The 57,671-nt window shown below is 42.5% G+C and carries 54 protein-coding genes and 2 tRNA genes; 15 read left to right on the top strand and 41 right to left on the bottom strand.

The features are described 5' to 3' along the window. Window positions 1-145: 145 nt before the first annotated feature. The 3 genes from OCU77_RS24785 to OCU77_RS24775 form a co-directional block, all read right to left on the bottom strand. The gene (locus tag OCU77_RS24785) at window positions 146-1,183 is read right to left on the bottom strand and encodes an NADP-dependent oxidoreductase (protein WP_107302939.1); all 1,038 of its coding nucleotides are present in this window, start codon (window positions 1,181-1,183) and stop codon (window positions 146-148) included. 146 nt (window positions 1,184-1,329) lie between these two features. Continuing rightward, window positions 1,330-1,929 (bottom strand): TetR/AcrR family transcriptional regulator, encoded by a 600-nt coding sequence (locus OCU77_RS24780; protein WP_048900175.1) that lies wholly within the window; start codon window positions 1,927-1,929, stop codon window positions 1,330-1,332. Between the two features lie 127 nt (window positions 1,930-2,056). Next, window positions 2,057-2,389 (bottom strand): DUF6176 family protein, encoded by a 333-nt coding sequence (locus tag OCU77_RS24775; protein WP_048900176.1) that lies wholly within the window; start codon window positions 2,387-2,389, stop codon window positions 2,057-2,059. Between the two features lie 345 nt (window positions 2,390-2,734). On the opposite strand from OCU77_RS24775, the gene OCU77_RS24770 reads away from it, so the two are divergent. Further along, window positions 2,735-3,979 carry an Nramp family divalent metal transporter gene (locus tag OCU77_RS24770; RefSeq protein ID WP_048900177.1) on the top strand — a complete coding sequence of 415 codons (1,245 nt, stop codon included), beginning with the start codon at window positions 2,735-2,737 and terminating at the stop codon, window positions 3,977-3,979. A 141-nt stretch (window positions 3,980-4,120) separates the two neighbouring features. On the opposite strand, the gene OCU77_RS24765 is transcribed toward OCU77_RS24770, so the two are convergent. From OCU77_RS24765 to OCU77_RS24745, 5 genes are all read right to left on the bottom strand, one after another. Beyond that, window positions 4,121-4,699 (bottom strand): hypothetical protein, encoded by a 579-nt coding sequence (locus OCU77_RS24765; protein WP_048900178.1) that lies wholly within the window; start codon window positions 4,697-4,699, stop codon window positions 4,121-4,123. 225 nt (window positions 4,700-4,924) lie between these two features. After that, window positions 4,925-7,045 (bottom strand): TonB-dependent siderophore receptor, encoded by a 2,121-nt coding sequence (locus tag OCU77_RS24760; RefSeq protein ID WP_048900179.1) that lies wholly within the window; start codon window positions 7,043-7,045, stop codon window positions 4,925-4,927. Window positions 7,046-7,062: 17 nt separating this feature from the next. Continuing rightward, window positions 7,063-8,058: a putative transporter gene (locus OCU77_RS24755; RefSeq protein ID WP_107302938.1), complete on the bottom strand. Its 996-nt coding sequence runs from the start codon at window positions 8,056-8,058 to the stop codon at window positions 7,063-7,065. Window positions 8,059-8,570: 512 nt separating this feature from the next. Further along, window positions 8,571-8,647 (bottom strand) — tRNA-Asp (locus tag OCU77_RS24750). Between the two features lie 44 nt (window positions 8,648-8,691). After that, window positions 8,692-8,782, bottom strand: a tRNA-Ser gene (locus OCU77_RS24745). Between the two features lie 305 nt (window positions 8,783-9,087). On the opposite strand from OCU77_RS24745, the gene OCU77_RS24740 reads away from it, so the two are divergent. Next, entirely contained in the window at window positions 9,088-9,810 is a 723-nt protein-coding gene (locus OCU77_RS24740; protein WP_048899393.1) for a YebC/PmpR family DNA-binding transcriptional regulator, read from the top strand. A gap of 167 nt (window positions 9,811-9,977) precedes the next feature. Here OCU77_RS24740 and OCU77_RS24735 read toward each other — a convergent pair whose 3' ends face one another. Further along, window positions 9,978-10,901 carry a DUF808 domain-containing protein gene (locus tag OCU77_RS24735; protein ID WP_048899406.1) on the bottom strand — a complete coding sequence of 308 codons (924 nt, stop codon included), beginning with the start codon at window positions 10,899-10,901 and terminating at the stop codon, window positions 9,978-9,980. Window positions 10,902-11,035: 134 nt separating this feature from the next. Here OCU77_RS24735 and OCU77_RS24730 point away from each other — a divergent pair, with 134 nt between their 5' ends. From OCU77_RS24730 to OCU77_RS24720, 3 genes are all read left to right on the top strand, one after another. After that, window positions 11,036-11,281 carry a DUF2164 domain-containing protein gene (locus OCU77_RS24730; protein ID WP_048899392.1) on the top strand — a complete coding sequence of 82 codons (246 nt, stop codon included), beginning with the start codon at window positions 11,036-11,038 and terminating at the stop codon, window positions 11,279-11,281. 579 nt (window positions 11,282-11,860) lie between these two features. After that, a complete protein-coding gene (locus OCU77_RS24725; protein WP_048899391.1) occupies window positions 11,861-13,444 on the top strand; it encodes a BCCT family transporter in 1,584 nt (527 codons plus the stop codon). 222 nt (window positions 13,445-13,666) lie between these two features. Next, the gene (locus OCU77_RS24720) at window positions 13,667-14,692 is read left to right on the top strand and encodes a hypothetical protein (protein WP_048899390.1); all 1,026 of its coding nucleotides are present in this window, start codon (window positions 13,667-13,669) and stop codon (window positions 14,690-14,692) included. Window positions 14,693-14,784: 92 nt separating this feature from the next. On the opposite strand, the gene OCU77_RS24715 is transcribed toward OCU77_RS24720, so the two are convergent. Beyond that, on the bottom strand, window positions 14,785-16,119 hold the full coding sequence (locus OCU77_RS24715; RefSeq protein ID WP_107302937.1) for an MDR family MFS transporter: 1,335 nt from the start codon (window positions 16,117-16,119) through the stop codon (window positions 14,785-14,787). Window positions 16,120-16,845: 726 nt separating this feature from the next. Between OCU77_RS24715 and OCU77_RS24710 the strand changes: the two genes are divergently transcribed. After that, window positions 16,846-18,183 (top strand): sodium/glutamate symporter, encoded by a 1,338-nt coding sequence (locus tag OCU77_RS24710; protein WP_048899389.1) that lies wholly within the window; start codon window positions 16,846-16,848, stop codon window positions 18,181-18,183. A gap of 72 nt (window positions 18,184-18,255) precedes the next feature. Here OCU77_RS24710 and OCU77_RS24705 read toward each other — a convergent pair whose 3' ends face one another. Next, window positions 18,256-20,094 (bottom strand): tetratricopeptide repeat-containing diguanylate cyclase, encoded by a 1,839-nt coding sequence (locus OCU77_RS24705; protein WP_162845629.1) that lies wholly within the window; start codon window positions 20,092-20,094, stop codon window positions 18,256-18,258. Between the two features lie 593 nt (window positions 20,095-20,687). On the opposite strand from OCU77_RS24705, the gene OCU77_RS24700 reads away from it, so the two are divergent. Beyond that, window positions 20,688-20,999 (top strand): hypothetical protein, encoded by a 312-nt coding sequence (locus OCU77_RS24700; RefSeq protein WP_107302936.1) that lies wholly within the window; start codon window positions 20,688-20,690, stop codon window positions 20,997-20,999. Between the two features lie 64 nt (window positions 21,000-21,063). Here OCU77_RS24700 and OCU77_RS24695 read toward each other — a convergent pair whose 3' ends face one another. Further along, entirely contained in the window at window positions 21,064-21,312 is a 249-nt protein-coding gene (locus OCU77_RS24695) for a hypothetical protein (RefSeq protein WP_048899386.1), read from the bottom strand. A 211-nt stretch (window positions 21,313-21,523) separates the two neighbouring features. Beyond that, window positions 21,524-21,730, bottom strand: coding sequence for a DUF3283 family protein (locus OCU77_RS24690; protein ID WP_048899385.1), 207 nt, complete (start codon window positions 21,728-21,730; stop codon window positions 21,524-21,526). Window positions 21,731-21,957: 227 nt separating this feature from the next. On the opposite strand from OCU77_RS24690, the gene OCU77_RS24685 reads away from it, so the two are divergent. Beyond that, window positions 21,958-22,311 carry a VanZ family protein gene (locus tag OCU77_RS24685; RefSeq protein ID WP_048899384.1) on the top strand — a complete coding sequence of 118 codons (354 nt, stop codon included), beginning with the start codon at window positions 21,958-21,960 and terminating at the stop codon, window positions 22,309-22,311. A 4-nt stretch (window positions 22,312-22,315) separates the two neighbouring features. On the opposite strand, the gene OCU77_RS24680 is transcribed toward OCU77_RS24685, so the two are convergent. Together OCU77_RS24680 and OCU77_RS24675 are read right to left on the bottom strand one after the other, a co-directional pair. Further along, window positions 22,316-23,131 carry an AraC family transcriptional regulator gene (locus OCU77_RS24680; protein WP_048899383.1) on the bottom strand — a complete coding sequence of 272 codons (816 nt, stop codon included), beginning with the start codon at window positions 23,129-23,131 and terminating at the stop codon, window positions 22,316-22,318. A 146-nt stretch (window positions 23,132-23,277) separates the two neighbouring features. Further along, entirely contained in the window at window positions 23,278-23,733 is a 456-nt protein-coding gene (locus OCU77_RS24675) for a hotdog fold domain-containing protein (protein ID WP_048899382.1), read from the bottom strand. A 341-nt stretch (window positions 23,734-24,074) separates the two neighbouring features. Here OCU77_RS24675 and OCU77_RS24670 point away from each other — a divergent pair, with 341 nt between their 5' ends. Further along, window positions 24,075-24,965, top strand: coding sequence for a DMT family transporter (locus tag OCU77_RS24670; RefSeq protein WP_048899381.1), 891 nt, complete (start codon window positions 24,075-24,077; stop codon window positions 24,963-24,965). Between the two features lie 92 nt (window positions 24,966-25,057). Here OCU77_RS24670 and OCU77_RS24665 read toward each other — a convergent pair whose 3' ends face one another. From OCU77_RS24665 to OCU77_RS24645, 5 genes are all read right to left on the bottom strand, one after another. Then, a complete protein-coding gene (locus OCU77_RS24665) occupies window positions 25,058-26,215 on the bottom strand; it encodes a hypothetical protein (RefSeq protein WP_048899405.1) in 1,158 nt (385 codons plus the stop codon). Window positions 26,216-26,226: 11 nt separating this feature from the next. After that, entirely contained in the window at window positions 26,227-26,940 is a 714-nt protein-coding gene (locus OCU77_RS24660; protein ID WP_048899380.1) for an ABC transporter ATP-binding protein, read from the bottom strand. Window positions 26,941-26,942: 2 nt separating this feature from the next. Further along, window positions 26,943-28,175 carry an ABC transporter permease gene (locus tag OCU77_RS24655; RefSeq protein ID WP_048899379.1) on the bottom strand — a complete coding sequence of 411 codons (1,233 nt, stop codon included), beginning with the start codon at window positions 28,173-28,175 and terminating at the stop codon, window positions 26,943-26,945. Beyond that, window positions 28,165-29,427 (bottom strand): ABC transporter permease, encoded by a 1,263-nt coding sequence (locus tag OCU77_RS24650; protein ID WP_107302935.1) that lies wholly within the window; start codon window positions 29,425-29,427, stop codon window positions 28,165-28,167. Before OCU77_RS24650 ends, OCU77_RS24655 begins: the two co-directional genes overlap by 11 nt. Before the next feature lie 69 nt (window positions 29,428-29,496). Then, window positions 29,497-30,264 (bottom strand): outer membrane lipoprotein-sorting protein, encoded by a 768-nt coding sequence (locus OCU77_RS24645; RefSeq protein WP_048899378.1) that lies wholly within the window; start codon window positions 30,262-30,264, stop codon window positions 29,497-29,499. A gap of 247 nt (window positions 30,265-30,511) precedes the next feature. Here OCU77_RS24645 and murQ point away from each other — a divergent pair, with 247 nt between their 5' ends. Further along, window positions 30,512-31,417: an N-acetylmuramic acid 6-phosphate etherase gene (gene murQ / locus OCU77_RS24640; protein ID WP_211320094.1), complete on the top strand. Its 906-nt coding sequence runs from the start codon at window positions 30,512-30,514 to the stop codon at window positions 31,415-31,417. A gap of 68 nt (window positions 31,418-31,485) precedes the next feature. Here murQ and OCU77_RS24635 read toward each other — a convergent pair whose 3' ends face one another. Next, window positions 31,486-33,048, bottom strand: a complete 1,563-nt coding sequence (locus OCU77_RS24635; RefSeq protein ID WP_204375171.1) for a GTPase family protein — start codon at window positions 33,046-33,048, stop codon at window positions 31,486-31,488. Next, window positions 33,029-34,141, bottom strand: a complete 1,113-nt coding sequence (locus OCU77_RS24630; RefSeq protein WP_048899376.1) for a YcjF family protein — start codon at window positions 34,139-34,141, stop codon at window positions 33,029-33,031. Before OCU77_RS24630 ends, OCU77_RS24635 begins: the two co-directional genes overlap by 20 nt. A 157-nt stretch (window positions 34,142-34,298) precedes the next feature. Between OCU77_RS24630 and OCU77_RS24625 the strand changes: the two genes are divergently transcribed. Beyond that, the gene (locus OCU77_RS24625; protein WP_048899375.1) at window positions 34,299-35,216 is read left to right on the top strand and encodes a LysR family transcriptional regulator; all 918 of its coding nucleotides are present in this window, start codon (window positions 34,299-34,301) and stop codon (window positions 35,214-35,216) included. A 2-nt stretch (window positions 35,217-35,218) separates the two neighbouring features. On the opposite strand, the gene OCU77_RS24620 is transcribed toward OCU77_RS24625, so the two are convergent. Together OCU77_RS24620 and OCU77_RS24615 are read right to left on the bottom strand one after the other, a co-directional pair. Then, window positions 35,219-36,205 (bottom strand): GGDEF domain-containing protein, encoded by a 987-nt coding sequence (locus OCU77_RS24620; protein WP_048899374.1) that lies wholly within the window; start codon window positions 36,203-36,205, stop codon window positions 35,219-35,221. A gap of 215 nt (window positions 36,206-36,420) precedes the next feature. Next, entirely contained in the window at window positions 36,421-38,064 is a 1,644-nt protein-coding gene (locus OCU77_RS24615; RefSeq protein ID WP_048899373.1) for a methyl-accepting chemotaxis protein, read from the bottom strand. 338 nt (window positions 38,065-38,402) lie between these two features. On the opposite strand from OCU77_RS24615, the gene OCU77_RS24610 reads away from it, so the two are divergent. The 4 genes from OCU77_RS24610 (at window position 38,403) to OCU77_RS24595 (ending at window position 41,900) form a co-directional block, all read left to right on the top strand. Beyond that, the gene (locus OCU77_RS24610; protein ID WP_048899372.1) at window positions 38,403-40,349 is read left to right on the top strand and encodes a RecQ family ATP-dependent DNA helicase; all 1,947 of its coding nucleotides are present in this window, start codon (window positions 38,403-38,405) and stop codon (window positions 40,347-40,349) included. A 245-nt stretch (window positions 40,350-40,594) separates the two neighbouring features. After that, window positions 40,595-40,945 (top strand): DUF3316 domain-containing protein, encoded by a 351-nt coding sequence (locus OCU77_RS24605; RefSeq protein ID WP_048899370.1) that lies wholly within the window; start codon window positions 40,595-40,597, stop codon window positions 40,943-40,945. 170 nt (window positions 40,946-41,115) lie between these two features. Next, on the top strand, window positions 41,116-41,421 hold the full coding sequence (locus OCU77_RS24600; protein ID WP_048899369.1) for a DUF406 family protein: 306 nt from the start codon (window positions 41,116-41,118) through the stop codon (window positions 41,419-41,421). A gap of 314 nt (window positions 41,422-41,735) precedes the next feature. Continuing rightward, window positions 41,736-41,900 (top strand): hypothetical protein, encoded by a 165-nt coding sequence (locus OCU77_RS24595; protein WP_162845628.1) that lies wholly within the window; start codon window positions 41,736-41,738, stop codon window positions 41,898-41,900. A 98-nt stretch (window positions 41,901-41,998) separates the two neighbouring features. On the opposite strand, the gene OCU77_RS24590 is transcribed toward OCU77_RS24595, so the two are convergent. The 17 genes from OCU77_RS24590 to OCU77_RS24510 all read right to left on the bottom strand — a co-directional run bounded on the left by OCU77_RS24590 (window position 41,999) and on the right by OCU77_RS24510 (window position 57,397). Then, window positions 41,999-42,223 carry a DUF1496 domain-containing protein gene (locus tag OCU77_RS24590; RefSeq protein ID WP_239686005.1) on the bottom strand — a complete coding sequence of 75 codons (225 nt, stop codon included), beginning with the start codon at window positions 42,221-42,223 and terminating at the stop codon, window positions 41,999-42,001. Between the two features lie 182 nt (window positions 42,224-42,405). Continuing rightward, on the bottom strand, window positions 42,406-42,735 hold the full coding sequence (locus tag OCU77_RS24585) for a DMT family transporter (RefSeq protein ID WP_048899367.1): 330 nt from the start codon (window positions 42,733-42,735) through the stop codon (window positions 42,406-42,408). Further along, entirely contained in the window at window positions 42,729-43,139 is a 411-nt protein-coding gene (locus OCU77_RS24580) for a DMT family transporter (protein WP_048899366.1), read from the bottom strand. Before OCU77_RS24580 ends, OCU77_RS24585 begins: the two co-directional genes overlap by 7 nt. Window positions 43,140-43,189: 50 nt before the next feature. Beyond that, window positions 43,190-43,924, bottom strand: a complete 735-nt coding sequence (locus tag OCU77_RS24575; protein WP_048899365.1) for a hypothetical protein — start codon at window positions 43,922-43,924, stop codon at window positions 43,190-43,192. Window positions 43,925-43,935: 11 nt separating this feature from the next. Continuing rightward, on the bottom strand, window positions 43,936-44,589 hold the full coding sequence (gene pduL / locus OCU77_RS24570; RefSeq protein ID WP_048899364.1) for a phosphate propanoyltransferase: 654 nt from the start codon (window positions 44,587-44,589) through the stop codon (window positions 43,936-43,938). Beyond that, the gene (locus OCU77_RS25290) at window positions 44,586-45,248 is read right to left on the bottom strand and encodes a BMC domain-containing protein (RefSeq protein WP_084711807.1); all 663 of its coding nucleotides are present in this window, start codon (window positions 45,246-45,248) and stop codon (window positions 44,586-44,588) included. The genes pduL and OCU77_RS25290 overlap by 4 nt, the downstream gene beginning before the upstream one ends. A 9-nt stretch (window positions 45,249-45,257) precedes the next feature. Continuing rightward, window positions 45,258-46,232 carry a choline TMA-lyase-activating enzyme gene (gene cutD / locus OCU77_RS24560; protein WP_048899363.1) on the bottom strand — a complete coding sequence of 325 codons (975 nt, stop codon included), beginning with the start codon at window positions 46,230-46,232 and terminating at the stop codon, window positions 45,258-45,260. A gap of 100 nt (window positions 46,233-46,332) precedes the next feature. After that, window positions 46,333-49,743: a choline trimethylamine-lyase gene (cutC, locus tag OCU77_RS24555; RefSeq protein ID WP_048899362.1), complete on the bottom strand. Its 3,411-nt coding sequence runs from the start codon at window positions 49,741-49,743 to the stop codon at window positions 46,333-46,335. 94 nt (window positions 49,744-49,837) lie between these two features. Beyond that, window positions 49,838-50,980, bottom strand: a complete 1,143-nt coding sequence (locus tag OCU77_RS24550) for a 1-propanol dehydrogenase PduQ (RefSeq protein ID WP_048899361.1) — start codon at window positions 50,978-50,980, stop codon at window positions 49,838-49,840. Window positions 50,981-50,993: 13 nt separating this feature from the next. Then, window positions 50,994-51,251, bottom strand: a complete 258-nt coding sequence (locus tag OCU77_RS24545; RefSeq protein ID WP_048899360.1) for a EutN/CcmL family microcompartment protein — start codon at window positions 51,249-51,251, stop codon at window positions 50,994-50,996. Between the two features lie 23 nt (window positions 51,252-51,274). Beyond that, window positions 51,275-52,945, bottom strand: a complete 1,671-nt coding sequence (locus tag OCU77_RS24540) for an acetaldehyde dehydrogenase (acetylating) (protein ID WP_048899359.1) — start codon at window positions 52,943-52,945, stop codon at window positions 51,275-51,277. A gap of 61 nt (window positions 52,946-53,006) precedes the next feature. Further along, entirely contained in the window at window positions 53,007-53,285 is a 279-nt protein-coding gene (locus OCU77_RS24535) for a BMC domain-containing protein (RefSeq protein ID WP_048899358.1), read from the bottom strand. Between the two features lie 11 nt (window positions 53,286-53,296). Next, a complete protein-coding gene (locus tag OCU77_RS24530; protein WP_048899357.1) occupies window positions 53,297-53,581 on the bottom strand; it encodes a BMC domain-containing protein in 285 nt (94 codons plus the stop codon). A 20-nt stretch (window positions 53,582-53,601) separates the two neighbouring features. Then, window positions 53,602-53,880, bottom strand: coding sequence for a BMC domain-containing protein (locus OCU77_RS24525; protein WP_048899356.1), 279 nt, complete (start codon window positions 53,878-53,880; stop codon window positions 53,602-53,604). A gap of 747 nt (window positions 53,881-54,627) precedes the next feature. Beyond that, window positions 54,628-55,134: a FidL-like protein gene (locus OCU77_RS24520; protein WP_048899355.1), complete on the bottom strand. Its 507-nt coding sequence runs from the start codon at window positions 55,132-55,134 to the stop codon at window positions 54,628-54,630. 2 nt (window positions 55,135-55,136) lie between these two features. After that, a complete protein-coding gene (locus tag OCU77_RS24515) occupies window positions 55,137-55,937 on the bottom strand; it encodes a winged helix-turn-helix domain-containing protein (protein ID WP_048899354.1) in 801 nt (266 codons plus the stop codon). Window positions 55,938-56,782: 845 nt separating this feature from the next. Then, a complete protein-coding gene (locus OCU77_RS24510) occupies window positions 56,783-57,397 on the bottom strand; it encodes a peroxiredoxin (RefSeq protein WP_048899352.1) in 615 nt (204 codons plus the stop codon). Window positions 57,398-57,671 lie beyond the last annotated feature (274 nt).

Raw genomic sequence — 57,671 nt, 5'->3', positions numbered from 1 at the left:
ACTACTTAATTTGTTGATTAAAACTATTCTATACCTAAGTAAGCCTCAGTTGCAGGTTCCATACGATATAAACGAGAAAAGCGCAGTCAAAGCTACTGCGCTTTTACAAATTAACGATTAAAGTACTACAAGGTTTTAGGATATTTTACAGTGGTTCATTCACTTTAATGACCATTTTACCGAAGTTCTTACCTGCTAATAAACCAATGAAAGCTTCTGGTGTCTTTTCAAAACCTTCAATTAGGTGCTCACGATACTGAATTTTGCCTTCAGCTAACCACGTTGACATGTCTTGAGCAAACTCACCATAGCGGTGTGCATAATCGTCAAAAATAATGAAACCTTGCATCTTGATGCGTTTAATCAATAGCGAACCCATTAACATTGATAAGCGATCAGGCCCTTCCGGCAAAGAGGTAGCATTGTATTGTGAGATAAGGCCACACAAAGGAATACGTGCACCTGTATTCAGGAGCGGCATCACAGCATCAAAGACTTTACCGCCAACATTTTCAAAATACACATCAATGCCATTATCACACGCAGCTGCAAGTTGCTGGGCAAAATTATCGTCTTTATGATCAATGCAGGCATCGAAACCAAGCACTTCTACTGCATGGCGACATTTTTCCTCACCACCCGCAATACCAACAACGCGGCAACCTTTCAATTTACCAATTTGCCCAACGGTTGCACCAACAGGGCCTGTTGCCGCAGCAACAACTAAGGTATCTCCTTCTTTAGGAGCACCTATGTCTAATAAACCCATGTAAGCAGTAAAGCCTGGCATACCCATAATACCTAACGCATACGATGGTGCCTGAGGCTGGCTACCTAATTTAATTAGGCCTTCACCATTTGAGATCCCATAATCTTGCCAACCTGTATACGCTAATACCCACTCACCAACCGGAAAATCAGCATTATTTGATGCTTCAACCTGACATACTGTTGCGCCTACCATGACCTCATCTAACGCGACAGGATCAGCATACGACTTAGCATCGTTCATTCGTCCACGCATGTAAGGATCGAGCGATAAATAGACACTGCGCAAAAGCACTTCACCATTTTGAGGAACTGGCTTTGCAACTGACTCTAATCGAAAATTCTCAGCGGTAGGTACACCATGCGGTCGTGACGCTAAGACAAAACGGCGATTTTCTGTTGTTGAGTTTGTCATGTTATATCCTTTTAATTTTAAGACTTGTTTGTCCACACCTAAAAATAGACCAGTCGTCTAGTTAATGGGTGAACTTTTGCTACCTTCTTAAAAAGTGAACAAAAGTGAGTGTATTTACTATGACATGAGCAGCATTCAGCTGATCATTAAGATTCGTCCATACCGTTTTTAAGCATGGCTTGCGTTGTTTTCATAACGCGCTGTAGACCCGTTTGTGTTTGAGTTAACTTACACAATAAGCTCGCACCAACCCACAGGTTATAAAGATGCTCTGCCGCTTTATAGCTGTCCATTTTTGCAATAGAACCATCTTTGATACCAGCTTCAATGCAATCGGCTATCAGCCCAAGTACACTTTCAACCCCATCAAGCAAGGCTACACGCATCATCTCCGATAAGTCCGCCACCTCTGCCGTTAGCTTTACGACTAAACAACGTTGTGTTGAACACTCCTGAGCTTGAATATCTATCCAACACTGCCAGTAGCTAATTAAGCGTTCATAAGCACTGAGTTCACTGTCTTCAAAGCGAGCTTTAAGCCGTATTTGATAGTTTTCAAAATAATCTTGGATCAGTGCTTCACCAAATTGTTCTTTCGATTTGAAATAATGATAAAACGAACCTTTCGGCACATCGGCATGTTTGAGTAATTGCGACAAACCGACATTTGAAAACCCCTGCTGAGCGATCAGCTGATAACCAGTATCCAGAATGTGTTGTCGTGTATCTTGAGTTTCTGCTTTCATACCATTAGCCTACGATCAATTAGACCAGCCGTCTAGTATAATTCTGACAAAACTTTCTAAACACCTACACCCTATCACTTAAGTATAAGGCATAGGTCGATTCATTTAGCCGACTATTTATAATGGATTAATCTGAGTTTTCAAAGTGAAGGAGTAATTCAGTTTCAATATGACCATCTTTAACAGCAAACTCTGATAGTGCCTGAAAATGAAACAGATCAATGGCCTTTGTAGACTGTTGGAACACTTCTACGGCTTTTTGCAACGACTCTGCACGCATATACCACAATAGATAACTTTCTCCAGCTAACTCGACTTTAAACCATGATTCAAGCTGAACACCTTCATCTTTTAGCGACTGCATAACTTCATTGACCCGTGATGACATCGCTGCTTGCCACTCACCCTGCGCTTGTTCAGCATCAGGACGAAGCTTAATCAAACCCGAAGCGACTTCCATACTAAAACTCCTCTGCTAACCAATTGGTAATATTTAACATCAATAATGCACACAACAATCGAGAATGATTATCAATATTAATTACAACAATGAAAGGCAAAGTTTCTTATACCTACTGTTCTGCGATATAAATCACAGCTTCATAGCAAAGAGTTTGTATGGGCTGGCTATGCTTCTGCAAAAGTTAATCACCTACGGCTACTTCCTCAATAAAAGCATTCTCTACACATCATAAATAGACAATATAAGATCTCAGTTATCCTCTATCAACAACACCCAAATGATATTGATTATCATTTGCATTGGTAATATTGTTGACGCATCAATTCCCTAGAAGAATAAATTATGTCTATCTCAACTGCGTCAGCTTCATCAGGTCCTGTTGCCGTCAGCACTAAGCTGAAAAGAAAAATGCTATTACTCGGCCCCGCTTTCATTGCTGCAATTGGGTACATTGACCCTGGTAATTTTGCAACCAATATAGAATCAGGCGCATCTTTTGGTTACCAACTTCTATGGGTCGTACTATGGGCCAACTTAATGGCGATGTTAATCCAGTATCTCTCTGCAAAACTGGGGATTGTCACTGGGAAAAACTTAGCTGAACACTTACGGGATCACTTACCGAAGTGGGCCGTTTACCCTTATTGGATCCAAGCTGAAATCATTGCAATGGCGACTGATTTAGCGGAGTTTATAGGAGCTGCAGTTGGTTTTCAGTTATTACTGGGGGTATCACTCTTTGATGGTGTATGTATTACAGCTGTCGCTACTTTTGCCATCTTAGCGTTAAACCGTCGAGGACAAAAACCACTTGAAATAATGATTGCCAGCCTCTTGTTGCTCGTTGCCATTATTTATATCGTGGAGCTAGTATTCGCCAAACCAGAAAGTGGCGCCTTATTAGAAGGAATGTTATTACCAAGCCTAACAGAACCTCATCAAATCTATTTAGCTGCAGGCATGCTTGGCGCTACTGTGATGCCACATGTCATCTATTTACATTCGGCATTGTTCAACGAAAGCTATGGAGAAAGCAAAAAACAACGCTTACGATCAACCCGTACAGATATTTTCATCGCTATGACGATTGCTGGTTTCGTCAACATTGCCATTGTTGCTATGGCAGCGGCTGTTTTTCATTTTTCAGGGAATCAGAGTGTCGCAGAAATTGAAACAGCCTACATGACATTAACACCTCTTGTCGGCAAAGGTGCTGCAATCTTGTTTGGCTTTTCTCTTATTGCATCAGGCTTATCATCAACTGTGGTTGGGACCTTAGCTGGGCAAGTCGTTATGCAAGGTTTTGTTAACTTTCACATTCCAATTTGGCTTCGTCGAGGTATCACCATGCTGCCTTCTTTTCTTGTCGTAGGAATGGGCATCAACAGCACTAAAATCTTAATCATGAGCCAAGTTGTTCTCAGCTTTGGGATTGCGTTAGCTATTATTCCTCTACTCGTCTTCACAAATAGTAAAGCTATCATGGGGCGTTTTTATAACCGAAAAGCAACCTCTATCATTGGTAATTTAATTGTAACCTTAGTGATTATTTTAAACGTCTTCTTATTATATTCCTTCGCTATCTAAAACAGAATCCACATTTATCAGTTTAATCTACACACCACAACGTTAACCTATATTCTATGCCGCTGAGTCGATGAAGTTCATCGACTCAGTTTGTCATAAATGCTTCGTTATAAATTCTATACTTGCCTAGCTGAGTCACTATCAATAAAGCTTAAAAGCATGATTTCTTAATACATCAAGATCAACATCTGGATACACATGAACAACTGTGTTTATCTCCTCATCATCTGTCCGCTTTTGAGGGATTGGAAAGCTAAAGCATTCATCAAAATCAGCCCTTTTATCATGATGATCAGGACTCGATTCTATTATTCTTACTGAGTATTCAAAGCGATTTAACGTAGTAGACAACAATGCTTTCATCAAATCTCTAGCCTCTAATATTGAGACCATATTAAAACTTAAATACAAACCACACCAACCATTAATGATGAGTTCACACAAGTCTAGCTGTTCGCCAACATTCGATTTTTCTCTACGAATGATGATTTCTTTGATTCCTCTGCAAGCACGTAAAACTGCATCAAAACCGTTTGTCGATATATATAAATTTCGCTCTCTAACGTTCTCGTGACCAAAACCTCTAAATGCTAATTCTTCACCATAAACATTTGCTATTGATGTATCTAACGCCGATGACACTCGATTTTTTTCACTAAAATCTTTCAATCTCACATTACGTTTAGTCATTGGTTTAGTTTTAACTTTTAAAATATTCATATATTCCCGAAGTGATTATATAGATCCGTGTTAACGCGTTGACCTTGAGGTTTGCGTTTACAAAAAATCAGAACCTACAAGATATTCATTATAATCTTGAAGATTCTGATTAGTATAAATGAGGATTAGAACTGATATCTAAATCTGCCATTTATTATTAAATAACAGCTACTCTAACTGCATGATTTAGTGCTCAAATACTCGGAAGATTAATACAACTAGAAATTAAAACTCATACAGTGCAGATAACATATAGTTCCGTCCCTGCCCCATACTCATTCCTGTATAGTCTCCACTAGTCACATATTCCTTATCAAGTAGATTGTTCACTTTGAATCTAAACGAAAGTTGCTTTTCGTTTTCAAGTGGCATTCGATAAATCGCACCAGCATCGACCAGCGTATAAGCAGGTTTTTTAGCTTGATTATTATCATCATTACCAAAACGAGAGCCTACATAATACAGACCGCTATTTAAGTCGATACTATCTGTCAATTCATAGTTAGCCCAAAGGTTTGCTGTCCATTCTGGGATATCTGCTGGCGTTTTACCATCATGCTTAGGCTGCCCTTTATATTGCGCTTGCATATATTGTGCGCCTGCTTTGGCCGTTAATTTCGATGTAATTCGCCCTGTTACAGAAGCATCAACACCTGTATGAATTCTTTGCCCACCTTGCGTTGTTATTCTGGTAACGTTAGGTTTTTTCGGATCACTGTAATCACTCGTTACAGATATATTTTCCTTCTTAATTTGGAAAACAGAGGTACTGAACATTAAGCTTTGATTGAACAATTCATGTTTATAGCCAAGCTCATAAAGGTTCCCCAACTCAGGGGTTCTTTCCATACCGTCATTAGCATCACGATCGCTATCTATTGGTGATTTCGGTTCGAATGATTGTGAGTAAGTCAGATAAACCGTTGAATGACTATCAGGGTGGAACATCAACGATGCGTTAGGTATTAGATTATTATAAACCCTATCCTCACCCGTTCCTTCTTTCTTATCATTGGTCGTTCTATTTTGTTTAAACAAATCATATCTGATCCCAGCCAAGAATTGCCAATGATCGTTGAACGTCATTAGATCTTGCAGGTACACACCATAAGTTTGACGTGGATAGTCATTCGCACTCGGTTTTCCCATATTTGATGGGTCAAAACCTGCTGAAGGCTTCGCCGGATCGATGCTTGCGTCAGACTTTTTACCGCCCCAACGACTGGAGCGATGATATTCGTGATCCACTAAATTAGCCCCAATGAGCAATTGATGCCTAAATCCCAGAGCATCCAGATCACCTGTCAGATTTAGCATCGCTGTATGAACATCGTAGCTATTATCGCGTTGGCCTGTACTAAATTTATAATTTCCAGTCTGCGCACTATCATCATTGAGTCTTATGCTAGAAGTGCGAGCTGAATTTGCCATGTCTAAATAATGATAACTGCCCGTAAGGTTCCAGTTATAGTTGAATTGATGGCTGATTTTTATGCCATAGCTATCTTCTTTCTTTTGATTTGTTGCCCATGGCATATCTAAAATTAAATCACGATCACCAACAATATTCCCGTTATCATCAAAATAGGCACCACTATCTTGATGCCCTTCTTGAGACTTATGATCAAATGTTAGCGATAACATCGTCTCTGGTGAGATGTCGTAATCAAGCATTAGCGCGATCAGTGAACGCTCTGTTTTAGGGTGAACGCCATCCTTATAATGACGCCAGTTGTCTTTTGCTTGTTTAGACGCAATAACGCGATAGCGAAGATTATCAGAAGCTGAGCCTGTTGTATCAACAACGGTACGATAGAAATTATTGCTCCCAATATCTTGTGATAAACTTGTCTGAGCGATAGCTTGTGGCGTTTTAGTGATCATATTAATAACACCACCATGACCATTCGCACCATACAGCCCCCCTTGAGGGCCCTTTAAGATCTCGATGGTCTCGTACATCTCAACTGGTTCTTGAATTAAGGAGTATTTACGTTCACCATTCCTTAAATAGCCTTCATTTGTTGTTAACTGGAAACCTCGGATATAAAAGTTCTCATGGCCATCACTTTCATGCGTCTTTATGGTCGAAGCATCGTTCGCAAGCGCCTTTTCTAACGATGTTGCTTGAAGGTCATCAAGTAATTTTTTATCTATGATATTGACCTGTCTTGGTGTCTCTAAGTTGGAAACATCCATTAAGGTTGCCGTATTCGTATCGTCGACTTTATAGTTAGGTCTCTTTGCAGTGACAACAATAGTTTCTACGCTAGTTACATCATCTGCAAAACTGGCACTAGAAACTATTGCGCTTGATATGGCAAGAGCAATTAAAGATAGCTTCATATTTTTCCCTTTGATTTTTATTGGTATGTTTTTATAAGAGGCTCAACTTTAAGTTGAGCCTCAAATGCCTTAAGACGTTTATAAATGGACATAAGCTCTACACAGCTTGACCATCTACGAATAAGAAAGCGCAGTGAACCTTCAACTTTGGAGTACGATGAGGTTATTTGTTTTAGAATCCCAAGAGTAATTGCAGCTTGTAAAATAGTTGGGCTCATAAAAATATACACAGTTAGCTCAGAGTATTTACCATAAGCATTTGAACAGCTATCAAACATCAAATATGCTCGATACATACTAAAGTAATTATCTCTAACTGCGTTAAATAACTCTTTTACTGTTTTTGGGGTGGCATAGCTTTCATTATCTTCACCAAGTACTAATTCTTTCCTGTAGGCAGCCTCAACCTTTTGATTATTATATTCATAACCAGGTAATTTCCGCCCGATATACATGAGAAATGCCATACCACCAAAAGAAGATATAAAAGCGACGAGAACCATAGAGTGTTTTACTTCGCCAAAAAATGGAATAACTTTGACATGCTTGGATAGCTCCCATAACAATGGAGTAAAAGTAGCCAATGTCATAAAGTTTCGAAGTATACTGATTCCAAGATCTTCAATTAATTTCGCAAGTCGCATTGTATCTTCTTGAATTCTTTGGCTTGCCCCCTCTATATGTCGAATATGATGCCAATACTGCATATAATGTTCATTCAACGCACAGCGCCATCGAAAAATCCAATGCCTAACAAAATAATCAACAGTCACAGACATTACTACATGAATAGTTGTGAGCTTAAAAAAATCAATTATTGTGTGTGTAAAATCATTTATGGTTACTTTATTTGGTGCAACTAAAGCTGATTGAATAAGATCATAAAACTCACCATTCCAATAATTAAGCTCAACGTCGACCCCGACTCTAAACCAATTGACAAGGATTACTGCAACGGTTCCATAAATAGACCAATACTTCCATTTTGGGTTTAAATAAAAACAACGAAACATAAGAGCTTAATTTAGTGATAATTGAGTTGCTAAACTATCACCACATTACAAATGAGATCAATTCTTATTATCATTTAAATAAGGGTGATTAATGGAATCTTTTATTACACAAATAAAATAACAGTAGCCAATGCAGCATTAAATATGAATCAAGACTTATATAAATTGTTGCTGATTTAGTAGATTTTATGAATACTGTACACTAGTCATACAAGCCGGGTTATCAGCTTAACTTTATATTCTATAGATTAATTAAAAACCACCATCATCCTAAATGGATTATTTTATTTTAAGGTTTCGACTAAATAAAAATAATAACCACATAAATCCAATGTGTATTTCATACAATAACTCGTATGAATAATCACGATTCGGAAAAGAAAGGATTAAATTTTCAACTTAATAATAATTACGAATGAAAAAGTGATGAAGGGCAAACAAGAAACAAGAGAAAGCAATTAAAATTTCAGACACAAAAAAGCCCCGTCATTTCTGACGAGGCTTCGTTGTGTTGGCGGAGCGGACGGGACTCGAACCCGCGACCCCCGGCGTGACAGGCCGGTATTCTAACCAACTGAACTACCGCTCCAATTCTTTGTAAAGCTCGATGCTATAAATCAAACTTTTAGAATGTGGCGGAGAGATAGGGATTTGAACCCTAGATACGCTACAAACGTATGCCGGTTTTCAAGACCGGTGCTTTCAACCACTCAGCCATCTCTCCGTAAGTGCGGCGAATAATACGTTCATAATGTAAAGCTGTAAACCCCTAAAATGATTGAATGGCTATAAAATGTGCGCCAAACATCATTTTTAGCTACTTTTCATCTATTTTACTAAATACTAATAAATAAGTGTTTAAATTTCAGTCTAGTAAGGCTTTCATTTTATTACTTTGCTCGCAATGTAACAAAATTTGTTATTTGTCATGCTAATCGCAGTTAGTTAATAGTTCTGACTAGCCTTTATCACCCACTAGCTGATAAAATTACGCTAACTATGTAATAAACACAGATAGAGAGTTTCCCCATGGGAAGAAAATTCGAAGTACGCAAATTGTCAATGGCAAAAACGCAAGGCGCTAAGATCAAGGTTTACTCTAAGTACGGTAAAGAGATCTACGTCTGTGCTAAGAACGGTAGCCCTGATCCAGATACTAACCTTGCACTACGCCGTTTAATTGAAAAAGCTAAAAAAGACCAAGTACCATCTCACGTTATCGAGAAAGCGATCGATAAAGCTAAAGGTGGTGGCGGTGAAGATTTTGCAACTGCGCGCTACGAAGGTTTCGGACCAGGCAACTGCATGGTTATCGTTGACTGTTTAACAGATAACAACAACCGTACATTTATGGATGTTCGCCAAGCGTTTGTTAAGAACCACGCTAAGATCGGTGGCCCAGGTACAGTTGGTCACATGTTTGAACATCAAGCTGTTTTCCAATTTGCAGGTGACGACGAAGAAGCTGTACTAGAAAACCTAATGATGGAAGATGCAGATGTTACTGACATCGAGTGTGAAGATGGCGTGATCACTGTTTACGCACCGCACACTGAATTCTTCAAAGTGAAGAATGCACTAGCAGCAACAATGCCTGACGTTAACCTAGACGTTGAAGAAATTTCATTCGTTCCACAAACAATGACTGAAATTTCTGGTGATGATATTCCTGCATTCGAGAAATTCCTTGATGCACTAAACGACTGTGATGACGTTCAGAACGTTTACCACAACGCAGAGATGCCTGATTAATTCAGACTCTATCTCTAAATAAATAAAGAAAAGCCGATGCAGTCTCTACTGCATCGGCTTTTTGCTTTCTACATACTTCTTAGCTTCTTAGCTTCTTAGCTTCTTAGCTTCTTAGCTTCTTAGCTTCTTAGCTTCTTAGCTTCTTAGCTTCTTAGCTTCTTAGCTTCTTAGCTTCTTAGCTTCTTAGAATAGTCGACAATCAATAACACCAGCATACCAGCCAATAACCCCACACCCCCATTCACAACTGAAGGTACTAACATGCTGATTACGTTCACATCAGGTAAAACGTCCATCAGAATATGAAGCCAATCATGCGATTGCGGAATACTGTGCATGATAATGCCACCACCAACAAGAAACATCGCGATAGTGCCGATAACCCCGAGCGCCTTCATTAAATAAGGAGCCGCCTGTACCAATCCCTGACCAAACTTATTCTTAAAAGAGCCCGCTTCACTATTGGCAACCAGATAAAAACCAGCATCATCGAGTTTAACAATACCTGCAACAAGGCCATAAACACCTATTGTCATGACAACGGCAATCAAACTTACTACCGCTAACTGAGTTAAAAACACTTGTTCTTGCACTGTCCCTAACGCTATGACAATAATTTCAGCTGAGAGAATAAAATCCGTTCTGATTGCCCCTGCTATTTTCTTACGCTCAAATTCAACAGGATCAAGGTTAGTTTCTAACTCTTCGGCAAGGGTGTCTTGATCATGGTTTGCTTCATCTGAACTTGAAGAAGAATGCAGCCATTTCTCTGCTATTTTTTCTGCACCTTCAAAACATAAGTACAAACCACCAGCCACTAACATAGGCGTAATTAACCACGGCGCAATAGCGCTAATAAGCAGTGCCGCTGGCACAAGTATCAACTTATTGCGAAAAGACCCTTTGGCAACAGCCCATACCACGGGGATTTCTCTTTCAGCCCGCACACCCGAAACCTGTTGGGCATTCAGGGCCAAATCATCCCCTAGTACGCCCGCGGTTTTACGTGCAGCAATTTTGGTCATTGCTGCGACATCATCCAGCACGCTCGCGATATCATCCAACAACGTTAATAAACTTAACCCAGCCAAGGTCATTACCTCACTAAAAATGGTTAAACATCATTGATAATGAACCTGCACCTGATATTTTACAAATAAGGCTTTCACGGTTAATCGTCACAATTAAATAATGCCCAGCAAGGCTAGCGGAGAATACAAAAACCATGAGCACCATAACCCTTACACGCGATCAAAAAGATGTACTTGTTGCCAAGCTACAACACTATTTCAATCAAGAACTCGATCAGGAGCTTGAACAATTTGACGGTGAGTTCTTACTTGATTTCATAGCAAAGGAGATGGGGGCACATTTCTACAATCAAGGCCTATACGACGCACAGACTGTGATTGATCGTCGCATCGACGATATTCGAGAAGCTATTTACGAGATTGAGCAACCCACCTCTTAAACCCTACCAGGGCTATATTTGTTCAGCCCCAACCTTTCGCGCTAAGCATGACTTCCTAACATATGTGTTATCCCCTCTATATATAGAGGGGATAATATAGCTGACATATCTTATTGCGTTACTCCTACCCCAAACCGCCCCATAAAGATGTTTTCGGTGTACTCACACCGACCAAGAGGAGTCGGCACAACCTCATAATCAGGGACGTTTTATTCACACAAATGCACGATTATCTAGTGCGCAGTAGCAAAGCCTAAAATGTGTTGTGTATAACTCATTAGAGGTAAAAACAACAATACATGCGATTGCATAACGTTTTTTACACTCATCTACTGCTCAATGAAAATCATCAACGCTGTCATAAATAATTAACCCTCAGAAAAACATAGATAAAATCCTCATTCCAGCGCAATAGATTACTTGTTAAACCTTTAATATGACTGCGAAATATTAATTCTTAATAGTGACTAGCATCACACTAATTCATCGCGAATTATTTCGAACACGAAACATTTTAGACTGGTTTTTCATGATTCAAGCTGGTAGAGTGCCTCCCCTCACGCATACTGTGAGATATTTATGTCTACGATTAGTCAGAAAACTAGCGACAAACTTGTTCCAACACTAACAATTGGATTTATCCTCTTATTCATACTTGCAGCCCTTTTTGATCTGTCTACTTTCACTGCAGCGATTAAGTCAATGTTTACTTCAGCATCGGCGACTTTCGGTTACTGGTGGCAGTGTTTGATGATCATGAACTTTGCTTTAGCGCTTATCATTGCAGCAAGCCGCTACGGTAAAGTGAAAATGGGTGGTGAGTCCAAGCCAACGATTGGTACATTTCGTTGGGTAGCAATGATCATGTGTACCCTGCTTGCGGGCGGTGGTGTATTCTGGTCTGCGGCTGAGCCGATCTTCCACTTCATTACTCCTTCACCAAGTTTTCCTGGCGTAGAGGGCAGCACTGCAGCCGCCGTTACCCCAGCCTTAAGCCAAAGTTTCATGCACTGGGGTTTCCTTGCATGGGCCGTACTTGGCACACTAAGCACTATTGTATTGATGTATGCCCACTACCAATGTGGCGTTAAACTACGACCTCGTGCTCTGCTATACCCTATTCTTGGCAACAAACTTGAAAACCATTGGTTTGGTTCAGTGATTGACTCTTGTTCTATCATTGCTGTTGCTGCAGGTACTATTGGCCCAATTGGTTTCCTTGCAACCCAGTTAGGTTACAGCCTGACTGTATTAACAGGCATGGAAAACTCTTTGTTCACGCAAGTGTTGATCCTATCTGGTGTTGTGGCGATTTACTCTGTTTCAGCCTTCACAGGTATGGACAAAGGCTTACAATGGCTAAGCCGCATGAATGTGATTGGCGCATGTACGCTACTGGTCGCTATTTTGGTATTAGGCCCTACGGGCTTCATCTTTGAGCAGTTTGGCCTAGCATTTGGTCATTACATCCAAAACCTACCAGAGATGAGCCTGAGTTCATCTGACCCAAGCTGGAACTCATGGTGGACATGGTTCTTCTGGGGTTGGTTCATTGGCTTCGCACCTATGATGGCAATCTTTATTGCACGTATCTCTAAAGGTCGTAGTATTCGTGAACTTATCTTAACCGTTGCTGTTGCCGCACCTATCGCGACTAACTTCTGGTTCTCGGTACTAGGTGGTACAGGTATTGGCCTTGAATTAGCCAATCCTGGTAGCATTTCAGGCCCTCTTAGCGAAGGTGGCTTACCAGCAGTACTGCTTGCATCATTAGCTCAGCTACCATTTAGTACATTGCTGATTCCTGCGTTCCTTATGTTGACGACAACATTTGTAGCAACAACAGGTGACTCCATGGCGTACTCTATCGCAATGGCAGTATCTGGTGATAAAGAGCCGTCTAAAGTTCAGCGTCTGTTCTGGGCTATTATGATGGGTGTTGTTGCTGGCGTACTACTGATTGCTGGTGATGGTGGTTTGAATGCACTTCAATCATTCATCGTCATTACAGCCGTACCCGTTTCGTTCTTGGTTGCCGTTACCTTCATTACAGGCCCTATCGCTGTTGTGAAAATGCACGCTGAAACGCAAAAACAACCTAAGAAAAGTAAAGAGTGTGAAACCGCAACACCTGTTGCAGCTATGGCTGAAAATGCACGCTAAGCACCCTCTATACACTAACGCATGACATCTTAAGCCCGCTTTTACAGCGGGCTTTTTTACATATAAAAGAAAACTTTCCTACCGCATCACCTTGAAATCATTAAATCTCACTCGGTATTTTCAGCAGCAAAATATCAACTAAGCAAAGGTACAGACCAAAAGCATTGATAAAAAACATCGTTCAAATTAAACTATGCCCATAATTATTACGAGATTTAACCAATGAAAGTAAAGTATCTAGTGACATCAATCGTTTTAGCAAGCATGCTCTCTGGTTGTGGTGGAGGCAGTAGCGACAGTAACAATTCAGGTACAGGCACAAAACCGCCCCCACCAATAAAGCCTCAAATTAAAAAAGGGGCGTTTAGCCTCGCGACAGGTATAGCAAATGACAAAGCGGCCCCAATCCTTGATGGTTACACCCCTTTTCGTTTTAGCTTTGTGAATGAACGTACCGATATTTCGCCGACATCACCAGCCCGCATTTCAATTGAAAACGACTCATCTGCAATCTTCCGTCACTACAATTTGCGCCAAGAAACGGCGGCAACAAAAGTAAACGGTCATCAGTTTGCTCTACAAAGCTACGGTACGAATACACAAGAAGTTGGCATTACTTTGTCTTACACAGCAGATGCAAGCCAACGGACAGATACGGTCAAGTACCAACACTACCGCGATGCCAAAGCACATTACTTCTTCGCACCAACAGCAACGGATCCTGATAACAATAAGTTCGGCTATCAAGAGAGCATGTTCCGCATTTTTGTTGATAAAGAGGATTGGGATAAAGCAGGGAAAGTTGCGGTCATCAACCGATTGACTCACAATAATGTTCAAAGTGATGAGCTAAAAGCTTGTATCGCTGTAGTTACAAATAACAGTGCTCCTTTCTTTAATACGGAGCTTGTTGAAGCACAAAAACACACTAACCTAAGCCATTTTGTGACAGGTGCTTTACCGAGCAAAATCACACACAAAACCTTACTGATAGGGCTTGAGTTGGATGAAAGCAGCCTGCCTGCCGATTCAGTATTTAACAAACCAAATAACGCTACAAAGCAGTCATTCCTTGATATCTGCAAATTGCAAAATTCCAGTATCAACTACGCTGTAGAACTCAACCTGATGCCATACCAACAGCAAGATACGGCACTCGTACTGTTCAACGACAGCGGTAAACTTGCCGTTCAAGCCAGTAAGCTGCCACTACTCACTTGGCGAGCAGAGCAACAAGCAACAAAGTGAACCACTCACCAAAACAATAACGTCTCATTGCCAGACATAAAATAGCCCTACAACGAATTCTTGTTCATTGGTAGGGCTACCTTCCTATAATATTAACACTCAGATGCGACTTGCTGCGTTTCCGCCAATGTTTTTTGCCGCTCATGCCGACTCACTGCGCTGTATAGCACCATCATCACGGCACACGCGCCTAAACATAAAAAGAAGAGCTCACTCGCACCATACATCTGAATAATCACACCGCCCAATAAGGGTGCGAAAGCAAAGCCAAGAGAGTAAATAGCCGCGGCACCGAAATAGCTTCCACGAAGGTGAGCTGGCGCTAACTTGTCGATTTGTACATTCAATGTTGGAAAAGCAATCACTTCCCCAAGGCTTAAAACGAAACAAGCGATCAACCACCCCATAGGCCAATCAACAGGAACCATCAAAAAACCAACTTGCGATAAAGCCATCAAGCCCATGCCTATTTGACTACGTGTAAATAATGGAAACCGCTGTAATAACCGTAAGATAGGGAACTGAAATAAAATGATAGTGCAGGTGTTAACCATCACCAACGCGCTCACAAAAAACGCTGCATTATCTAAACCAGAGCGCACAATGATTTGTGGTATGGACGATTCATACTGACCATAAACAAACATCATGATGATATTGGCAATCAGTAACTTAATAAACAGCCTATCTTTTAAAACCACCCGTAAGGTTCGGCCAAAATGCGTGACTTCAGAAGCACCTTGTTGCTTCACTTCTGGATATAAACGGAAGCAATTCCAATACAAGAGGCTAAATAACACGTATATACCTCCAGTTATCACAAACAGCACTTGTGGCTGCTTTAGCGCTAATGTAATGCCAATTAATGGTCCTATCGCACCGCCTAAATTGATAATGAAATACCTCACATTCATCGCCAATTCGCGGTCTTTAACATTACTGAGGTTATCGCTGATCACCGCTTTTGCTGGCGCTTCGATCATAGGTCGCATTAACCCACAGCACATGATCAACACAAAGAATTGCCATAACGCGTTTGCGAAGCCAATCCCGGCATAACACAATGCGGCAACCATACACCCGCTGATCATGACCCACTTGCGACCAAATTTGTCGGATAGAAAACCTGAATACAGCCCAGCAAATACACCAACAACAGCAGAAGATGCAAGCATACCGCCCACTGTAATTGCGTCAGCTTGAAAGTCTTTATAAAGAATAACAATCAAAAAGGGCCAAGCCATGAAGTAACTTGTCCGTGCCATTAAGGTACCAATCAGCACTGTCCATACTGTTGGCGTAAAATGAGACAGTCGGGACCATTTCAATAAGGCGTCATCATCAGTAATGGCTGTTTTATGACGTTCAATGGCCTTTCCATCAGGTGGTGTTGAGCGTGCTGATGATACGTTTGTAGGTGATGGCATTCGCTTTCCTTTTCATAATTAACGATCCCTGTGTTGCTCACTCGCCTTTATAAACAGTGACATTTTGCCTTTTCATCGATCTTTATGTCGTCAGCCTCGATAAAACACCTATTCATTCTTGGGGTTATTAACCGCTATACGCCAAACCTGAACAAAGTTTATCGGGAGGCCATATTGGCAATTGGGGCTTACCAAGTATTTATGAGCAAACTTTAGCCTACCCCTATTTCGCTAGAAAGTTATGCTAAATTTAAATGCATTTTTTTACCCGCTGACAATAAACCCCCAAATTTAGAATTAAATACAAAAAGTGCTACTAGCATAAAGACTTACAATATAAAAAGTATGACAAACAAGCCTCTGGCCACCTTACTCACCTCATCACCATAAAAATCACTCATCAACACCATCAATCTTGTTTGATTTTCTATCACTTTTTTATTAGTATCCGCGCACAGAGTAGATTGAGCATTTACTCAATACGACAACAACACTTGGTCGAATATCTGATGAGGACCGGAATCTCATCACGCTCACATATCAATTTAGGTATTTTCATACCGACTCTCAGCAGGATCAGCAAGATTCTGCCACTCAGTTGGCTGATCGGCAGGATACGCCCGTAATCACCAACACATTCAATAATACGTGTTTGTGCATGTCATTTATTGCCATGCATTCTCGCCGCTATTGCGGCTTTGCGTTCTTTATACGATAGGAGTTTTTATGCCTAACGGATTAATGCTATCTGATCTTGCGATTGCAGGCGGACTGTTGATTCTGGGTAAGGTTTTACGTGTGCATATCACTTTGTTGCAACGTATGTACCTACCTTCTGCGGTAATCGCAGGTATTTTAGGTTTAGCACTTGGCTCTGCAGGCCTTGACCTGCTACCTTGGAGCGATACATTTGCCAGTAACGCAGGCTTACTAACCGCAGCATTGTTTTCTGCTCTCGGTCTTGCAACCGATGTTCCCTCACCATCTATTGTGGCCAAACGTGCCGGTAGTATGTGGGCCTTCAACCAAATAGCATCTGTTTCTCAGTGGCTATTTGCTGCTATGTTCGGTTTGTTCTTAGCGAGCTTTGTGTTTACCGATTTAAACCCAGCGTTTGGCATTCCTATGTCTGCTGGCTTTATGGGGGGACACGGTACATCTGCTGTTGTTGGTGACATTTTCACTAACTTGGGCTGGGAAGACGCTTTCACTCTGAGCCTGACATTTGCGACAGCGGGAATTTTCATTTCCATTGCCGTTGGTATGCTTATTTTACAAATTGCGCTAAAACTTGGCTTAATCAAGACATTTAGCACGTTTGCCAATATGAACCAACATGAACGCAAAGGCTTGATCCAAGAAAATGATCAGCGCTGGGCAATGAAATCAACCATGTCTTCCTTGTCTGTTGATTCCTTTGCGATTCATGCCGCGTTAGTTGTTGTGGTAACAGCGTTCTCTTATGCTTCTGCTGATTTTCTATCGTCGTTCCATGACAAAGTCCAAATCCCAACCTTCGTAACAGGTTTCTTGGGCGGTATGTTTGTTCGTATGGTTGCCCAACGTACAGGTGCATCACAGTACCTCTGCGATGGCGCATTTAACCATGCATCAGGTATTAGTACGGATTACCTAATTGTCTTTGGCATCTCCGCAATTAAAGTCACAGTCTTAGTCCAGTACATAATGCCTATGGCTGTGCTTGCAACAGGCGGTGTACTCTTTACTCTGTTCCTTATCTTCTGGGTTGCCCCTCGTATCATGGGTGATAACTGGTTCGAGAAAGGTATTTTTTCTTGGGGATGGCTAACCGGTACCGTTGCCATGGGGATCGCATTACTGCGTATTGTTGATCCAGAAATGAAGAGCAAAGTATTAGACGACTATGCTATCGCTTATGTACCAGGTTCAATCACGGATATCTTTATTATCTCGTTAATGCCACTGGCTATGTATTCGGGTTATCACTGGCATGCATTAGCAATTGGCCTCGCTTACATTACTTTTGTTTTATTTATTTGGCGATTTGTATTCCAAAGAAACAAAGTGCTTGCAACACAGTAAGCGAGCAACTATTAGTTTACTCAAGAGAGACTCAGGTCTCTCTTTTTTATTACTCAATAACCAGTAAAACGATCAGCTAGCTTCAACCTTAACACCATTACGACCATTTTCCTTCACTTGATACAATGCACTATCCGCTTTTACGAGCCATTCTTGCCAGCGCTCAGCAAGCTTATCTTTGGATTCAACTTCAACGCCACCTATTGAAACGGTTACAGCCAGCATTTTGTCTTCAATAGTGACATTTTCTAACTGCACCGAACGACGAATACGTTCCAATAACTCGTGGGCTTTTGAGCTTTCACTGACAGAGAAAATAGCAACAAACTCCTCCCCTCCCCATCGGGCTACTTTATCATTGCCTCGGCAACTTTGCTGGAGACGAGTGGCTAATTCTTGTAATACTCGATCACCAATATCATGACCATGAAGGTCATTAATCTGTTTGAAATAATCGATATCAAGCAAGGCAACAATATATCGGCTTGCTTTGGGCACATCACCTTTAATTTGACCTGTGATCCACTGCTGAATATAACGGCGATTGTACATACCTGTCAGAGGGTCTTGAAACGATTGCTCTGTTAATGACACGTTAGATTGAGCCAGTTCAACATTGTCTTTTGATAAGTGACTATTACGGCGATACAGTAATGCCAGAATGGCAATGCCTAATAAAATACTCAACAGTAAAATTATTTCACGAGAGTGCTGCGACTCGATCTGTGATGACTTCAGCTGGCTCTCAGCTCGTAACAACGCAATTTGGTGCTCTTTTTGTTGGGTGATGTACTGTGTCTGAAGTGAGCGAATCTCTTCTCGCTTTTGACTCAAGTAATGGCTTTCTTTATCATTTACATAACGCTGAAAATACTCTAATGACACTTTATAGTTGCCATTTGTGCTATAAATTTCTGATAGCAACTTATACAGCCTAATCACCTGAGAGTTGCTTCCATACTCTTTATAAATATCAATGGCAACCAAGGCTGTACTGATCGCTTTATTCAGCTCTTTGAGCTCAAAGTACGCTAAAGACTTTGATTCATAACAGAATGCCCGTCCTAGTTTATCTTTAATATTATCAGCGAGTTGTAAGCACTCTTGTGACATTCTAAGTGAGGCTTCAAGTTTATTTTCATCAAGTAGCACTGATGTGTAATTCGTCAGCGTTACTAACTGAACATAGCTTGATCCTGTTTTTGAAGCATGTTTAATTGCTTTACGGATATAACCAGCTTCTTCACTTCCCTTATTATAGTAATTTGCCACTATCCCCGCATGAATATTAAGTAACGCGGCCGTATAATCATTTTTTATATTATTAAGATTGTAGGTTTCAAATGCCTTTTCATTATATTTTTTCGCTAACGACCATTGTTCAAGCTCTTCATATATATTACCAATATTCGACAATACCAAAGCCACTTGAGCGTAATCTTGCTGCTCTTCAAAATAAGCTAATGCTTTAAGGTAATTCGACAAAACCTGATCATATTTGGATTGATAAAACCAAATGTTAGCCTGCCACTTTAGTGCACGCGCCGTCATGTTTTTGAACCCGGTTTGCTTCGCAATAATGAGCACTTCGTCCAAGTAAGCGAGTCCATCGTCATACTGTGCTGTCTCTTTTGCTAGAATAGCACGGTGCAATAACGCCTCACCTCTAATCCACGGCTGCTTCAGTTTCTTAGCCAATACTTCCAACTCAGAAATAATATCTATTGGTGCTTCATCCGTGAGCGTGTATGCCTCAAGGCGTGACATGGTCAAGACATAATATACACGTTCCCAATCTGTCATTGGCTCGCCTGACTTGCCAGCTTTAAACTGCTTAATCAAACTGTAGGCTTGCTCGGGGTCTCGTAAAGACTGAATGTAAGCAGCCGCTAGACGACTATCTTGCTTCACTCCTTTCGTGTAGATGAAATCACTCGGCTTTCCTTGCACTGGCTGTACACAACCAAGGCAAAGTGAAAGGACTAATCCACTTACGCGTAAAATAGAAAATAAAGAAGGTAGTTGCAGATGATACATAATGGGGTAGAAATTGGTTATTTGATCGCCATCATCATGGTGTTAGCGGGCTTAGTCAACAATCAAATGACATAAAGGCTGTATCGTGAAGTAAGTGCACAAAATCGCGCCAAGGCAACATCCAAAAAGGATTTAATTGTTGTTCTTGTACCAAAAACCCCCTTGCCCTCTTTCAATAAACTGTCATTTGTGACCCATATTTTCGCCTAACCCGTACTTTTGACATATTAATTCGTATTCAATGACTTAGCATCAAAATTGAGTGAAATAAAGCACACCAAACAAAAAGAGGGAAACCTATAAGCATGATTATAGGTTGATAGAGGAAGTTGGAAAAATAACATTATTTTGCGAGAAGTTAGCGACATTTATCATGCATTAATACCAAGACACTGACATCCACATGACAACATTCCCCTCACGGCAGTTTATTGTGTGTATTATCAATAGTGAATAAACAGGCATTTATGAAACAACTACTTTCATGTCTATTAGCTGTGACGTTTTTAGCCCCAACTATGGCGTGGGCAAAAAAAGAGCATCACCATGATGTTATCGTGGTTAAACATAAAAAACACAAGCACAAGCACAAGCACCACCATGTGAATCAAGTGATTGTGGTCCATCAACCTCCACGTAAACAGCACTTTCACCACTCATCGTTACCAGAAATTGCAACGTTCGCCGTTATTGCGGGAGTTTCTTATGCCATTATCGACAATGTGTTTTACAAAAAATCAGGGGAAAGATACGAATACGTGGAAAAGCCACCACATTAAGTTCTCTCCCCCCCATATTGTCAGCTTACCTATACATAGGAGACTTAAGCCGCATCATTGCGGCTTATAATGTTTTGGCTAGGTGTTTATCCCAAATATCAAATAACGTATCACGCGTTTTAATAGGCAGCATTGCAATACGTCTCGCACTCCAACACCCAAACAGGTATTCCGCCATTTCTAGCGCAATAGGAAAGTCATCAGAACCATAGTGCTGGAGAGCTTGCTCAACATCACAAAGAGATAGTCCGGCAGTATCCCAGCGCAATTTTCGCGCTTCAGATTGATTGAACCATTCAATAGAAAGTGTCATTTATATCCTTTGTACTTATTCAGCATAAAGTATATTTTACGATATGTTTTATACGAAAACATGATGAACAACAGGTTTAAGAAACTTATTTATTCAAAACACTCATATTCAACAATCACTATTTTTAACGGGTTATATTTGCTAACACTTTCCTACATTCTATGATCGTTTTTTAATAGTAAACACGTTCAGTTACAGTATTTAATCTTACCTATTGCACGCCCATTTTTATTTTATATTTCGTTATAGCATGATTAAAGAAATCACGATCATCGTCATCAGCAATGCTTTCCGCTTGTGTTGTGATCGCCTCATAACCCGCTTTTGCATTTTTTAGCTGCCACACTATGTATGCTGCCTGTTTGTCTAGTTCAATGCGGTTCTTTTCTGCAGGTGATAACAGTGTCAGGTTATGCATATCTTCCTCAAATTACTCAATGTGCAAGTGCACGCATCTTAACACCATGCCAGCCCTCGCACATGTGATTTTATCTGTTCCTCTCGTCTCATGCCTTCAAAAATAAGACAGCACAAGCTCACTACGCTTAAACAACAAACCAAATAATCGCGTTAATCCTTAGGTTGCCATGTACTAAATACATGGACTACGTAGAGGTTTAGCCAGCACTGAATGAAAAAGAGCCAATGCGTAAATTAATTTTCCTATTATATGGCGTGTTAATTAGCTTATTGTCACTGACACAAATAGAGCTTCTACACCTCACTTTTGCCTATCATGACAAAATTGAGCACTTTGCAGCATATAGTGTCTTTACGCTGCTCGCTTATTTTTGCACTCGAAATCGACAATGGGCTATCGTGCTCTGTATCGGCATTATCATTTATGGTGGCATACTCGAAGTGTTACAAGCATCCAGTACGGGACGTATTGCTTCAATCGCAGATTTTTGCGCTAACGTGCTCGGGGTTATGGGGGGCGTATTGATTATTAGAATGTATCGCACAAGTGCCATTCATGCTAATCGCAAATTGAACTGAGAAATCAATGACGAGGCAGATTAGATCGCTCTATGTGTGCTAAGCCAAGCCGCTGACGGTATTGCTCTGGAGTACAATTTGCGTGACGTTTAAATAAGGTAATAAAAGGGGAAGCTTGATGGTAACCCAAGGTTAAAGCGGCTTCCTTCACCGACATCCCTCTTCGCAATAAATGTAAAGCATAAACAAATTTACGACGCTGACGCCATTCAGTAAAACTCATCCCTAGCTTATCTTGGCAATGCCGCGCTAATGTACGCTCAGTGGTATGGCGTTTTGTTGCCCACTCTGCAAGTGTAACACTGCTCGTAGGGTTGCGTTCTAACTCTAATAATATTGGTTTAAGCAGCTTATCATCCGACATAGGAAGGAACTGGTCATGTTCTTTTGCTTGCTTCACTTGATCAAACAAGACACTGATAAGGCGCTTATCTTGCTCTGTTTCTGCCACCGTGACACAACGGTGTTTCAAGTCATTAATGATGGCTTCCATAATAGGGTTAACTTCAAGCAAGCAGGCGTATTGGGGCAACGCATCAGCCAGAGGATGAACAATATTCATCGAACAATAATTCATGCTTCGGCGCATATAGCTTTCGTGTTCAACGCCAGCAGGCACCCAAACCGCGTATTGTGATGGCGATAAAAATCGTTTCCCTTCAGCATTGAGTTCAAGTATACCACCACTGATCAGCTGCAATTGCCCCCATGAGTGACGGTGTTTTAAGGTAGAAGTGTTGGAGAGAAAAACTTCATGACCAAAAAATATCTGTGCCGGTGGGTTGTGATCATCGAAAAGAGGTTGGTAGATTTTACTCATATTCACCGAAGCTGTGAGATTAGTTGCGATAACCCAACTAAAGTAATCGCATTCATAGCAGGGTGCAATACCTTACAAAAGACTCTAGTACTCGATGACATAAACCTCTGCGCCTTAGCACAGAGGTAAAGGTACTGTAGCTGATATTAGGCTGTTCGGACATTCATCGTGATTTCTGCGGTAAAGACGGTATTGCCTTCCGTATCTTTGACCTCGACAGGTACGATTTTATCGCCTTCACTCGTCCAATCAATATTCTCGCCATTGGCAACCGCCGTCAGATCTGTCTTTGCCTTTTTGACATATTTCACTGTCATACCCGTTGGTATCCAACGACTTTTCCCCGAAATAGAAACATCCGTCATTAAACCACCTGCTAATTCAGCCATATTACACATCGCAATAGCATGCACGGTATTAAGGTGGTTAGTCACACGGCGACGCTTGCCAATCTGAACTTGCGCATAACCAGGTTTGAGTTCTGTCACTGTTGGCTTAATCGAACCAAAATAGGGTGCCATTCGACAAACTACCCATGAAAAAATTCGACGGCCGAAAGGGACTTTACTTAATCTTTGATAGATCTTTAGGTTCTTACGCATTGAAAACTCCTTTTTCAACATTCTGGTCTGACCACAGTATAGACCAAAGTTACCAAATACAATAAATCACGCTGATTGTCCTCACAGTGCTGACACCCTTTCCTTTTAAGAAAGAATTAAACAGAAATTCATCAACAATTATATAAACCTTTTTTATCAGTTAGTTATAAACGCAATAAAACAGGGCACGATTAAAGCTGAGGCTCATTCAAGATATAAATCACACAAATGTCTGACTATGCCCCTGTTATGTCCGATTAGAGATATGTATAGCTTAGCTGACGTGACACAATACTATTCTCAAGCGACATATTTCTTCTTTATTTCAACAGAGGCAGCCAATGCTCTATTTATTCCCTTTAATTACCGTAGCGATTTGGGCAGGGAATGCCATCGTTAACAAAATGGCTATTAGCGTAATCGATCCTGGCGCAATTTCTTTTTATCGCTGGTTCTTCGCTATGCTTGCGTTATCACCATTTATGGCAAAATCTGTATGGAATGCACGTAAAACGATAAAACCATACCTACCTAAAATATGCTTTCTTGCCTTTCTTGGTATGGTATTGAACCAATCTTTAGGCTACTTCGCTGCTGAAACAACGACTGCGACTAATATGGCTTTGATCATGTCGTTAGTACCGCTGATCAGCATGTTCATCAGTGTACCTTTATTAAACAGCCGTTTGGCGCCGCTTGCCATTGTCGGTGCTGTACTGTCACTTTCTGGGCTTATTTTAATGCTTAGTCATGGTGATTTGAGCATATTGATCGCTCAAGGGATCAATAAAGGCGATATGCTGGTACTGCTCGCGGCTTTTGTTTACGCGTTATATTGTGTATTGCTTAAACGTTGGCAGATGCCCCTGTCTAACTGGCAATCTGTATATTGCCAAGGACTATTTGCAGTGATGATGCTAACTCCATTATTACTGAGTAGCGAACGCATGACTATCACGCCAGAGTCGTTACCACTGATCATGTATGCCGCAATCCCTGCGTCTGTGATTGCTCCTTGGTGTTGGTTACAAGGCATTCAACGCCTCGGTGCAGATCGTACTGCGATGTTCATGAACCTCATGCCTGTAATGACGGCACTCATTGCTAGCGTGGTCCTAAATGAACAATTGGCTATCTATCACTATGTGGGTGGCATCATGGTGCTAAGCGGCGTAGCTATGGCTCAGAAAAAGCCACGAAAAAACAAACCTGTCGAACTGGCAACGGCATAACAATTATTTGTTCAAATAATAAAGCCCGATCACTTCATCACAGTGCTCGGGCTTTTATCAAATAGATATAAATTTTATACGGTGTAGAGTGACTAATAACTCCACTTTAGCTGGGCAAACAATAAGGTGCTGGCGGATTTACCAAATAAGCTATGCCCTGTGCCATCAAAACGTTGCAACACTGTCATTAATTGCCAATCATCTGCCAAAGAATAACTATTCGATGCGCCAATAAAATAAGAACCATCTTGATAATAGGTACTAGAAAGGGTTACGCGACTCAGAGCTGATATATCAAAACTAACATCGCCATACCAAGTAAATTCGGTAAAGCTCAGTGTTCTTGCGGTTAGCGGCAAATTTAAGAAAGCAATGGCGTTAGTTGGCTCTTGTGGGTTTGATATATAGAGCATGGCAGTACGCCCCATCCAGTTTCGCTGCCCACCAAAACTGTAGTCCATTTCAAGGCTCCCAACAACCGCAGTGGCAAGCTCTGCACCTTGCCACTCATCTTGAGTCGGATCGAACCAGCTCAGTTCACCCCGTAAACCTGCGCCTTTGATATCGCCAGCAAAACCGCCTCCTATTACCTGATCTAACCCCGATTTACCCACCAGCAGTTGTGCATCCCAACCTTGATAATTAAACAAGTAACGTCCTGCATAACTCGTTAATTCGCTGTCATTATTTGGGCTATAAACAAGGTCGACCGAACTGGCATAGCCGAGTTTTTTACTGACAAAGATAGCATCAGAGCCCGGTCTTTCTTCATAGTCAAAATCATAAATCGAATAGGAATTAAATAAGTCATTGGGGTTCCATAGGGTCGCCATTCCCCAATTTATACGAAAGCGACCACCGCGAAATTGCCAATCATTTCGACGCCAATCAAGATATAAACGATCAAACTGACTATTACCGACAACGCCCATTTTATCTAACCAGTTTTTCGAGAGATCCATATAACCAGGATCATAACCAATCAAATCGCCATATCCAGCGAGCTCAGCGGAATCACCAAACAATAAACGATTACGCATACCTAGATTAAAACGCAGCTTATCGTTAAAGCGGTATTCATAATTGAGCCGGTGGTGAATTAAATGATCAAGGCTATTGGATGCTTCATCGGGTATTGTCGCTGTGGCCATGTATTTTACATAACCGCCTAAGTCCCAGCTTTTTTCTGGGGCTAAGCCCGGTATTTGCCCAACAGCAGGCAATGACAGCATAGCGACAATGGCTAACATCCCCTGCGTTTTCACTTGGCCACATCCTCTTGTGTATTTTCCTGTTGCAGCTTGTCTTGTTTCAACTGGCCATCTTCAAACACAATCACACGCCGCGCACGCTTGATCACACGGGGATCGTGCGTTGAGAAAATAAAGGTCGTCCCTTCTTGTTCATTCAAGTGCAACATAATATCAAGTAGCTCGGCGGTGCTCTTGGCATCAAGATTGGCTGTTGGCTCATCAGCCATCACAAAACGCGGGCGCGGCGCTAACGCACGGGCAACCGCAACACGCTGTTGCTGTCCGCCTGACAGTTTAGATGGCACCTTGTGGAGTTGGTCCGCTAGTCCTACTTGGGTCAATAATTCCGTGGCGCGTTGACGGCATTCTTGTTCATTATGCCCTTGCAACTGCATCACAAACTCAACATTTTCAAGCGCAGTTAACACAGGTAACAAGCTGTAATCTTGGAAGATAAACCCAATGTGATCCCGACGAAAAGCAATCAAGGCTTTCTCATCAAGGTTGCAAATATTACAACCATCAATATCCACAGTGCCTGAACTGGGCGTATCTATCCCACCAAGCATATTCAATAAGGTGGTTTTGCCCGAACCAGATGGCCCCATCACGGCAACAAACTCACCTTGCTCAATCGTTAAATCCAGCTGGTGCACGGCATGAACAGGAAAGTCTGTATCTTGATTATAAATTTTACAAAGTTGTTGAGTATGAATTGTCATGATCAGTGTTTCTCCGCCATTGCATCAACAGGACGCTGCTTCAATATTTGCCGAGCCGGATAAATCGCCGCGAATAAGCTGGTAATCACCACAGTAACCACCATTAGTTGATAATCTTGAGCACTTAAACTTGGGTACAACAGGGTATCGACGCCAAATGCACCTAATCCATCCGCTAGTCCGCCCAACGGCAAGCCCGTTGTTTGCAGGATGAGCATCAGTAACATACTCGCGCACACGCCCAACACTACCCCCGCGATGCCAAGTAATACGGATTCAAACATGATCAAAACAAAAATCTTGGACTTCGCCATCCCCACAGCCATCAATACACCAAATTCACGGGTTCGCTCAAATACAGACATCAGCATGATATTCACGATACCAAAGCCCATCGCCACCACAAAAATCATTAACATAATGAAGTTGCTGACCCCAAATGATGCCATAACAGATGCCAACATCGGCTGTATTTGTTGCCAGTCGCGCACGGTATTTTCCGCTGACATCGTTGCCGATAGCTGTTTGCGTACAGACGACAATTGTTCATCATCATTCAACTTAATCGCAATTTCATGGATACCTTCAATGCCACTCAATGTGGCTAAATCGGCTTTTCGAACATAGACATTACCGTCATCGAAGCTGGTCGAGGGTGTTTTGAATAACCCTTTTACGCGAAACGCCGCCCCTGTAACTTCCCCTTCTCCGTCAGTAAATGTCAGTACCACTTTCGAGCCCACTCGTAATTTTAAGCGCTCTGCCGTTTTAACAGACACCAACACAGGATGACGCCCCTGTTCGGTTAACCATTCACCCTCAATAATGTGAGACGCGATTGGAGTCAGTTTAGCTTCTGAATCAAGGTCGATACCGTTAATCCTGACACCTCGGGTACTGCGCGCCGATGCAATCATCCCATCTGCCAATAACCGGCTCAACCATGCTTGTATCGCGAGGTTGTTTTGCAGCTCAAGCTCTATATTGTCAGCGTCCACAATCGTGGCTTGAATGTCAGGATTTTGAATATACCGAGTATTATGTATTTGTAGATGACTGGTTTGCCATGCAATCGCATTGGTGATCATATTATCGAGCAAGGCAGTCATGAAGCCCATCATGCTAGCCACACCCATTAAACCAAACACCATCGCACCTATCATGATGCTAGTGCGGAGTTTGTTACGCCATAAATTGCGCCATGCCAGCTTAATTAGCCAAACATCAATGACCATGAGCGCCTCCTTTTAATGCATCAACCAAGCAAAGGCGGTAAGTTCGCCACATGGGATATAGCAAACACAGCACTAACAAAATCAGCACGATTTGAATTTGATCGAGAAATAACGCGCTATTGATCAGCACGGGAATAATGGGTTCATAGCCCATTTCCAACATCATCTTACCTGTCTCGCCTGTTAGCTCGATAGGGAATGCACTGAACCACAATAAAATGGGTAACGCAGTAAGAACACCAAGCGCAATCCCGAGTAAGCCGATCAAAAGCGACTCAATGCTGATAAGTTGTAAAAGTCGGCTGCGGAGCATACCTGTAGCCAACATCACGCCAAATTCGCGCTGACGCTCCAATGTCATCATCATCAATGTCGCAAATAAGCCAAAACCAACCACACCGTACAAGATGTACATCAAAAACAAGCCACCTGCCCGATCAAGCAATATCTGTTGCGCCATTTCAGGCGATAAATCTTGCCAATCCCGAACGACAACATCCAGAGGACGACCACCAGAAGCTTGCGATGTCATCACGTCATAAGCCAGTTGCAAATCTTGTTCTGTTTGGGGCAGTCCAGCGAGCTCTTTAGTATGTAACACCCAAGATGTAACCTGTTCGCCTGTGCTGTATAGCACTTGAGCCTGTGCTAATGGCATGTATACGAGTTGGTTATCAAGTTGCGAAACGGGGAAATGTAAAATGCCTTTAATACGGTACAGGCCCGCAGCCGTCTGCCCTTGGTAACCTTGCCCATAAAGCACGATTTCATCACCGACAGTAATATTGTAATAACGCGCTAATCCTTCACCAATGAGTACTTGATCATCGACTTGAGTAAGAAATTCACCTTGGCTTAATTTACTGGCAATGCCCGAATAAGCATCTTCTTGCTCTGGCAGTACACCAAGTACCATCACACCTTTCGATTTATCACCTGATGCAGATAGCGCAAAGGACTCGATGCGCGGTAAAATCTGACTGATATTAGCGTGTTGCTTGGCTGGTTGAATAAAAGTAGCAGATGCTGGCAACAAGTCATCAATGCTTTGGCTTTCAACATAATCACTGTTTTGAAGCTGGATCAATCCAGTATAAAATCGCGCAGCATTATCAATATTATTGGCGTAACTGCCTTCTTGAAATCCACGCATCAGTAACGACAAAAATAATGCTAAAGCTAACGCAGAGGCCGTCAGCACAGTGCGCCGCTTTTGTCGCCATAAATTACGCCAAGCAAGTTTAACTAGCATCGCTACCCTCTACTAACTGTCCCTGAGGCGTAATTCGTAGCCCCATTCACGCATGCTTCAAAAGCACAATTAATCGCGCAAAGCCTTCATTTGGCTCTGTGAGAAAAAGTCATCCTTAATGGCAAAATTAAACTGGGCTTGGTGGGTGATCATCTCGGTTTTATTGCCAGGCTTATCGGCAGGCACCATTTCCATGCGAGTCGCAATTTGGCGCTCACCCATTGTTTTGACATCAAAAGTTGCCATGGTGTTGACTAGCTCATCAAACTCGTCATAAAACTCAACCTTGCGCTGTAAGTAAGTAGATTGAGAAATCCATAATCGCACCTTGCTCCACACGACAGGCGCATCGGGTTTCGCCACGGCATCAATTACCCAGGCTTTAACCCCATCGACAATGTCTTCTTTAACCATCTGGTGATCGTAATCAACCACAATCGAAGATTGGTTAATCAAATCGTCATTTGTGAAGTCTGAGCCCATCCAAGATTGCCCTAACATAGAAGGCGCAATTTTGATCACACGCTCGATACTTGGTAGCCAGTTCCACATTTCACGCTGACGCTTCAGGGAGGCACTGCCTTTATCTTTTGCGGGCGCCGTTACCAATACCAGAGATAAGTCTTGGCCTTTGGTCCAACTTTTCATGCTCATACTACGCGTCCAGTCGGGGCGAATAATCTTCATCGTCATTTCGGAATAACTTGAATCCCCCCGCATCTGCCGATCGGATAAGGTGACGATATCAGCGGCACTCTGCGCCCATGCCGAACTGACAACCAATGAGGAAGCCAAAAATGACAAAACAAGAAGCAAAGCTGGTACTAATTTGCGCATACTAATGTCCTTATCTTCACGCTCGCATAGATAATACAGGCTATAACTCCCACCTTTTTCGATGCAAACTGACGAAGTATGGTGTCAAACAGGGTATTTTCATACTAACAGGAAGGCTACAGCGACTATAGAAAAACACGTGTTTTCAATCTGTTCACATGCAATTCCTGTGACGAGAGACACGTCATAGCCCTACGGTTTACCTTAACCATGATATGCTTATAAAAAATCATTCAGAGTGACTACCGTGAAGATAGATTTAACCCGCATGGTGACTGAAAGTCGCAACCCTGCCAGCCAAGATATCGATACTTTATCCACCCTCGATATGCTGGCTGTGATCAATAATGAAGACAAAAAAGTCGCCATTGCTGTTGAACAAGTATTGCCTGAAATAGCGCAAGTCGTTGATGCGGTTGCTGCCGCTTTCCAGCAAGGTGGGCGCTTGATCTATACTGGTGCGGGCACCTCTGGCCGTCTGGGTATTTTAGATGCAAGTGAGTGTCCACCTACCTTTGGTACCAAAGCCGAACAGGTGGTTGGTCTTATTGCGGGGGGGCATACCGCGATCCTTCGTGCCGTTGAAAATGCCGAAGACAATCAAGTGCTCGGTAAGAGTGATTTAACAGCATTAAACTTCACCGACAAAGACGTATTAGTCGGGATAGCAGCAAGTGGACGCACGCCATATGTACTGGGTGCCATGACGTACGCAAAAGAAATTGGTGCGACGACGGCCTGCATCAGTTGTAACCCGCATAGCCCAATGACTGAGCTGGCTGATGTGAGTATAACCCCTGTTGTAGGGCCAGAAGTGGTGACAGGATCTTCACGCATGAAAGCAGGAACAGCACAAAAGCTGGTGTTAAATATGCTCACGACGGGTGCCATGATCCGCTCGGGCAAAGTCTACGGTAACCTGATGGTCGATGTAGAGGCGACTAATGCCAAATTAGTTGAACGCCAAAAACGTATTGTGATTGAAGCGACAGACTGTACGCGTGAACAGGCAGAAATAGCACTGCATGCCTGCGAAGGTCACTGCAAAACAGCCATTGTGATGATACTAACCAACAGCAATGCGGATGAAGCGAGCCAATTACTTGCCCAACACCGTGGTTTTACTCGTGATGCTATCAATGCCAAGGCCTAACTACCCCAACCGCACTATCACAATACAGTGATAGTGCGAGCTCTAGATGCTAAAACAACTGTAAACGACTAGCGCCGCATTAATTTAAACAGCGACTTACCTGATTGATACACCCGCTTAAACTGTTCACTGATCTTAATATCACCATTAGCTTCTAAACGACGACGATTTAACTGTGCCTGCGCCCCTTCCGCATAATACTGGTCGATCAAAGCTTCGAGCTCACGCACGTTGTAATGCGGTTTAGAGTCACTGATACAAACAGGTAACACCGACAAAAACTGCAATAGCGTTTGGTTATAATCAACCGCCGCTTTAATGGTTTGTCCTTTGCGCGCTGTGGTCGTTGCTAAATCATAAGGCGGTTGCCATTCTGATACTGGCGATAACCGGTCGACCTGATTTAACACCCCAATAATAGGTGCGCGCTTGCGGCTTTGGTTATCAGGTAATTGATAATACGCGTCCAGCCGTGCTTTAAACTGAGTATCGAGATCACGCGCAGACTGATTGGCTTTCAAGACCCACAGCACTAAATCAGCCTGTGACAGTTGATCAAGCAATAAAGCTTCTGTAGCTGTATCCCCATCTAACCCTGGCAAATCAATCAAATGCAAAGTATCCAACCCTTCTACTTGGCACTGATGCACCGTCACTCTATCGGTAGAGGGTAAGGCGTTCACCTCAGCAACGAGCTCACCGGTTAGTGTATTTACCAAGGAGGATTTACCCGCACTGACCTGCCCAACTAAGCACACACGCAAAGGCTCGAGCGGCACAGCCATCGCTTGTTGGTCTGCCGCATGGGATGCGCTGTCCGTTAACTCATCGTCATCAACCTTGAATCGACCGCTATAAAGATCGATGGCGACTGACAGCACCTCTTGCAGTAATGCTTTCTTCAGTTTGTATTGCAGCTCACTACTTACTTGATTAAAAACTTCACCCAGAATTTTACTGCGAAATTCAGACATAATAGCCGTATAAGGATTTGCCATGCGCACAACACGATAACTATTCCACAACCAATTAGCCGATGCTAACCCTGCTTTCGCTTTATCTTTGTTATCCATGCCTTTTTTAATCAAAGACAGGCTAATCTTTTCTATAAACGGGACATGCTGTTTCAAAATAATACGATAACGACGGCTGACTTCTTCGGTCATTTTCAGCAATTCAGGCAAAGAAAAAGCCAGTTCTTTTTGTGCTTTTCCGCGGTACCGTGTCGCCGTTAATGTAACAAGAGTAAGTGCATGCTCACGCAATGATCCCCATTCAGCATCCATCGCTAGCTGTTGAGTAATTTCATCATTAAGCTCTGTCCACACCGCCTGATCACCCGCCCCCCAATCATCAGACGGACGCACTAAACTTTCGGTGTTTTCTCTATGAGCTAGGTTCTCACTGTCCGCTTTAATTTGTCGTTTCAGCCACAAAACAGGCAATGCGACCAGCAGAGCGCTCACCACTAATAGCACCAGAAATGGAATAAGGTAACCAAGCTCAATAATGGCGTATAGACCAAAGCCGCCCAAAATACACAGTGGCAGTATGATACCTGCAAGCAATAAGGGAATAACTCCCGTAGACATTGACGAAACGGCTTTCACGCTATTGGCTGTTCGTTTCACTTTTCGCGACCTCTTTAATGCTTTCAAACGCCGATTTATACATGGCTTTCAGTTCTTCTTCTGATACCGCCTCGCCTCTGCTCTGACGATAAAGGTAATAACAAGCCACTCGGCCTATCGCAAACGTGGTACAAAAACTCACCACTGCTGCTGTCGCGCTACCTATGGTTTGACCATAAACAGGGATCAGCTTAACCAACTGACGAATCCCTAATTTCGAGGCATATTGCACCCCAAAGCTGGTACCCAAGGTTGCCATAAACTCTCCCATAGCATTTTTATCCCACTCAACGCCATATTGGTTGGCTAAGCTATGGATCATTTTTCCTTGAATAACAGGGACAGACACCAGTCCGACAGCCGGAACTGCGTCGCTTCCACCCGCTACACCTGCATACCATAATATTTCGGTACGCAATTTAGCGAAATTAGCTTCTTCTTGGCTTTCGTGCTCGGCATCTTCACCAATCTGCGCAACAATAGGTAATAGCTCAGCCAACTTTTCGCGCAGTCGATCAATACCAGCCTGACTACCATCCTCGCATTCAAAATCAACTTCAACAGCGTTAACCTCTGTTTCCCAAACCGCCTCAACTTGCTGCTGGTTATGCGCTACGCACTGATTGCGTTCAGTTAAGCCATCAATCAAGAATGTGCCTGTATGTACCAGTAAAATTTGCTTGAGCGACTTTGATTTTTTAATTTGCTTTAAGGCTTTCAAGACACTGCTTTGTTCAGGTTCTTCCGCCTTCATTACCACGATTAACGCACTTGCCCTATCCTCACACGCTTGGATATCAGCATGTGCATCATACTCAGCTTCCGCGAGCCCGCGCGTATCCAAAAAGCGTACTAACGGCTTATCCGCAGGAAAGTCATAGCTACTCGCCGTTTGTGTGCAGGGCTGAAAGCCGTTGCCAATTTCAACCTCTGGCTGCTGCGTTATTGCATGAACGAGCGACGATTTTCCTGCGCCTGTTTTACCAAGCAACCAAAGGGTTGGTAAGCGTGCTGTTTGATGATCGAACGCTGCGGTCAGATCGGGGTCGACTGTTGGGTTCAAATAAGACTTAACGCGTTCAAAAAAATCCATACAGGCTCTCTACCTAGTTCAGCGAGAAAATAGTGTTATCTGATCAATTTAACAGAATGACATACCCAAAAGAAGAGGGGTATATAGTTCTGCTAACAAGTTACTATATAATTATCAAACTCTTTCTAAATAATAACTGACTGTTATGGTGTGACAAATGATCAATCCTACATGGGTAAAAACCTTCATCACTCTCGTCAATACCGGCCATTTCACCCAAACAGCAGAAAAGTTGTATATGACTCAACCTGGGGTCAGCCAACATATAAAGAAATTAGAGGAACAATTGGGGAGTGAATTACTTATTCGTTATGGTAAACGATTCGAGCTAACAGAAGCTGGTCAGAAAATGTATGAATTTGGGCTGCAGCAACAAGCGCAAGAGCATCAATTTATAGCAAGCCTCTCTGCTGATGATCTTTATTGTGGTGAATGTAAGATTGGCTGTTCAGGATCACTCGCTATGCAGCTTTATCCTCGCCTATTGCAGCGCCAGCAAAGCTATAAGCAGTTATCTTTTCATGTTGAAGCGGGGCCGAACCAATCCACGATCAGAAACATTCTCAGTGATGATTTAGAAGTGGGCATAGTGACGCGAACGGACTCAAATAGTGACTTAGTTTTTGAAGAAATTGGTCAATCATCACTCAGCCTTATTTTACCCGCACAATTTATTGCAAAGCAGCGTGAAGAAGCAGACCGTGAAACGAACGAGCCATTACGTTTTGATACACTCAATGCACTTGGCTTTATTCATCATCCTGATGGGGCACACTATGCTTCTCAGGTACTGACGCCCAACTTCCCAGAATCATTTAAGAGCGTAAGTCAGCTCAACATTACAGGTTACGTCAATCAATTGAGCCAAATTCTGTTACCTGTTTCGCAAGGGTTGGGCTATACCGTTTTACCTGAATCTGCTGCTGAAAGCTTTCATCAGCCGCACTTGCTTCATGTCTATCCATTGACGCATCAAGTGAGCGAAGCCTTATATTTAGTTAAAAAGCGCCACCGTCCGCTGCCACGGCGTTATGATTGGTTTATCACTATGGTAAAAAACACACTCGCGCTATAAACCTAACCAGCCAGTATGTCGCAGGTTGGACAAATTTTAGTTATGCTACCTTCTCGACCAGCACCTTTATCACGGTACATGGCACTGTCGGCTTGCGCTATCAGCTCATCCAACACTTGAGATGCACTTTTCCCCACCATGTTCTCAGAACTTAATGACGCCACTCCCACACTGACACCTACTTCCGATGGGAAGGCACCAAAACAGTGTGTTTCAAGGTAGCGTCGTAACTGAAAAGTATATTGCTCGGCATCACTAAGTGAAGTGTGAGGCATAATAATAATGAACTCATCGCCACCAAAGCGGCCAATATAATCGCTGGCTCTACGCTGACTTAATAATTGACTGGCAACGCACTGTAGCAACTGATCACCCAATTGATGACCGTGGTTATCATTCAGTTTTTTAAAGCCATCAAGATCCAGCATAGCGACAGAAATTGAACGATAATATTTTAGCGCAATAACAATTTCTTTTATCAGCTTAGTTTCTATGGCGCGGCGATTATAGATTTGAGTAAGGTGATCACGTGTAGCAAGGCGATGTAACTCTTTCTCCATTTTTTTTTGGTCAGTAAGATCTTCAAACATCCCTAAAAAGCCAGCAACATTCCCAGTTTTGTCGTTAAAAGACACTTTATGAAAACGAACATAAAATTTGCGTTCATCAAATGTTCGCATTTCACTTTCGTACACACAACTACCGGGTGCTTTCAACAGCTGTGCATCATTTTCTAAATAGCTTTCAGCTTGGTCTTTCGGGAAGATATGAAAAAGATCATTACCTATGATTTCATTTTTATTCAGCCCTATCGCTTCAGAAAAAGCATGGTTACAACCAAGATAAATACCTTTGATGCAACGATAAAAAACAGGCATAGGAATGCAATCAAGGATCGCTTGGATAAAACCACCTGAATCATTGGTCAATAAAGCATGAATATCATCATGACTATGAGGGATCCCTTTCAATAACTTCGATGTCAGCACTCTATCTCTCGCCTTTTATATCCAATATGTATATGGCTTCAGTTACACGGCGGCATAATAATAACATTGCGATAGTCTTGATATAAAAGATATTTTTACTTAATAAGTCTTATCGACAAATAAACTTCAAATTATTGAACATTTAGACAATAAAACACAAAAAAACCAGCTGTCGTCACCAACAACCGGTCTTTATGGATTAAACCTTTTCTTATTTATACTTTAAATTGATGTATTAACCGATCAAGTTGTTCGCATTCTTTTGCCAACATATCAAAAGATTGTTCTGTCATCTGAACTTTATCCAACATTGCTTGGCTCTTATCGGCAATCGTTTGAATATTTTGATTAACATCTTCGCTCACTTGGCTTTGTTGCGTCGCAGCTGTCGCGATCTGAATGTTCATCTCATTAATAACGTCAATTGACTGACCGATAGCGTTTAACGATTCGTTAGCACTGTTTGCTTGCTCAACCGTACGATTTCCACTCTCACGGCTCAGTTCCATCGCAGATACCGCCTCATTAGCACCTTGTTGTAAACGTTCAATCATCACTTGAATTTCGCCCGTGCTTGATTGTGTTTTACTGGCTAACGATCGTACTTCATCTGCAACGACAGCAAATCCGCGACCTTGCTCCCCTGCGCGAGCAGCTTCGATCGCTGCATTCAAGGCTAACAAGTTCGTTTGATCGGCAATGCCGCGAATCACATCAAGAATAGAGGCGATATTACCCACATCACGCTCTAAATTACTGACCACAGCACTAGAAGATTCAATTTCATTCGCAAGTTGATGAATAGAGGTGACAGTAAAGCCTAATGTTTCTTTCGCCGCCTCTGATTCATTGCTCGCATCACGTGTCGCTTGTGCAGCTTCGTTAGCATGCGTGCTCACGCTGTCACTGGTTGCACTCATCTCATGCACAGCAGTTGCTACTTGCGCACTCTCATTTTGCTGTTCAGTGACAGCGACTAAAATCGCCTCGCTTTCACGATGGATCTTTTGGCTCTCGTTGCGTACCGACTGAACAATACCCGTGACATCCCGAATCGTATGCTGAATTTTTGATGTGAACTGATTGAACGCAGCAGCTAATTCACCAATCTCATCTTTACTTTCCACAGCAACACGTTGAGTTAAGTCCCCTTCACCCGACGCAATATCATTCATAGTAAGGGTTAAACGACGCAATGGTGCAAGCACTGCATTTGTTACTGTCCAAGTAATAAAAATAGAAAGTAGAATCGCAAGTACAACCCCGACTTCCAATACCAAGGTTGCAACTGCAACTTCATTTTTAATTTTTTTTTCAAGAGCAGCTTGCGCAACTTCAATATCACCATAAATAGATTTAAATTCACCACGCCATTTATCAAACGATGCAACAATCACTGCTTGGTTATCAATAAAATAGTTATAAGCTACTGCTGGGTTATCAACCATAAAGCGGTAATGTTGGTTAAATTCAGCAAAACTCACCTTCATTTGATCCAGCATCGCTTGATTAGAATGACCGATAAATTGGCTATCAATTAAACGCTGTACTGATGTTATTCGCGGCAGTGCTTTCGTTGCATTGTCGTAATACTCTTCTTGATTATATTTAAGCAAGGCTTGATCACCGTCGGCTAACAAGACACCTTGCCCTGCAGCGATAATCTGATACATATCACGATAGCCTTCATCCATGCTCAATAAAACAGGCTCAACGTCTTCGTTCATTAATGTTTCAGCATGGCGCTGATCTGAAAACACAACATAAATAACAGTAAGAATTGCCAGAAAAACAACCGTAACTAATGTTGTGGGTGCTGCAACCTTTAATCGAAAAGAAAGGTTATTAAACCACTGCATATAAACACCTTTATAGTAATTTTTAGGGCAATATACTCACAATCGAGAGCCCGCCTAATTATGCGGTTTGTTGATTATATAAACGTGGATTCAAATATCTTTTTTTTCTAAGTAAATTTATTTTTTGAGCCACTAGCGACTCAATAAGCGCGAAGCATCAAAAGTACAACTATTTACAATTAAATACCTTTGAATCAAACGTTTGTGACTTATAAATGACTACGGAATTTATAAATAAAAACCACCAAAGCAAACTCATTCTATTCATATATTATGCTGAAGATGGAAAGATAATCGCATCTTACGTACACTGCACCTAACTAGTTAGAGGTCGTGTCATGTATCAACAAACTCTCCAGAATGTTTTTGGCTTTGAAAGCCTTCGAGGCGGACAAGAAGCTGTCGTTAACCATGTTCTTTCCGGTCAATCAGCCGCTGCGATTTTCCCGACAGGATCTGGAAAGTCTTTGTGTTATCAATTGCCGGCTTTACACCTGCCAAACTTAACCCTGGTTATCTCCCCCCTTTTGGCACTGATGCGCGATCAACTCTCTTTTTTACACGAAAAAGGAATTGCGGCGGCCTCTATCGATTCAAGCCAGACATGGGAAGAGACACAACAGGTCATGCAAGCTGTACGTCAAGGCGAAATGAAAGTCTTGATGATTTCTGTCGAGCGTTTGAAGAATGAACGATTCCGCCAATTCATCCAACAAGTGCCCATTTCAATGTTGGTGGTTGACGAAGCACACTGTATTTCTGAATGGGGACATAACTTCCGTCCTGATTACTTGAAACTGCCAGAATATCGCCAAGCATTAAATATTCCACAGGTACTGCTGCTTACTGCAACAGCAACGCCAGCGGTTATTGCTGATATGCAGCGTAAATTTGAAATCAGTGATGAATGCACCGTGGTGACAGGTTTTTACCGTCACAACCTCGATCTCAGCGTTAAAGCTGTCGAGGAGGAAGAAAAACGCGAAACCTTGCGCGATATGCTGGTAAGTACCCCACAAGAGCCCACCATAGTATATGTCACCTTGCAAAACACAGCGGAAGAAATTGCGCAGTACCTTAGCCATCATGGCGTACCCGCAACCGCTTATCATGCGGGCTTAGAAAGTGATAAACGCGAAACAATTCAACAACGCTTTATGACGGGTCAAATCCAATGCATTGTGGCTACCATCGCATTTGGTATGGGGATAGATAAGTCAGATATTCGCCACGTTGTTCACTTTGACTTACCCAAGTCCATCGAGAACTACAGCCAAGAAATTGGTCGTGCTGGTCGTGACAATCAGCTTTCTCACTGTACGGTTTTAGCAAACCGCAACGGGGTAAATGTATTAGAAAACTTTGTTTATGGTGACACGCCTGATCTTACCAGCATCCAGGCCGTCCTAAACGATATTAAGCAACAACCAGGTCAATGGGAAATTATGATGACCCAACTGTCGCGCGAAACCAACATTCGCGCACTGCCGCTTAAAACACTGTTAGTGTACCTTGAGATGGAAGGTGTCATCGAAGCTAAATATACCTACTTCGCCGATTATCGCTTTAAAACAATTCAGCCTATCGACTGGATAGTGTCGCAGTTTGCTGGTGAGCGCCAAGGATTTGTGCAGGCTATTTTTGCTTGTTCTCCAAAAGCTCGAACTTGGCATAGTATCGATTTTGATGCGCTTTGGCAGGGCTACAGTGCCGATAGAAAGCGGGTTGTTGCCGCTATGGATTATTTTAATGAGAAAGGCTGGATCACCTTAGAAAGTAAGCAAATGACCGATGTTTACAGTATTAATAACCTACACTTTGATACCGATAAACTCGCGCTGCAATTACACAGCGTATTCACACAAAAAGAAACCAATGAAATAGATCGGCTAAACAATATGCTGGCTTTCTTTGAGTCGAGTGAGTGCCTAAGTCACCGTTTAGCACAATACTTTGCTGATGATAACGCGCCGCAGCAATGCGGCCATTGTTCAGTCTGTCGCAATAGCATCGCGACGCTACCAAGTCAAAGATTAGATGCTGAGTTACCATCAGAAAACACCCTAAAAGCATGGTGTGATCCTTTCATCGAAGCGGTCGAGAAGCAGACGCAAACCAAGCCGTCACCACATGCTATCGCACGCTTTTTAATTGGTATGACAACGCCATTAAACACTAAGGTTAAAGCACGCCAAATGAGTGGCTTTGCCAAATTAGAGCAATACCCTTTTCAACATATCCTGAACAACATTCATGTGTTCGCAAAACTAGAAACTAGAAACTAGAAACTGTATCTCGCTGATAGTTTTTCCCACTAGGCTATCAGCGATCCCTCTAGCGTCTAATCTCCAATCCATAGCATCTGTTTTCACCTTGTATTTTTCCTCAGCTGTAAATAGTTTTCTTTTTTCGCCCCTACCAATGAAAGTTATGGCTCGCCCTCTGGTCTGATGTAGTAACACACTCTTCGTCTGTACCAATACAATTCACTCACTAAGCAGAATACGATGATACAAAAAGAGGACTAAACATGAACAAGTTACTGGTAGCACTCACAACCTTATTGATTAGCTGTAGTACCTTTGCGTTTTCGTGGGACTCTAAACAAGAAAACATAAACTTAACAGCTGGGGTTAGCGACTCTCGGGAAGGCGCTTACCAACTCGGTCGACAATTTGCGTCCAACATAGAGCAGTCATCACCTAAAAAGCTCAAACGTACCCTAGGGATCTACGAATACGGCCTTAAAACAAATTCTATTCAAATTGATGATTCGCAAATTGAAGTAGATGAATTCTCAACCGCTCAAGGTGATGTCAAATACCGCGCTGTCGTCAACGTCGGGTATAGCTACGACATTCGAGAAGCCAATAACCGCTAGGCATGATTCGAATCTTATCTATTGAGCCTGTTATCAGGCTCTTTTTTCATCATTTAAACAGAGGTGGATGAGTATTCAGCTTTTACAATCCTATTTTTCATCAATATTCCATAGCACTCAGACTTTCAAGACATTACACTATGCCCATAAAACCAATGGGGATTAAAGTCATGTCAAACCAAGATCTAGATTTAGAATACCAAGCGTGTGAAGCTTGTGGTGTATCAGCTGAAATGGGCTTCGTAATCAAAGAAAATGATGATGTTGCTGAAGTGAAAATCTTTGCTAATGGCAAAACTGCATTGCTTGCTGAATTCAGCAACTACCTAGCACTAGCTAAAGAAGTAAACACTAACTTCAAACACGAAACAACACCGCTTTCAGAAGAAAGCCAAGAACTAACCGCTCGTATCGAATTTGAATGCAGTGCTGAAAAACTGATTTTTGAACTGCGCAGCCGCTCTCTAGCGAAATAATTGAGCCTCGCCTCAACCATCCCTCTCAGGGATAATTGACTAATCAGGTGCCTAACGACCTATCGCTCTTTGCGCCTGATTATATTTTCACCATTGATACATTACTCATCTACTGCCAGCTCCCTTTCTTGCAAAATAAACCTCTATATCTGAATAAACCTCCAACACAAGCCACCAACTACGCATAAAAGCTCAAATTCGCTATGCGAATTAAATACTGGAAATTATCTCAAACTTGTATAAAATCTAAACCAGACTATGCATTTTGACGCATTAGAAAAAACTCTAGTTTTAATTTAAAAAGGGATGCTTTTATGAAAACTAACAAAGCAAAAGTGATTTCGAGTTGGAAACCAAGCAACGAGCGTGAAGCGGCAGCAATGAAAGAATTGCTGATGAATGAGATGGGTGTAACAACCGTTCACCACCAAGGTGGCACAGGGAAACTAGCGCCTAACTCAGGCCGTGTTATTCGCTAAGCAAACGAATCATTTAAAAAGCAGTGACCAAGCACTGCTTTTTTGTTCAAGCACCTTTCAGAAAAAACGTAACTAATGAGCTATAAAGTCCAGCGAAATTAAGCGCCAACTTTATGCCAGCGAAGTGCTCCGTTTTGTTCGAACTCTTTCTCAGGCAAGCATTCTAATAATACGTTTTCAACCTTAATCACAGATCCTAACGAGTATGCCTTATCATCATAAAAGCACACTCTCTTCCCTACGCCTTGCACATCGAGGTGGACTTTAGCCTTAGTGCCGGTTGAAATTGTTTTGCTTTCTAATGCATGAACAGAAGCACTCATGCAAAGTGCTCCTACTAATATCAGTATCCCTTTCATGGTGATTAACCTGTCATTATATTTCCACGAGTAACGCCACTCTATCACAGCAGATTCTACATTGCTTTGTAGTAGTAATAACAATAGGTTAGTCATACGTAAAAGCCGGCAATCTGCCGGCTTTATCTTGCTTACATAATCAATGATTACATTTGCGAGAACATATTCATGATCACGCCACCTGTAATGATCAAGCCCATTGCAAGAATGGCTGGAAAATCAGGTTTCTGTTTATATAGCACCATAGAGCAAAGTGTTACACCAATGATACCGAAGCCACACCATAGTGAATATGCGATACCCACAGGGATATAGCCCATCGCTTTAGTCAAAGCAAAGTAACAAATACTGTAGGCACTAATAACTAAAATAGAAGGTCCAATCTTCCGGAAGTTATTGGTTTTCTTGATAAAAGAAGTACCTGTAATTTCAGAACAGATAGACAATGCTAACCATAATACGCCTGCATTTAACATTGTGCTTCTCCTTCTTTTTGAACGACTGGTGCTGTTTCAGTTTCTTCTGCTTCTTCTTCACCCATTTTAGAGAATAGGTTCATGATAATAATACCGCTGGCAATGATTGCCATACCAACCATGGCAGCCATATCAGGATGCTGACCGTAGAAAACCATACCTAATGTAGACACCAATAAAATACCGGTACCAGACCATGTCGCATACGCTAGGCCAACAGGTAAATATTTAACGGCTTGAGACAGCGAGTAATAACACACCACATAAAGCAGAACGATAACTGCTAATAGTGCCGTTTTGGTAAAACCAACACTGGTATCGAACATTTTTAAGGTTGATGTTGCAGATGTTTCAGACGCAATCACCAGCGCCATCCACAGCCATTTTTTTACAGATTCAGACATTTTCAGCTCCTAGCTTAATTTAAATTTTGTCTTACGATTGGATAAAATTGTTACAGTAATAGTTGTTGTTCTTTGACATATTCCGCCGCAAGATCCGTTAGCTTGTCTTGCTGCGTATAAGCGCTCACTCCTTTGCTTTTTACCTCACTTAAGGTGATATATCCCGATAACTTTTCAGCCACAGATACACTTCTCTGGCTACATTCAGGCGTTGCTTTGCTTGGTACTTTCGTTCCTTGCATCGCTGCTTTTATGTCGATTAATGACCCCGTAACTGCGCCATATTTCACAAGTTGTTCTAACTGCGTTTTCGAACGCTCACACATTGCAGGGTTGTCAGACAACCCTAGTAATTGGTTGAGTTCACTGGTTAAATCACACTGATAATCCAGTACGAACGTTGGCATACCTTTCATCAAAGCATACTGAAACAAGACAGCCGCCGAACTTAAATACATTCCATTACTGACTTCCCCTAAAGTCGCGAAGTCCAAATATGGAAATAAGATTTGCTCATACTGACTTAACCAAACCGATGGGTTTGAACCATCCCAATGAACTTGAGTCCCTAAGTGATCTACCGCAGCTAATTCCTTCGTTAGATTAGCCTTTGAATGGGCAAATACTTGCCAATGCATCCCTTCCCATGTACTTAGCTGAGCCGCAATTTCGTAGTGGTACCCATTTGCGGCAGTCAAAACAATTAAGGTCGACTTACCCATTTTTGCTAGAACGCGGTCAACGATGAAATCAATGCCTTGCTCATTGACGTTTTTGTCGTCCATGGCTCACTCCGTTAATCCACCAGATAAACTGCATCACCCGAACGAATACCTGCCGCATTGGCCTCATCGGTATCGATATGGAACTCAAGGGCATAGCGGCTATCAACACGAACAACAACCTGCTCAAACACCAAGCCACATTGCTGCCCTGCGCTCACACGCACTTTTTGACCATGCTCTACCCCCAAAACCAAAGCATCTTGCGGCGACATATGAATATGGCGCTGTGCACAGATGACTTTCGACTGCAGATTGACATGCCCTGCGGTACCCACCAGTAATGCATCAGCCGACTGGTATAAATCACCTGACTCACGTACTGGCGCTTTAATCCCCAAGGCGTAGCAATCGGCCTTAGAGACTTCGAGTTGGGTTTCCGCTCTTGCTGGGCCAAGTACACGTACCTTGCTTAAGCTACCTTTAGGCCCAACAACCATCACGCACTCTTGCGCGGCAAATTGGCCTGGTTGGCGTAGCTCTTTCAACGGCTTTAGTTGATAGCCCACACCAAACAATGCCTCAATATCAGCCTGCGAAAGGTGTACATGACGATTTGAAACCCCTGTTGGAATACCAACAGACGTTGCCAACGGCACTGCTTTAGGCCATACCGATGAAGCGGGCAAACGTTGCTGGATTTCATTCATTAATGCCGAATTAATCATTTCTTACTTCCCTGCGACTTGTTACTTGTTCGCTTACGGCGTGACGCCGCTGGCTTACGCACCGCTTTATCTACTGCCCCCTCCGATGACTCTGAAGACTTAGAGTCTGAAGACATAGAGTTTGAAGACATAGAGTTTGAAGACATAGACACTGCGGCTTGTTTATCCATTGCTGTTGGAACCTTAGGTTCAGTTGCCTCCGCAGGCTGGGCATCTGACTGTGGATTCGCTGCAATTGTTGTATTATCACCGTCTGTAACCTTTGCTGATGTCGCAGGCTTAGCTTCATCCATCATAGTTACTTCAGGTTTTACCTCTTCTTCTATCGAAGTCTGTTTAGCGGTTACTTCCACGGGTACTTTCAGTTCAGTCTCAGCATGCAAAATTGGACCATGCGCCAACATGGCTAGCACACTGCTATCTGGCCTTGCCATCACGAGTGCCATATTGCTTGCAGACTGCTCGCAAATAGCATCAAGGCCACTATCAACCGCAGCTTTTACGGCACTGATTTCCCCTTCAAAGTAAACGGAAACCAGGCCAGAACCCGCTTTTCGGTACCCCGTTAAACTTACCCCTGCGGCCTTACACGCTGCATCTGCGGCATGAATAGCGGCAGTTAAGCCAACGGTTTCTATCACCCCAAGACTTATCGTCATAATGTCTCCTTAATGTCGAACTAAGCGAATATCGAAATCAAACTGGGTGAAGAAGTCACTCAGCTTATTCAGCTCTTCTTCGCTATAACCAAGGTCTTGAGTGATGGGATAAATCATGTCGAGCTTGTCGTATTTCGTCTTACCAAACTGGTGATAAGGTAAAACATCGATTCGCTGGATATTACCGTTACCGCGTTTAGCTAAGTCCATTACGTATTCAAATGCGCCCGTGATCGAGTCGTACGAATCGTTGTGGCCTCGAATCAGTGGCATGCGAATAACAATATTGGCGCCAAGTTCAACCAGGCGTTCAAGATTACGTTTTACGCCTTCATTACCTATACCTAATAACTCACGGTGCTGATTGGTTTCGATTTGCTTAATATCAAATAAAAACAAGTCGACACATTTTGCTAGCTTTTCGTAATTGGCAAGGCTGGTTGTACCCTGCGTTTCAATGGCGGTATTGATCATCTGCTTTTTACATTCAGTTAGCAGCGCGGCCGCGAAATCCGTTTGTAGACTCAGCTCACCGCCACCAAGGGTGACACCACCTCCAGAAGACATATAGAAATCATAATCTTGCATAATGATTTCCATCAGCTCTGATACGGTCACATCTTTACCCATGATATCGAGTGCATCACCCATACAGACTTCTTCACACTTACGACAACCTATACAATCGACATTTCGGTCTACTTTATGGACTTGATTACCATTGGCATCCGTCGACATTAGGTGAACACCAGCAGGACAAACATCGGCACATTTTCCGCACTGCACGCATTTGTCGTGGCTAACCATAACTTGGAACTTGCTGCTCAAACCTTCAGGATTGGCGCACCAGTCACAACGTAAATTACAACCCTTAAAGAAAATCAGCGTACGGATCCCATCACCGTCATAAATGGAGTATTTTTGAATATTAAAAATACGCCCTTTCAATTCGGTCTCATTACTCACTTGCGCTATCCCAGTCATTGTTGTTCTCCTCACTTTGCTTACGCATTTGCCTGTATGTAGTTACTCTTGCTCAGGCTGAGTGTTTTTATGTAAGGGGGCTTTCACCCCCTTGGCTGGGTTAGAATTTTTCTAAAACCGTACGGCTAATGATTTCATCTTGAACTTCCTTACAAAGTTCAACGAAGTAAGCACTGTAGCCCGCCACGCGAACAATCAAATCACGGTATTTTTCAGGTTCAAGCTGGGCTTTCTTCAAGACTTCGTTATCAACATAGCTAAACTGCATTTGGCCATTACCCAAGATTGATGCAGTACGTAGCAAGGTGATCAAGCCGTTTTTCCCTTCAGGGGTATCAAGCAAGCCTTTCAGGAATTTGAAGTTGTGCACCATACCTATATTCATGGTTTCAACGTTCATTTTGCTCACTGATTTAATGATGGCGGTTGGACCATGCTTATCAGCGCCCTGCGTCGGACTAATACCATCTGATAGTGGCATCCATGCTAAACGGCCATTTGGCGTCGCATTGGTTAGTTCACCAATTGGGGTGTTGTTAGAGATAGATAAGGTGCCGTGGCTCATTGTTGAGTACAGCATTTGGTAGTCGCGACATTCGCGCTCTGTCCACTCAGTAATATCCAAAGCAAACTCATCGGCGTAGTTATCATCGTTACCAAATTTTGGTGCGTTCAAGCAGTCGCGGCGAAGTTCTTCAAAGCCTTCAAAGTTAGCCAGCATCGCATCGCGCATTTGCTCTAAAGTGTATTTCTTATCTTCAAAGACCAACTTGCGAATAGCAGCCATTGAATCGACATAGGTGGCTAAGCCAGAGAAAATCAAACCAGGGCCGTGGTTAATAACAGCACCACCTGCAGCAACATCTTTACCTTGCTCCATACAGCCTTCAACCATTAATGACATCAATGGTTTAGGTGCTACATCACGGTGAACACGCTGACTAATCACGGTACCAATTGCTGACAATTTAATGATGTGAGCAATTTGCACTTTCACTGCTCGCTCGAATTGTTCGAATGAGTGAATTTGGTTTAATTCACCAGTATCAAGACCTTGGTAGCTATCAAACAACACCATACGACCGCGGTTTAATACGAATTCAATCGCAATCGGCCATTGGGTGTAACCTGTTGAGGTCCATTGGTAAATACGGCCTGATTTTTGAGGTTCCACACACCCCATTAGGCAGTAGTCACGTGCATCTTCAAAGTCGTAGCCTTTGCGTAGCATCATCTTGATGTGCGAATCATCAAAGTGACACGCAGGGAAACCCATACCGGCTTTCACTACATCAACAATTTTTTCTAGGTAATGCTGTGGCGATTGGTTATGAATACGACACGCTAGCGATGGTTGGTACACTTTAACGTAGCGAACGGCATCCATAATCATGAGCGTTAGATCATTGGTTGCATCGCCACCTTGGCGCTTCTGGCCACCCACAGTTAGGTTGATAAACGGCTGGTAACCCGCGAAGTATTTCGCACCAAGTTCGCTCGACATCCACATCAGTTCCGCACACTTGATAATGAACGCTTGCATCATTTCTAGCGCTTGTTCTTCAGTTAAACGACCAGAATCAATGTCAGCACGGTACATTGGGTAGCAGTACTGGTCTAAGCGTCCTAGTGAAAGACCGGTTTGGTTTTCTTCCACTTCAAATAACGACTCAATAGTCCAGATGCTTTGTAGCGCTTCTTGCAGTGTTTTAGGTGGATTAGCCGGTACATTTTCGTTTGTTTGTGCAATCGTTAATAGCTCTGCACGACGTTGCGGATTCGTTTCTTTCTCTGCTAATTCCAATGCATGCGCCGCGATACGGTGCGAATAAGCAATAACACCTTCGCAAGTTTCAATCGATGCTTTATAGAAGTAGATCTTATCGATATCGTCTGGGTTTTCCATGCTTAGCGATGCCAGTTTATCTTCAGCATCCGCTTTAATACCGTTCATACCTTTAGTAAATAGCAGGATGTCGTAACCCGGACAGGTATCACCGCCACCGTTAATTTGGTGGTAAGACAAATCACTGACAAAAGTTTCACCACTGAAGTCCCATAGGCCGGCTTCGCGGTATTGCGCTTCACAAATTTCATCCAGTGAGCGACCTTCCCAGAAAGGAACGATCTCTTCACGAATAATGCGCTTGTCTTCTTCTGAGATTTCAAACGGGTCTTGTGCACGCGTGCTCATGGTATCAAGCTCGTCGCGCACCCAACGCCACGCGATATCTGGTGAGAATGCACCAGCACGAGGCTTACCACATGGATGACCAACAATTAGCTCATCATCTTGAATCAGTAACGGTGCCGTTTCACAGGCATAGCGGAAGGCTTTCGCACGTAATAAAATCAGCGGTAAACCTTGATGCTTTTTGGTAACTTCTGTGAATGCTTGAGCACGATAAATTGAAACACTTGGACGGGCTTTTAGGTAGTTGCTACGTAGACGTTGCATACGTGGCGTTAGGCCTTCCATTTCTTTCACATCACACTCAGCTGCAGCGGCAAAGCACGATGTTTCAGTAGTAGTAGCAACAGCGCCACCTTGGTATAAGCGCATTTGTAGTGCATTGTTCAAGCTTGCTAGGTTATTGCGTGCAGCCAAAAGCATTGCAGACAGTTCGTTTTGTACCAGTTGACCATCCGTCATCTGGCCGCCTTGCACTAACCAGTCAAACATTGGGTAGCCTGCTGTTGCAACATCGGCACGCACTTCAGACAACTCAACCAATTTCAGCCATAGAGACTCGACGATTTCGTAAGCTTGCTCTGCTGTGATCACGCCTGCATTGATATCACGTTGGTAGTAACCGTACAGCGCTTTATCAAAACCGATATGACCCACAGCGTAACCGCCGTTATCAAGATGCATCATCAGTTGAATTAAGTAGAACGCCTGACATGCTTCTTTAAATGTGCGAGCAGGTTGACCAAGAATATGGCGCAATGTCGCTGCCGCTTCTTGTAGTTCAGCCTTGCGGTATGGATGGCTTTCAGCGCTAGCTTTGGCTTCTAATTCTGCCGCTAAACGTTGCGTTAGGGTTTCAGCGCCTTTACAAGCAAGCAGCATGGCTTTGCCTTGGTTAACTTCGTCCATACCATTACGGCTAATCGCGCTACCAATATTTTTAAGACGCGATTCCATGTGCTGTTCTAGCACTTTTAGACCAGTGCTGATCACAGTCATGTAATCTGGTGTTTGGGTCGAGTCGCTATTTAAAAAACCAAAGACTGATGGGCTGTTTAGTTCTTCTTCTGTATGGAAAATCGCGCCACGCAGTGCTGATGATTGGCTACCGATAATGAGCTCATCTTGACCAATATATAGCGGCAGATCTGACATTAGTTGGCTGAAATGTTGTGCTTTTTTTACTAGCGGTGGCATACCAGCAATATCTTCGCCAATAGACGCCAAAATTGTTGCGCGCTCTGAATTAATAGAGCTGTTTTTTGCAAGTAACTTTTCTGCCAGCATTTTTACGCGTGGCGTTAGAGAATAGTTGGCCATTGTTAGCCTCTCCTACTATTTTGTTTCATTGTGGCCAGCAACACTGGCCACTCGAATATTGGATAAATAAGTAACAGCGTTTACATCACTGCAATTACGTTAGCGATGCCGATACAAAGCTTTGGCGATACAAGGTTTCCAGTTCTATTGCACTCGCAGAGCGCGGACTGGTTGGGGTACAGTTGTCTTGTGCCGCCAGCGTTACCATGGCTGCCATGGCTGCGTTAAAGTCACACTCAGCGATACCGCAGTCCTGAATATTGGCCGCTAAACCAAGTTGTTCACGCAGTACATCTATCGCAACCAACAGGCTATGGACACCTTCACGGCAATCTGCTGCAGGCAAGCCCAGTAAAGCGGCTAGTCGTGTGTATTTCTTCGCGGCATCGGTATTACACCCCCCGGTGAAATCAGCATTAAACGCAACAACGCGACTCATCAGTAAGGCATTCGCACGGCCATGTGGCACACCAAATTTTCCACCTAGCGCATGGGCTAAACTGTGGGTTATCCCCAACGACGCATTCGTAAATGCCATGCCAGCGATACACGAGGCGTTATGCATTTTTTCACGCGCGAGCAGGTCACTACCTTGTTGGTAACAATCCAGCAAATGAGAAAAAACAAGCTGCACGGCCTTCTCTGCTAAAGCGTCACTAAAGTCAGAAGCCTGATTTGACACATACGCTTCTAGCGCATGACACAGCACATCCATCCCTGTGTCAGCCGTAATTGCAGCAGGTACCGATTTCACGAGCGCAGGGTCAAGAATCGCCAGATCAGGCAGCATGTATTCATCAACCACAACCCACTTTTCAGTGTTTGATTTAATCACTGAGAAAGCTGTCACTTCAGAGCCTGTACCGCTAGTTGTTGGAATCGCAATAAAGTACGGTTTGTGCACTAACTGACCACCTTGCGATAAGGTATAAATCACCCCTTTCGCCGCATCGATAACAGAGCCACCACCGACAGCAACTACCACGTCAGGCTTCGCTGCAACAAAGGCTTTCATGCCATTAGCTATTACTGACAAATCAGGATCTGGTGTTACATTAGCGAACAGCTCAACCACCATCTGGTTCGCCTGCAAATGCTGGCTCACCATGTCTGCGATACCAAACTTAACCATGGCGTGATCAGTAATGATCAAAGCGCGTTGGCCAGGTACGGTACTCAATTTATTAAGTGCATTGGCACCAAATTGAATCGCGGGTTTGATCTGAAAATCATTCATGTTTCTGCCTTTCCTATCGACCTTGGTGGATCTTTTCAACGATGGCGACTATCGACATTGCCTTGTAATCATGCTTATGGAGCGCGAAATACTCTTCCACTAACACTTGGTCATGCATGCCGGCGCCCACACTATCAACCGCGACATAAGTACGATCTTTAATGGGCTCTAAGTCATCACCAAGGGCTGTCACAAGCAGTAGATTAGAACCACGTAATTCATCACTTTTTTGGGTCGCGACAACGTGCCCGGTAACTGTTGCAAGAATCATATTCTTACCACCTCATGTCAGTGTTATGGCGCAAGACGACCCATGACTTGTTTAATGATGCGCTCAACTTGCGCTTCATTGATTTCGTCATTGGCTGGGCTAACCGCAGCTGTAAAACGATCATCACCTTGATGTGAGGTAATCGCGCTCGAAGCAGCAGGCGTAGTTACTGTTGGCGCAACAGCAGAACCTGTGAAGCGTGTATCTTCAAAAATGCTGACAGGCTTAGCTGTCGGAGCGACAGTCGCAGCCACTGGTGCAACGGGTTCAACATGCGAGCTGTACGCTGGCTCACAAGTAGGGGCTGAAACAGCTACGGTGGTAGGTTGACGAAGCTCTTCGATAGAACGCACGCCATAGCCGACTTTTCTGACATTCAGTAAGTTCATCGGGCCAACGTTGTCAGAGCTAGAGCCACCACCAAGTGCACCACAACCTAGCGTTAACGCAGGGGTAATATTGGTTGTTGCACCTATGCCACCAAGGGCTGCAGGCGTATTCACTAGCATCCTGAATACAGGTTTTTCTAGCGCAAACTCACGAACAATCTCTGGATTTTGCGTATGAATAACCAGGGTGTGACCCATGCCTTCATTGGTTAGCAATGCCATTACGCGATCACAAGCGGCATGCCAATCATCTTCAACATACAGGCCTAATACAGGGCAAAGCTTTTCGCGAGAATATGGGTTCTGTGGCGATACTGTCGTTTGTGGCGACACCAAAACACTTGTTGTCACAGGTACGGTAAAGCCGGCTTTCTCTGCTAATGTAAGCGCGCACTGACCGACTAGCTCAGGGTTAATCATGCCGTTTGGACGCAATAAAATAGCAGCGAGCTGATCGGACTCTTGTTCATTCATCAGGTAAGCACCTTGACGAACAAGCTCTAAGTGCACCTGATCGTAGATACAGCGCTCAGCAATAATCGATTGTTCAGACGCACAAATAACGCCATTATCGAATGTTTTACTGGTGATAATGTCTTTCACCGCTTGCGGAATATTCGCGCTACGCTCAATAAATGCAGGACCATTACCTGGGCCACCACTGATGGTTGGGGTACCTGAGGCATACGCTGCACGCACCATACCTTCACCACCTGTCGCTAAGATCAAAGACACATCTTTGCTCTTCATCAGGGCTTCCGTTGCTTGCATGGTTAGCTGTGTAACACCATCAACAATACCCGCTGGCGCACCCGCTTCTAATGCAGCACGCTTGACGACATCAATCGCTTGTTGGCTACACACTTTTGCATTCGGGTGTGGCGAGAAAATAATGGCATTACCCGCTTTTAACGCGATTAATGTTTTGTAGAAAATTGTCGAGGTCGGGTTAGTCGACGGTACTAACGCAGTAATAACACCGAGTGGTACACCCACTTCCATGACCTTATTCGCTGAGTCGTCAGCAATAATGCCCACGGTTTTCATATCGCGGATATGTTGGTGTACCTGAGTTGAAGCAAACTGGTTCTTCAGTACTTTATCTTGCCAACGACCAAAACCCGTTTCTTGATGCGCTGACTTCGCTAACGGTTCAGCATGGTGGGCTGCTTCAGCGGCAATATGAGCAACAATTTTATCGACTTGTTCTTGTGTGAACTTCGCAAATTGACGCTGAGCTTGTTTCGCATTCTTTACCAACTCACGCGCGGCTTGAATGGACTGCAAATCTTTATCTAACATCATGACCATAATCCTTCATCTTACTTCCCGCTAGCGAGGCATTGCCTAGCCAGCAGGACTATCCTCATGCTCGGTGTTGAGAGGCGATTTTTTCGATGTCGTTATGTGGACGAGCAATCACACGGTGTGATACCACAGTGCCCACTTTTTGAGCTGCTTCGATGCCAGACTCAACCGCTGCATTCACAGCGCCTACGTCGCCTTTCACCATTACAGTCACTAAACCTGAGCCCACATTTTCGTAGCCAATAAGTTCAATGTTTGCTGCTTTACACATAGCATCAGCAGCTTCAATTGCTGGAACTAACCCTTTTGTTTCGATAAGACCTAGTGAGTCTTTCATAGGATTTTCCTTTATTCAGTCATGGTGTATTGAGAAACAATTTTCTCAATATCAGTATGTGGACGAGCAATCACTAGCGAAGTCACGACTTCACCAATTCGCTGTGCAGACTCAACGCCAGAATCAACCGCTGCTTTTACCGCACCAACGTCACCACGAACCATCGCAGTCACTAAACCTGAACCCACGTTTTCGTAGCCGATCAGATCAACATTTGCGGCTTTACACATCGCATCAGCTGCTTCTATACATGCAACTAAACCTTTGGTTTCGATAAGTCCTAATGCATCTTTCATCACCAAACTCCTTGTTAGCCTTAGGCTTTATGCTTAATCACAATTTTGTCGATATCGTTATGAGGGCGTGCAATCACTAACGATGTCACGACTTCACCCACGCGCTGCGCCGATTCAACACCAGAATCAACCGCTGCTTTTACCGCACCTACATCACCTTTCACCATTGCGGTTACTAAACCTGAACCCACGTTTTCGTAGCCAATCAGCTCTACATTCGCGGCTTTACACATTGCATCAGCGGCTTCAACACACGCCACAAGACCTTTTGTTTCAATCAAACCTAAAGCATCACCCATGTTTGATTCCTCCGTTACTGGGGTTAAATATTGTTATTGGAAGGCGGCTAAATACAGGAGGCTTGCTGCGGTAAAACGAAAGAAAGCAAGCCATTAGCGACCTCGAAATGACTATATCCCCAAGGACATTAAGATGGCAGATTACGCCACAAAGGTGAGATATTTAGATTATTAGTCTGCAACTTAGAGGTATTTACACGTTAATTTACGGACTAATCCTGATTTTTATATTTTCACAATACACTCTATAAAGAATTTATGACTGTTTTTGCTATTTAGGTCGTACAAAAGATCCAACTGAAAATGGTTCTTATCTACTGGGTTATTAATACCGAGAAGTGTGAAGTTAAGCAGAATCCTGCCTCTAGGCTATGCCTTGATTAGGCAGTAAATACTTAAGGGGAAATCAAGAATTGTGAGGCGGGAAATCGAAAGGAAAACACTCAAGTCGCATTATCATAAAGATATCAATACGAGCCAAGCGATGAGGTTTACAGTAAGACAGCATTCATTAGGAGTATGCTTTGTAAGAAAAAGTGTTCTTCAAATACCCTCGGCGACACACAGTACATAACGGTAGTCATACAAAGAAATCCGAAAGAAACTCGCTTAGTCGACTAGGCATAAATCCACCAGTGCGACGGGCTAACTTGGAATAAAATGGCACTCAGGTTTACGAAGGAAATAAGAAAGCCCATACGACGATAACGTATGGGCTGAATAAAGGTTGCGAATAGAATACAGGCCTTAGCCTGTTATCGAGCACACAAATAGTGGAGAATTTATCGAGCTCAGTAAGACGGTGTCATGATTTAACTGCTGCACTTGAATTTGCAAGGCGTGGTTACTGTCAGACATCTCGCGCATAAAGTAGTCAAAAACAACATCTGGCGATTCATCGATCGATGATTTGCTGGAAGACCAACTTTTCACTTTATACATTCGTTCTAAATCAGACACTCGCTGGCTGTAGTATTCAAACTTCACATAGCGCTGCAGGTATAGCCACCCCGCTTTTGAATCTGAATAGCCTTCCACGACCATAGAGCCTTTGCCACCAACGGCAAAATGAAAATAAACGTTTACATTAACAGTTTCAGTTTCCATGTCTTCAAAGTGCATGATGGCACGGGCTGTACATTTCATCTCGCCACTATTTTCAGGCATCACTTTTGACAAAAAAGGCAATGTACAAAGTAAAAAGAGAATAAGCGCATAAAAGAAAAATATCTTGCCACTTTTATTTGAATGCATGCTTATTTCCAAGAGTAGTAAAAGTAGTTATCACAGTAGGCGTAAGGATTGTTTTCATTCTTTGCGCATTGCGCCATAAATGTTCGACCTAATCCTTTATTTTTAAACTTATCGCTATAATAAAAAATAAATCGCCGATCTTCATTACACTCTAAACCGAGCTTCTCTCGGACAGCATCAAAACTATTTCGATAACTTTTCCCCATCTCTGTATTTATCATTTTTTCGGTAGAAAATAGCTCACAGAGACCAGAAGAAACTTGATTAAGCTGCACAATATTTATAGAGCGCTCAGAGATAATCGCGGTCCATAGCAGCACTAAAGCCGCAGTAAACAACACTGCACTAGCCATCATCCAGTTGCGCTCTTGCTCCTCTGTTTGCTCTGGTAGTTCGGGCTTAGATGATGTCGTGGTAGAAGAAACTACCACCTCTTCATCTTGGGCTGAAAATAAAGGATGCAATACATTTCCGTCTATCACCTCAACCACTAACTCTTTATTTATCTCTAGTCTTCCGCGTGGAATAGTAACAATGACATTATCGATCTGATAATTTCTAAAAGACTTACGAAGCAAACTTAAGTACTGGTTGAGATTACTGTTTGATGATGTTAACCCATTATCATCCCAAACCTTTTTCATTATTTCATCACGTGTAATGACACCAGGGTGCTGAAATAAAAAATAAAGTAATGCATTTGCAGTTATTGATAGGTGTGTATCAGAAGTACCATTATCATCAATGCTTAATGTTGCATCCGTGGCATCATAATAAAGAAATCCATTAATTTTGTACTTCATCGTTTACATTAAAATCCATCTAAAACAATCAAACTGTTTTCTTACTTCTGTTATCAAAAAAACAAGGTATTTACCGTGATTACAATTAGCAAACATTCCCTGTATAGATAATAACTATTCATTTTATAGTCATGCATGATGTTAATATCCTACGGATTTAACAGTATGATTTAGATCAATTTATACATGTCGTACCAGTGTGTAATTCATCATTCTGTCAACTAAATCACATCTCACAAATTTTCTTTTTAGAAAGTACACACAAACTGTTTGAAAATATGTGACAGAAGTAACCCAAGTTAACGATGCGTGCGTAAAATTGCCATACACAGATCAAACCATACGATACGAAAACATCGGTATTAAGGCGTTAGTAAAATGGGATGATGCCTATCCAGTGCCAAAGGGTCTGGCAGGGCGAGAAAGAGGGATCAAATCTAGAAGAAAAGAGTAGATGGTAAGAAATATAAAACCTCTCTTGAGGTTAAACTTGCATTAGGTTACAAGTAGTCATTGCCACTCAGTGAACAAATGACGTGGCATTTAAAAAACGCTCCCTTATCAAAAACTATGGCTTCGGCAGCAGTGTCATCAAAGTGATTATCAACCATTATTGCTAACCAACCGAGGCCAGAAAAAAGTGTAAAAAGGATAATGAGATATATCATTCGAGTAATTAGTTTTTGTTTCATTATTCACAAATTCTTAAACAGGTTAATCGTGTACTAACATCGCACTTACTACAGCTAGTATGTCTACTTGAGTAGTAGAAACCTCAAATAAATGAAGCGTATATTAAGATGCCGTAACTCATTCATTCTGAATTACGGCCACGTTAGTCTTGATTAAATATATTGCTTTGCTACGTTAATAGCTTTAGCTAAATCAGGGGTTGTTGTTAGCTCTGGAACTCGTTGGACATGACGAATTACATTATTTTTATCAACCACAATAATGGTGCGTGTTAACAAGCCAATACCATCAATTTGAGTACCTGTTTTCTGACCAAAGTTATGTGATACAGCATCAGATAAAAAAGTGACCTTATCACTAATACTCGCCGCTTTTGCAAAGCGAGACTGAGCAAACACGGTATCAGCGCTTACAGCTAAAAAGTCGATACCTTTTGTATCATTCGATGCTAAGTGATCATTTAACTCATGCAGTTGTTCATCACAAACAGGGGTATCAACAGAAGCTATAATGCTATAAATACGAACATTCTGAGCCGGTGCGCTGGTATCAAAGTCGCTAAGATCGCTTCTCTTTAGCAACGTACTCGGCATCACCTGTCCCACCTTAACTGGTTGCCCAATTAACTTTAGTGGCGATGTTTCTAGTGTAACAATATTCCCGACACCTAAAGGTGCAGATTCAGAAACGGTTGTAAATTGATTCGCTGCAAATGTTGTAGTTGATAAAAGGCAGGCGATTAGTGCAGAAACTGTTGTTGTTTTCATAAATATAAATCTTATTATTTTTAGAAGCTAAGCTTTCTATTTTAATTCACTGTAAATTAATGAATTTTATATACGTTAGTGTTGAGTACTATGAAATATATAAAACACGAAAGGTTAATACACACCAGATATATCTAATGTGTCGTTACACTAGGCTTAACTTACTTTTAATTTCAGTTAAAATATCGATAGCATCATAATTTGTGGTCAATTCACAAAATATAAACTCCGACTTAAGCATTCGACAAATATCTTTCGATATAAGAAGCTTATC

This window comes from Photobacterium swingsii (genome assembly GCF_024346715.1).
GTDB classification, from domain to species: domain Bacteria; phylum Pseudomonadota; class Gammaproteobacteria; order Enterobacterales; family Vibrionaceae; genus Photobacterium; species Photobacterium swingsii.
Note: the sequence above shows the minus strand (reverse complement) of the source record. Positions and strands in the feature narration are given on the sequence as shown.

Bases quoted from the DNA above. Each gene is read 5' to 3' on its own strand.
- OCU77_RS24785 (WP_107302939.1), bottom strand. From the start codon at position 1,183: ATGACAAACTCAACAACAGAAAATCGCCGTTTTGTCTTAGCGTCACGA.
- OCU77_RS24780 (WP_048900175.1), bottom strand. From the start codon at position 1,929: ATGAAAGCAGAAACTCAAGATACACGACAACACATTCTGGATACTGGT.
- OCU77_RS24775 (WP_048900176.1), bottom strand. From the start codon at position 2,389: ATGGAAGTCGCTTCGGGTTTGATTAAGCTTCGTCCTGATGCTGAACAA.
- OCU77_RS24770 (WP_048900177.1), top strand. From the start codon at position 2,735: ATGTCTATCTCAACTGCGTCAGCTTCATCAGGTCCTGTTGCCGTCAGC.
- OCU77_RS24765 (WP_048900178.1), bottom strand. From the start codon at position 4,699: ATGAATATTTTAAAAGTTAAAACTAAACCAATGACTAAACGTAATGTG.
- OCU77_RS24760 (WP_048900179.1), bottom strand. From the start codon at position 7,045: ATGAAGCTATCTTTAATTGCTCTTGCCATATCAAGCGCAATAGTTTCT.
- OCU77_RS24755 (WP_107302938.1), bottom strand. From the start codon at position 8,058: ATGTTTCGTTGTTTTTATTTAAACCCAAAATGGAAGTATTGGTCTATT.
- OCU77_RS24740 (WP_048899393.1), top strand. From the start codon at position 9,088: ATGGGAAGAAAATTCGAAGTACGCAAATTGTCAATGGCAAAAACGCAA.
- OCU77_RS24730 (WP_048899392.1), top strand. From the start codon at position 11,036: ATGAGCACCATAACCCTTACACGCGATCAAAAAGATGTACTTGTTGCC.
- OCU77_RS24725 (WP_048899391.1), top strand. From the start codon at position 11,861: ATGTCTACGATTAGTCAGAAAACTAGCGACAAACTTGTTCCAACACTA.
- OCU77_RS24720 (WP_048899390.1), top strand. From the start codon at position 13,667: ATGAAAGTAAAGTATCTAGTGACATCAATCGTTTTAGCAAGCATGCTC.
- OCU77_RS24715 (WP_107302937.1), bottom strand. From the start codon at position 16,119: ATGCCATCACCTACAAACGTATCATCAGCACGCTCAACACCACCTGAT.
- OCU77_RS24710 (WP_048899389.1), top strand. From the start codon at position 16,846: ATGCCTAACGGATTAATGCTATCTGATCTTGCGATTGCAGGCGGACTG.
- OCU77_RS24700 (WP_107302936.1), top strand. From the start codon at position 20,688: ATGAAACAACTACTTTCATGTCTATTAGCTGTGACGTTTTTAGCCCCA.
- OCU77_RS24695 (WP_048899386.1), bottom strand. From the start codon at position 21,312: ATGACACTTTCTATTGAATGGTTCAATCAATCTGAAGCGCGAAAATTG.
- OCU77_RS24690 (WP_048899385.1), bottom strand. From the start codon at position 21,730: ATGCATAACCTGACACTGTTATCACCTGCAGAAAAGAACCGCATTGAA.
- OCU77_RS24685 (WP_048899384.1), top strand. From the start codon at position 21,958: ATGCGTAAATTAATTTTCCTATTATATGGCGTGTTAATTAGCTTATTG.
- OCU77_RS24680 (WP_048899383.1), bottom strand. From the start codon at position 23,131: ATGAGTAAAATCTACCAACCTCTTTTCGATGATCACAACCCACCGGCA.
- OCU77_RS24675 (WP_048899382.1), bottom strand. From the start codon at position 23,733: ATGCGTAAGAACCTAAAGATCTATCAAAGATTAAGTAAAGTCCCTTTC.
- OCU77_RS24670 (WP_048899381.1), top strand. From the start codon at position 24,075: ATGCTCTATTTATTCCCTTTAATTACCGTAGCGATTTGGGCAGGGAAT.
- OCU77_RS24665 (WP_048899405.1), bottom strand. From the start codon at position 26,215: ATGTTAGCCATTGTCGCTATGCTGTCATTGCCTGCTGTTGGGCAAATA.
- OCU77_RS24660 (WP_048899380.1), bottom strand. From the start codon at position 26,940: ATGACAATTCATACTCAACAACTTTGTAAAATTTATAATCAAGATACA.
- OCU77_RS24655 (WP_048899379.1), bottom strand. From the start codon at position 28,175: ATGGTCATTGATGTTTGGCTAATTAAGCTGGCATGGCGCAATTTATGG.
- OCU77_RS24650 (WP_107302935.1), bottom strand. From the start codon at position 29,427: ATGCTAGTTAAACTTGCTTGGCGTAATTTATGGCGACAAAAGCGGCGC.
- OCU77_RS24645 (WP_048899378.1), bottom strand. From the start codon at position 30,264: ATGCGCAAATTAGTACCAGCTTTGCTTCTTGTTTTGTCATTTTTGGCT.
- OCU77_RS24630 (WP_048899376.1), bottom strand. From the start codon at position 34,141: ATGGATTTTTTTGAACGCGTTAAGTCTTATTTGAACCCAACAGTCGAC.
- OCU77_RS24625 (WP_048899375.1), top strand. From the start codon at position 34,299: ATGATCAATCCTACATGGGTAAAAACCTTCATCACTCTCGTCAATACC.
- OCU77_RS24615 (WP_048899373.1), bottom strand. From the start codon at position 38,064: ATGCAGTGGTTTAATAACCTTTCTTTTCGATTAAAGGTTGCAGCACCC.
- OCU77_RS24610 (WP_048899372.1), top strand. From the start codon at position 38,403: ATGTATCAACAAACTCTCCAGAATGTTTTTGGCTTTGAAAGCCTTCGA.
- OCU77_RS24605 (WP_048899370.1), top strand. From the start codon at position 40,595: ATGAACAAGTTACTGGTAGCACTCACAACCTTATTGATTAGCTGTAGT.
- OCU77_RS24600 (WP_048899369.1), top strand. From the start codon at position 41,116: ATGTCAAACCAAGATCTAGATTTAGAATACCAAGCGTGTGAAGCTTGT.
- OCU77_RS24595 (WP_162845628.1), top strand. From the start codon at position 41,736: ATGAAAACTAACAAAGCAAAAGTGATTTCGAGTTGGAAACCAAGCAAC.
- OCU77_RS24590 (WP_239686005.1), bottom strand. From the start codon at position 42,223: ATGAGTGCTTCTGTTCATGCATTAGAAAGCAAAACAATTTCAACCGGC.
- OCU77_RS24585 (WP_048899367.1), bottom strand. From the start codon at position 42,735: ATGTTAAATGCAGGCGTATTATGGTTAGCATTGTCTATCTGTTCTGAA.
- OCU77_RS24580 (WP_048899366.1), bottom strand. From the start codon at position 43,139: ATGTCTGAATCTGTAAAAAAATGGCTGTGGATGGCGCTGGTGATTGCG.
- OCU77_RS24575 (WP_048899365.1), bottom strand. From the start codon at position 43,924: ATGGACGACAAAAACGTCAATGAGCAAGGCATTGATTTCATCGTTGAC.
- pduL (WP_048899364.1), bottom strand. From the start codon at position 44,589: ATGATTAATTCGGCATTAATGAATGAAATCCAGCAACGTTTGCCCGCT.
- OCU77_RS25290 (WP_084711807.1), bottom strand. From the start codon at position 45,248: ATGACGATAAGTCTTGGGGTGATAGAAACCGTTGGCTTAACTGCCGCT.
- cutD (WP_048899363.1), bottom strand. From the start codon at position 46,232: ATGACTGGGATAGCGCAAGTGAGTAATGAGACCGAATTGAAAGGGCGT.
- cutC (WP_048899362.1), bottom strand. From the start codon at position 49,743: ATGGCCAACTATTCTCTAACGCCACGCGTAAAAATGCTGGCAGAAAAG.
- OCU77_RS24550 (WP_048899361.1), bottom strand. From the start codon at position 50,980: ATGAATGATTTTCAGATCAAACCCGCGATTCAATTTGGTGCCAATGCA.
- OCU77_RS24545 (WP_048899360.1), bottom strand. From the start codon at position 51,251: ATGATTCTTGCAACAGTTACCGGGCACGTTGTCGCGACCCAAAAAAGT.
- OCU77_RS24540 (WP_048899359.1), bottom strand. From the start codon at position 52,945: ATGATGTTAGATAAAGATTTGCAGTCCATTCAAGCCGCGCGTGAGTTG.
- OCU77_RS24535 (WP_048899358.1), bottom strand. From the start codon at position 53,285: ATGAAAGACTCACTAGGTCTTATCGAAACAAAAGGGTTAGTTCCAGCA.
- OCU77_RS24530 (WP_048899357.1), bottom strand. From the start codon at position 53,581: ATGAAAGATGCATTAGGACTTATCGAAACCAAAGGTTTAGTTGCATGT.
- OCU77_RS24525 (WP_048899356.1), bottom strand. From the start codon at position 53,880: ATGGGTGATGCTTTAGGTTTGATTGAAACAAAAGGTCTTGTGGCGTGT.
- OCU77_RS24520 (WP_048899355.1), bottom strand. From the start codon at position 55,134: ATGCATTCAAATAAAAGTGGCAAGATATTTTTCTTTTATGCGCTTATT.
- OCU77_RS24515 (WP_048899354.1), bottom strand. From the start codon at position 55,937: ATGAAGTACAAAATTAATGGATTTCTTTATTATGATGCCACGGATGCA.
- OCU77_RS24510 (WP_048899352.1), bottom strand. From the start codon at position 57,397: ATGAAAACAACAACAGTTTCTGCACTAATCGCCTGCCTTTTATCAACT.